Source organism: Kitasatospora aureofaciens, assembly GCF_019192735.1.
Classification (GTDB): Bacteria; Actinomycetota; Actinomycetes; order Streptomycetales; family Streptomycetaceae; genus Kitasatospora; species Kitasatospora aureofaciens_A.
Genome location: NZ_JAHTKP010000031.1, coordinates 1 through 56297 on the forward strand (window position 1 = coordinate 1; position 56297 = coordinate 56297).

Sequence of the window (56297 nt, forward strand, 5' to 3'; positions counted from 1 at the left end):
ACTGGGACAAGGCCATCGCGCACCTCTCACTCAACGAGCCTTCCTACTCGGAGAGTTGCGCGATGGCTCCTTCATGACCAGGGGTTACACCAAGATCCCTGCTACACCACTCAGCGGGACGCCATCGAGTGTAGTGGGCTGATGTCCGGTCAGGGGCGGTCTTCATGGGACCGCCCCTCGATCGTGTGCAGCCGGCGTTGGTAGTGGCAGGGGCGGGGCAGCCTCACGTCGTGATCAACGTTCCTGCAGCCGAGACCTGGGACAACGAACTCGAAGACCTTTTCCTCCGCGTCGGCCACCGTTTCAGCCGCGTGGAGCCACGCCGCCGGATGCGCGACTACGTCCGCGGCCTGCTCGGCCCTGTCGGACGCAAGAACGGCTGGCAGCTGGCCGAATACGCCGGTCACGCCACCCCCGACGGCCTCCAGCACCTGCTCGCCGGCGCCCGCTGGGACGCGGACGAAATCCGCGACGAGCTCCAGCACTACGTCGCCGAACGCCTCGGCGAGCAGGGCGGAGTCGCGGACGTGACCGGCCTGCTCGGCCAGCCGCCAGCAGTTCTTCCGTTCGACGCTGGACAGAAGCCCGAGCACGAAGGCACGGGCGGTAGCACGAGGCTCCACCCGCCGAAACCGGCCCGCGATCCGGGCCATGGCCTGGTCGAACATCGCCCGCCACCGGGCCGCGTCTATGCCGTGGCCCGCGGCCACCGCACGATCTTCAGGAGTCCACACAAGCCCCGATGATCACGCAGTGGCCGCGCCAGTTCCCGCGTCGGTCCGACGCAGGATCGCGGATCAGAAGAGATCAACCCCCGCGTACTCCAGCGGCGGTGCGATCGCCTGAGCGTCCGCACCTTCACCCACCCACAGGCCGATCAGGAGTGCGGCCGTCGCCTCCAGCAGGCCTGCCCGGTCGAGCCCTCCTCCGTCGACCGGCACGCAGCCGAGGTCGCGGACAAGGAACCGTACCGCTTCGAGAGCCGGTGCATCGTCACCGCAGATCGGCACCGCGAGGGGGCGTCCGCCGAAGACCGGCGGGGTCAAACGCCACACGCTCTCATGACAGAGATTGAATGCCTTGACCACGGACGCGCCGGGCGCTGCGGCCGCGATGCGCTCGGCCGCCGAGGGGCCGCCCCGGGTCTCAAGGACGAAGCCCGGCACGATCGGGTTGGTGCAGTCAATCAGCGTTCGGCCTCGTACGGTGTCGGCCAGGCCGGACACCACGCCGATCGCCGCTGAGTACGGTACGGCCAGTAGCATCGCGTCTTGGCCGTGCTGGGCCGCGTCCCGCAGAGTCCCCGCCTGTGCGCCGATCTGGTCCGCCAGGGCCGCGGCGCGGCCGGGGTCCCGCCCGCCCACCAGTACGTCGTGGCCAGCACGCGACCATCGTGTACCCAGCACCCGCGCCATGTTGCCCGTACCGGCAATCCCGATCCTCATCATTCCAGCCTCTCGTAGTGATCCCTGTAGTCGGATTCGGGACGACACTAGGAAGCTGCTCGGGCACCATCTGGTAAGTGACCACTGATCAGGGATTTGTCGCCGACTGCCGTGCCCGGCTCGCTTTCGACCTGCTCGCCAACACCTGGAACGCCGTGGTGGTGTGGACGCTACGCGGGGGCCCCGCGCGGCCCAGTGAGCTGCGCGAGCGGATCGGCGGGATCAGCCCCAAAGTCCTTACAGAGACGCTGCGTCGGCTCCAGTTCAACGGGTTGGTGGAGCGCCGCGCGTACGCCGGGTCGCCGCCGCGCGTGGAGTACTCCCTCACTGGGTTGGGGCGGACACTGCTGGAGCCGCTCGAAGCGTTCGGCACCTGGGCCTTCGAATACGGAGAAGACGTGATGGCAGCCCGAGAGCAGGCGGAGGAAGCTGGACACAGTCGCGGCTGACCCCGATGGCAAGCGGGATCGTCAGTCACTGGGAGCCGATCACAAAGTCTCACTGGAGTACTAGGGCGTGCCCGGACCGCGCAGGGCCGCCGCGACCAGGCCGCGGATCTCGTCCGCGCCGACCTCGCCGCCGCCCACCAGGCGGTCGAAGACCAGGCCGTCGACGCAGGCGAGCAGTGTCGTGGTCCGCCCGTCCGGGTCGGCCACGCCCTGCTCGGCGAGGAAGGCGCGGACGGCGGCGCGGCCCGCGTTCTCGCGCGGGACGAGGATCTCCCGCAACTCGGGATCGCGCACGCTCTCGACCGCGCACGCATAGCGCGCGAGCGAGCGCCGCCGCCCCTCCCCGGTGAGCCGATGCCGCATCAACACCCCGATCCCGTCGACCAGTTCCTCGGCCGAGCGGGCCACCGGAGCCTGCTCCCCCATCGTCTGCAGCTCCCCCTGGTCAAGCTCGACCAGCCGGCGTACCAGCGCGGTGAGCAGCGCCTGCCGCGTGCGCAGATACGCCGAGGTGGTCCCGAGCGGCAGTCCCGCCGCCGCGTCCACCGCCCGGTGCGTCAGCCCGCGCACGCCCGCGTCGGCGAGCACACCGATCGCCGCGTCCGCGAGCACCGTCCGCCGGTCCCGCCCGTCGCCCTGCCTCTGCCCCTGCTCATGCCGCATCCCCCCTTTCTACCTGCCCCGGCCCCACCTCTCCGCCGGCACCCGCCCGGCGGCCCCCGCCCCCACCCCCTCGCCCACACCCCACCCGCGGCAACCCCGACCCCCCACCTCGCCGCTCACACCCCACCCTGGGCGACCTCCGCCACGCCCCGCGTAAGCCCGTAGTACGCTCCTTCTACAGCTGTAGAAGACAGCAGCGGCAACACGGGAAGGACCGGGCATGAGCAGCAACAGCGCGGTGATGGTCGGGGGCGGGATCGGCGGGCTGGCCGCCGCGATCGGGCTTCGGCTGGCGGGGTGGGACGTGACCGTGGTCGAGCGGGCCGCGGTCCTGGACGACGCGGGCGCCGGCATCTCGCTGGCCGCCAACGGGATGCGCGCACTCGCCACGCTCGGGGTCGGCGAGGCGGTCGAGGCGGCCGCACGGCGCCAGTACACCGGCGGCACCCGCACCCCGGACGGCCGCCGGCTGGCCCTGATGGACGGCGCCGCGCTGGAGCGCGAGCTGGGTGCCCCGATCGTCGGCATCCCGCGGGCCGACCTGCACCGGATCCTGCGCGAGGCGCTGCCCGCCGGATCGCTGGTGATCGGCGCGGAGGTCACCGACGTCGTCACCACCTCGCCGTCCCGCGTCCAGGTGACGTACGGCGACACCACGCTCGACGCCGACCTCGTGGTCGCGGCCGACGGCATCAACAGCAAGCTGCGCCGCCGACTCTTCCCCTCCCACCCCGGCCCGGTGTACAGCGGCTCGACCGTCCTGCGGGCGATCACCGAGCGGCCCGTCGACGGACTGACCGCCGACTTCGAGATCACCTGGGGCCACGGCGCCGAGTTCGGCCACATCGCCTTCCCGGACGGCCGGGCCGAGTGGCACGCCGTCCTCAACGCCCCGGCCGGGGTCCGCTACCGGGACCCGCTGGCCGAGGTCCGCCGCCGCTTCGCCCGCTGGCACGAGCCGATCCCGACCCTGCTGGCCGCGACCCGCCCGGAGGACGTCCTGCACCACGACGTCAACGAGCTGGTCACCCCGCTGCCCTCGTACGCCGTCGGCCGGATCGCGCTGCTCGGCGACGCGGCGCACGCCATGCCGCCGCACCTCGGCCAGGGCGCCTGCCAGGCGCTGGAGGACGCGGTGACGCTCGCCGCCGCCGTCGCCGGGGCAGGCACCGTCGAGGCGGCGCTCACCCGGTACGACGCGGCCCGCCGCCCGCGCAGCCAGACGGTGGCCCGGGACGCCCGCCGAGCGGGGAAGATGGGGCAGCAGCTCGCCAATCCGCTCGCGGTGGGCCTGCGCAACGCGGCGATCCGGCTCACCCCGCCCGGCGCGATGGTCCGGACGGTGCTGAAGCATGCGGACTGGACCCCGCCCCGGATCGCGCCCCGGGCCGCGTAGTGCCACCCGGGCACAACCCGCCCCACCGACTTGACCGGGCGACTGATTAGCCACCATATTACTTTCATGACGCAGCACCCCTACGCCGGCAGCGGCGCCCCCACCCTCGATCAGGCGCGACGCCAGATCGCCCGCTACGGCCTCACGGCCGATCCGCAGGCGGTGCTGGTCGCGGCCCGGCTGATGGCGGCGGGTGCCCGGCTCGGCCAGGCCGGGGAGGTGCACTTCGCCCGCTTCGGGCTCTCCACCGGCCGCTACCGACTGCTGGCCGACCTGGAGGACCATGGCGGCGAGAAGTCGCCCTCCCAGCTCGCGGCGAGCCTCGGCGTCTCGCGGGCGACCGTGACCGGCCTCGTCGACGGTCTCGAACGGGAGGGCCTGGTGGCCCGCCGCCCGTCCACCGAGGACGGCCGGGGCAACGTGGTGATCCTCACCGCGCGCGGCGCCCACCGGCTGCGCGACCTGGCGCCCGAGCACTACACCCGAATGCAGGCCATGGTCGGCGGACTCTCCGTCGAGGAGCGCACCACCTTCCTCGACCTGCTCGCCCGCGTCGTCGAGGGCATCGACGCCCTGACCGCCGACTGATCACGGGGGGCTGCCCGAAACTGCGGCCCGCCGTTCTTCACACCCAACCAGTTAGGCACCTAAGCATTAATAGTTAGCCACCTAATCACCAGGCTGGTCGCTGAACCAGCCACCGAAAGGAGCCGAAGCCGTGCGCAAGAAGGCCCCCGGCGCACCCCCGCCCTTCGTCCTGCGGCGCGAGGTCCTGGCCGCCTACGTCATGCCCGCCGTCATGGCCGGCATCGGCGGCCTCGCGACCCGTCAGCCCCAGCTGATGATCGCCGCCGTCACCACCATCGCCGGCACCTCGGCCGTCGTCGCGGCGCTGCTCGGTGCCCGGCTGCGCCGCCGCCCCGCCCACTCCTGGGCGGCCCGCGCGCCCCGCGCCCTGCCGGCGATCGTCCTCGCGCTCGGCTGCGCCACCGTCGCCCTGGCCGTCGGCCTCGCCGGCGCGCGCTGGCTGCCGCACATCCCGGCACTGGCCGGCAGCGCCTGGCCCGGTCGCCTCCCCGTCGACCTGCCGGTCTCCTCGGCGATCGCCGCCACCCTGATCACCTGGCGCTGGCGCGGCAGCCGCCCGCGCCACCTCCCGCAGCACCGGATCACCCCGCGACCCGAAAGGCAGACGTCATGATCGTCATCATGGGTGCCGGTGGCGCCACCGGCGGCGCCACCCTCCGCAGCCTCGCCGCCCTCGGCGCGCCGGCCCGCGCGCTCAGCCGCGACCCCACCCGTCTCGCGGCCTCGCTCGACGACCGGACCCTCGCGCTGACGGAGACGGCCTTCGCCGACGCGGCCGACCCGGATTCGCTGCGCGCCGCACTCAAGGGCGCCAGCCAGCTCTTCCTCGCCATGGCCAACGGCCCGCGCCAGGTGGAGTACGAGCTGCGCACCGTCGAGCTGGCCGTGGCGAGCGGCGTGGAGCACATCGTCAAGATCTCCGCCCCGGCGGCCGAGCCGCTCTCCCCCGTCGCCGTCTCACGCGGCCACCACCGGGTCGAGGAGCACCTGCGTGCCACCGGCGTCACCGCCACCGTGCTGCGCCCGTACGCCTTCATGCAGAAGCTGCTGCTCCTCGCCCCCGGCATCGCCGCGGCCGGGGTGGTGCACGGCGCGATGGGGCAGGCGCGCTGCAACTACGTCGACGTCCGGGACATCGGGGACGTCGCCGCCGACGTGCTCACCCGACCGGAGCTGACCGGTGGCACGTACCCGCTCACCGGCGGGCGGGCGTACAGCCACCCGGAGCTCACCGGGCTGCTGGGCGAGTTGCTCGGCCGGCCGGTCCACTACGTCGACCTCTCCCCCGACGAGTTGCACGCCCACCTGATGACGCGGGCCGGGATGCCGGACTGGCTGGCCACCCACGTGGTGGAGATCCAGCGGCTCGCGGTGGTCCGCCGGGAGGTGCCGGACGACACCGTCACCCGCCTGACCGGACGCGTCCCGCGAACCCTGGCGGCCTTCCTGGACGAGCACCTGCACCTCTTCCGCTGACCCTCCCGAGGGCATGGCGAGCCCGGGCGACGGCCGGAAACACCCCTGATTCCGGCCGAAAACCCGGGCCCGCCACCCGAAAGGAGCAGTATTCGCTGTGGCATGGATCACGAGGGAGAATCTGTCCTGACGGTTCGTCAAAGCGACTGACATGTCGTCACATTCATGCCACGGAGACTCAGTTATCGACTGAAGAAGCGTCAGATTTGTTCATTTGCGGCCGAGTTGGGTCGGGTGTTGGGCAGTACGGCACCCGTCACCCCGGGCTACCATCGGTCAGGTTGTCCGCTCCGGCCCCGGAGTTGGGATCACCCGGTCAGGCGAGTGCTCCCACCGCCCCCAAGGGCTGGGCATCGGTCGGGACGGGGCGAGGACGAGGAGCGCACGAGCTGCCATGACAGCCGAACCGAGCCGGCCGGAGCCGAACAGCACACCGCCACGCGCCCTCTTCCCAGGCCTCCCGGCCGCCGCGCCGCGCACCCTGGTCGACGTCCTGGACGCCACCGTGCGCGCCCATCCGAACGAGCCCGCCCTCGACGACGGGCGCGTCCTGCTCAGCTACCGCGCCCTCGCCGCCGAGGTCGAGCAGCTGCGCCGCCGGCTCGCCGCCGCCGGGATCGGCCCGGGCGACCGGGTGGGCGTGCGCGTCCCCTCCGGGACCAACGACCTGTACGTCTCGATCCTCGCCGTGCTCGCCGCCGGGGCCGCCTACGTCCCGGTGGACGCCGAGGACCCGGACGAGCGGGCCCAGCTGGTGTTCGAGGAGGCCGCCGTCGCCGCCGTGCTCGGCGCCGAGCGGGCCCTCGCAGTCCTCCGCACGAACGCACGGGACGCACGGGACGCACGGGACGCACAGGCCACGCAGACCGCACAGGCCGCGCAAGCCGCGCCCGGGCGCCGCCCCACCCCCGCCGACGACGCCTGGATCATCTTCACCTCGGGCTCCACCGGCCGCCCCAAGGGCGTCGCCGTCACCCACCGCAACGCCGCCGCCTTCATCGACGCCGAGGCCGCGCTCTTCCTCCGGGACGAGCCGATCGGCCCGGGCGACCGGGTGATGGCCGGGCTCTCCGTCGCCTTCGACGCCTCCTGCGAGGAGATGTGGCTGGCCTGGCGGCACGGCGCCTGCCTGGTGCCCGTCCCCCGCTCGCAGGTGCGCAGCGGCGCCGACCTGGGCCCGTGGCTGGCCGACCAGGAGATCACCGTGGTCTCCACCGTGCCCACCCTGGCCGCGCTCTGGCCGGCCGAGGCGCTGAACGAGGTGCGGCTGCTGATCTTCGGCGGCGAGGCCTGCCCGCCCGAGCTGGTGCAGCGCCTGGTCACCGAGGGCCGCGAGGTCTGGAACACCTACGGCCCCACCGAGGCCACCGTGGTCGCCTGCGCCGCCCTGCTGACCGGCGACGGCCCGGTGCGGATCGGCCTGCCGCTGGACGGCTGGGACCTCGCTGTGGTGGACGAGGCAGGCGAGCCGGTCGCCCCCGGCGGGACCGGGCAGCTGGTGATCGGCGGCGTCGGCCTGGCCCGCTACCTCGACCCGGAGAAGGACGCCGAGAAGTACGCGCCGCTGCCTTCGCTCGGCTGGGACCGCGCCTACCGCAGCGGCGACCTCGTCCAGGCCGACCCGGCCGGGCTGCTGTTCCTCGGCCGCACCGACGAGCAGATCAAGCTCGGCGGGCGCCGGATCGAGCTCGGCGAGGTGGACGCGGCGCTCCAGGCCCTGCCGCGCGTGGCGGGGGCGGCCGCCGCCGTCCGCACCGCGCGCGGCGGCAACCAGCTGCTGGTCGGCTACCTGGTCGTCCAGGACGGCTTCGACCGCGAGAAGGCCGTCGAACGGCTGCGCGCCGAGCTGCCGGCCGCCCTCGTCCCGCTGCTCGCGCCGGTCGACACCCTGCCCACCCGCACCTCGGGCAAGGTCGACCGGAACGCGCTGCCCTGGCCGCTGCCCGAGCTGGAGACCGCCGGGCCGACCGAGCAGCTGTACGGCACCGAGGCCTGGCTGGCCGAGCAGTGGTCCGAGATCCTCGGGGTGACGGTCACCGGCCCGCGCGACGACTTCTTCGCCATCGGCGGCGGCAGCCTCGCCGCCGCCCGGCTCACCACGCTGCTGCGCACCCGGTACCCGAGCGCGGCCGTCCTGGACATCTACCAGCACCCGACGCTGCGCAAGCTCGCCCGTCACCTGGAGCGCACCGTCGCCGAGGGGGGCGAGGCCCGGACCGTCGCCCCGGTGCCGACCAGGGCCAAACTCCTGCAGCTGCTCCTGCTGATCCCGCTGTTCACGGTGGTCGGCCTGCGCTGGACGGTCGCCCTGCTGGCCGCCGGCAACCTGCTCTCCCACCTCGGCGACTACCCGTGGGCGTCCACCGCCTCCTGGTGGGCGGTCGGCGCGGGCGCGCTCGCGCTGTACACCCCGGCGGGCCGGCTCGCGATCGCGGCGGGCGGCGCCCGGCTGCTGCTGCGCGGCCTGCGCCCCGGCAGCTACCCGCGCGGCGGCAGCACCCACCTGCGGCTCTGGGCCGCCGAGCGGCTCGCCGAGGTGAGCGGCGCGACCTCGCTGTCCGGCGCCTGGCTGGTCCGGTATGCCCGGGCGCTGGGCGCGAAGGTCGCCCCCGAGGTGGACCTGCACTCGCTGCCGCCCGTCACCGGGATGCTGAAGCTCGGCCGGGGCTGCGCGGTCGAGGCCGAGGTGGACCTGTGCGGCTACTGGCTGGACGGCGACCGGCTGGAGGTGGGCCAGGTCAAGGTCGGCTCCGGCGCCGTGGTCGGCACCCGGTCGACGCTGCTGCCCGGCGCCAGGGTCGGCAAGCGCGCCCAGGTGGTGGCCGGCTCCAGCGTCACCGGCCAGGTCCCGACCGGCCAGCGCTGGGGCGGCGCGCCCGCCGTCAAGCTGGGCCGCGTCGAGCGGAGCTGGCCCAAGGACCGCCCGCCGCGCCGGGCCCGCTGGGCCGCGCTGTACGGCGCCGGCGGCACGGCGCTCGGCCTGCTGCCGGTGCTGCCCGCGGTCGCCGCGGTCGCGGTGCTCTCCCGATTCGTCCACCCCGGCGACGGCCTCGGCGCGGCGCTCGGCGGCGCCCTGCTCGGCCTGCTGCCGGCCACCCTGGCGTACGGCGCGGTGTACACGACGCAGCTGGTGGCGCTCGTCCGGCTGCTGAGCCTCGGCCTGACGCCGGGCGTGCACCCGCTGCACGGCCGGGTCGGCTGGCAGGCGTGGACCGTCACCCAGCTGATGGACCAGGCCCGCGAGGTGCTGTTCCCGCTGTACGCGGGCCTGGTCACGCCGCTGTGGCTGCGGGCGCTCGGGATGCGGGTCGGCCGGGGCGCCGAGGTGTCGACGGTGCTGGCGCTGCCCAGCCTGGCCACCGTCGGCGACGGCGCCTTCCTGGCCGACGACACCCTGATGGCGCCGTACGAGCTGGGCGGCGGCTGGGTGCGGCTCGGCGAGGCGAAGGTCGGCGAGCGGGCGTTCCTCGGCAACTCGGGGATGACCGCGCCCGGACGGGCGGTGCCCAAGCGGGGCCTGGTCGGGGTGCTGTCGGCGACGCCGGAGAAGGCCAAGAAGGGCGGCTCCTACCTGGGCATGCCGCCGATGCGGCTGCCGCGCGCGGCGGACGAGGCGGACCAGAGCCTCACCTACGAGCCGCCGGCCCGGCTACTGTGGGCGCGCGGGCTGGTCGAGCTGGGCCGGCTCCTGCCGGTGCTGGCCTCCGGGGCGCTCGGCGTGCTGACCGTCGCGGCGCTGTCGTGGCTGGCGGCGTCCTGGTCGGCGGGCGTGGCCGCGCTGCTGTCCGGCCTGCTCCTGCCGGCGGCCGGCGCGGTGGCCTGCCTGGTCGCGGTGGCGGCGAAGTGGCTGCTGGTCGGACGGTTCCGGGCGGTGGAGCACCCGCTGTGGAGCGGCTTCGTGTGGCGCAACGAGCTCGCCGACACCTTCGTCGAGGTGCTGGCCGTGCCGTGGCTGGTCGGCGCGGTGCCGGGCACGCCGGTGCTGAACCTGTGGCTGCGCGCGCTCGGCGCGCGGGTCGGGCGCGGCGTCTGGTGCGAGAGCTACTGGCTGCCGGAGGCGGACCTGGTCACCATCGGGGACGGCGTCAGCATCAACCGGGGCTGCGTCGTGCAGACCCACCTCTTCCACGACCGAATCATGCGGATGGATACTGTGATCCTCCGCGAGGGCGCCACCCTGGGCCCGGGCGGGATCGTGCTGCCCGGCAGCACGGTGGGCGCGCGCAGCACGCTGGGCCCGGCCTCGCTGGTGATGCGCGCCGAGTCCGTCCCCGCCGACACGCGGTGGCTGGGCAACCCCATCGAGGCGTGGCAGACCACGCCATGACCACCCGTCCCGGCCCGCAGGAAGCGCCCGTCCCCGTGAAGTTCAAGCACGTCCCGGCGGCCGCCGGTGCCCCGGATCCGTACTTCCCGCAGAGCGGCGACCACCGCTACCGGGTGCACCGCTACGAGCTCGCGCTGGACTACCGGCCCGGGCCCAACCGGCTCGGCGGCTCGGCCCGGCTGAGCGCGGTGGCCGACGCGGCGCTGGACGGGTTCGCGCTGGACCTGGCCGAGTTCCGGATCGGGCGGGTCCTGGTGGACGGCCGGGCCGCCCGCTACACCCACCGGGCCGGCAAACTGCGGATCCGCCCGGCCAAGGCGCTGGCGGCGGGCGCGGCGTTCACCGTCGAGGTCCACTACAGCGGCAACCCGCGCCCGGTGCGCAGCCCGTGGGGCGGCCTGGGCTGGGAGGAGCTGACCGAGGGCGCGCTGGTCGCCAGCCAGCCGGTCGGCGCACCGTCCTGGTTCCCGTGCAACGACCGGCCCGCGGACAAGGCGACCTACCAGATAGCGGTCACCACGCCGTCGCCGTTCACCGTGGTGGCGAGCGGCCGGCTGCTCACCCGGACCACCCGGGCGTCCAGCACCACCTGGGTGTACGAGCAGAGCGCGCCGACCTCGCCGTACCTGGTGACGGTCTCGATCGGCCACTACCGGCCGGTGCCGCTCGCCGCGCGCCCGGCGGTGCCGCAGACCGGGTACGTGCCCGAGCCGCTGGTGGCCTCCTTCACCGAGGACTTCGGCCGGCAGCCGGAGATGATGGCGTACTTCGCCGAGGCCTTCGGGCCGTACCCGTTCGGCGAGTACGCGGTGGTCGTCGCGGACGAGGAGCTGGACGTCCCGGTGGAGGCGCAGGGCGTGGCCACCTTCGGCACCAACCACCTCGGCGGCGGCTGGGGGCGGGAGCGGCTGATCGCGCACGAGCTGGCGCACCAGTGGTTCGGCAACAGCGTCACCATCGCCGACTGGCGGCACATCTGGCTGAACGAGGGCTTCGCCAAGTACGCGGAGTGGCTCTGGTCGGAGCACGCCGGCGGCCCCGCCGCGGCCACCCACGCCGCTGCCGCGCACTCGCTGCTGGCCAGGCTCCCGCAGGACCTGCGGCCGGCCGACCCGGGCCGAAAGCTGATGTTCGACGACCGGCTCTACCAGCGCGGCGGCCTCGCCGTGCACGCGCTGCGGCGCGCGCTCGGCGACACCTCCTTCTTCGCGATGCTGAAGGACTGGACGAGCATCAACCGGCACGGGGTGGTCACCACCGCCGACCTGCTCGCCCACGCCTCCCGGTACGCCGACGCGCCACTCGCCCCGCTCTTCGACGCCTGGCTGCACCGGCCGGAACTCCCGCCGCTGCCGGCCTGACCCTATATTCACCGGGGTCCGACGCCGGGCTGGGCTACTGTCCGTCCATGCCCCAGGATTCAGAAGATCAGATGACCGACCTGCTTGACGAGCTGCTGCCCACCACCCGCCGCGCCCTGCTGCACCGGATCGCGGTCGCCCAGGCCGAGGGCCGGACGCCCTCGCTGGTCGCCGGGGTGGTGCGGGACGGGCGGCTGGTCTGGAGCGGGGCCCGCAGCATGGTCGACGGGCACGCGCCGACCCCCGACGTGCAGTATCGGATCGGCTCGCTCACCAAGACCTTCGTCGCCGTGCTGGTCCTGCGGCTGCGTGACGAGGGCCTGCTCGACCTCGCCGACCCGCTGGGCCGCCACTTGCCCGGCACCCCGGCCGACGACGCGACCATCTCGCAGTTGCTCTCCCACTCCGCGGGGCTCGCCGCCGAGACGCCCGGGCCCTGGTGGGAGCGCACCGACGGCGGCCTACGGCCCGAACTCTCCGACCTGCTGGAGTCCGAGGCCCCGCTCAAGCACCCGGCCGGGCGCCGCCACCACTACTCCAACCCCGGCTACGCCCTGCTCGGCGCGCTGGTGGAGAAGCTGCGCGGCGAGCCCTGGGGCGAGGTGCTGCGCCGCGAGGTGCTCGCCCCGCTCGGCATGGACCGCACCACGCTGCTCCCCGAGCACCCGCACGCCGGCGGCTTCGCCGTCCACCCGTGGGCCGACGTGATGCTGCCGGAACCGCTCACCGACACCGGGCTGATGGGCCCGGCCGGCCAACTCTGGTCCACCGCGGCCGACCTGGCGCGCTGGGCCGCCTTCCTCGCCGACGGCGGTGAGTCGGTGCTCGGTGGCGAGAAGGCTCTCGGCGACGGGAAGGCACTCGACGGCGAGAAGGTGCTCGCCGCCGCCACGCTCGCCGAGATGCGCCGCCCCGCCGTCGGCCCGGACAACCCGGACTGGACCAGCACCTACGGCCTCGGCCTCCAACTGCTGCGCCACGAGGGCCGGGTGCTGTACGGCCACTCCGGCTCGATGCCGGGCTTCACGGCCGGCCTCTGGGTCAGCGAACAGGACGGCCTGGCGGCCCTCGCCCTGTCCAACGCGACCACCGGCGCCAACACCCCGCTGCTGGCCGCCCAGTTGATCACGCTCACCGCCGAGCACGAACCGCGGATCCCCGCACCATGGCGCCCGCTGCCCGAGGTGGACGAGGAACTGCTGGCGCTCACCGGCCCCTGGTACTGGGGCGCGGCCCCGCACGCCCTGCGGCTCACCGCCGACCGCGGCCTGGAGCTCGGCCCGCTCGCCGGCGGCAACCGCAGCTCCCGCTTCCGCGCCGAGCCGGACGGCACCTGGACCGGGCTCGACAACTACTACGCGGGCGAGAGCCTGCGCGTGGTCCGGGCCGCCGACGGCACGGTCAGCCACCTGGACCTCGGATCCTTCGTCCTCACCCGCGAGCCGTACGGCCCGGACGCGGCCGTCCCGGGCGGCGTCGACCCGCAGGGGTGGCGGGCGTACTGACCGCGTCCCGGTCGGCACCCCGGTTGTCCACCCCCACCCGGCGAGCGCCGAACGACCCGCAGGTGCCCGGCAGATGACCACCGGGGCGCGGGTGGCCCCATTCAGCAGCTGCACATCTGTCCTCCCCCGAACGGCAACGTGAATTCCAGCCGGCACGGAGAAACATACGGTGACCGGTTCGCATCCATGCCCGACGGGTGCGAACCGGGCCGGTGTCGCACCGAACCGCGGCACCCCCGTCCGTGCTGCCCTGGAGGGTCCGCCATGACCACCGTCCCCACGTACACTCCGACCGCAGTCGCCCCCACCCACGGCACCCCGGCCGTGCCCGCCCCGCGCCAGAACCCGCCGGCGGCGCCCGCCTACACCGTCTCCCTCGCCCGCGACGAGGACGACGTCCGCGCCGCCCAGCTGCTGCGCCACCAGGTGTTCGCGGAGGAGCTCGGCGCCGTCCTGCACAGCCCGGTCACCGGCCTGGACGTCGACCCGTTCGACGAGTACTGCGACCACCTGCTCGTCCGCGAGGGCGAGCACGGCCCCGTCGTCGGCACCTACCGGCTGCTGCGCCCCGAGGCCGCCCGCCGCGCCGGACGGCTCTACTCCGACGGCGAGTTCGACCTCTCCGCGCTGGCGCCGGTCCGGCCCGGGCTGGTCGAGCTCGGCCGCTCCTGCATCCGCGCCGACCACCGCGGCAACGGCGCCGTCATCAACCTCATGTGGGGCGGCATCGCCCGCTACCTCGCCGACACCGGCAACACCTGGGTGGGCGGCTGCTGCTCGATCCCCCTCGACGACGGCGGCGCCACCGCGGCCCGGGTCTGGGACACCGTCAGCGCCAAGTACATTGCCCCCGACGAGTACCGGGTGACCCCGCACCGCCGCTGGGACGCCACCGGCGTGCCGCGCGCCGAGCGGGGCGCGCTGCCGGCCCTGCTCCGCGGCTACCTGCGGCTCGGCGCCTGGGTCTGCGGCGAGCCCGCGTACGACCCGGACTTCGCCTGCGCCGACCTCTACGTGCTGCTCTCGCTGGAGCGCACCGACCCCCGCTACCTGCGGCACTTCCTCGCCGGAGTGCCCGCCCAGCCGCTGGGCCCACAGTCATGAGCGGGCACAGCGGCAGAATTGGGGCGGGCGCATGAGCGAGCCTAGCGAGCGAATCATCGAGAGGTGCGTGTTGCGCGAAGCGCCTGCTGAGCGAAGCGAGGCGGGCGCATGAGCGTGTGGCTGCCGACCGCGCCCTGCCGCCCCGAGACCTGCCTGGCCGAGCCCTCGCCGGAGGTCTCGTACCCCCGGCGGGCGCTGCGGCTGACGCTGTGCCTGGCGGCGGTGGCGGCGGGCGTCCTGCTAAGCCTGCCGGTCCGCTTCCTCCCGCAGGAGGCCCGGGACCGGATGATCCGGCTCTGGGCCCGCACGCTGCTGCGCGCCCTCGGGGTCACCGTCCACCTCGACCGGCCCGGCGACGCGATGGGCGGCGGGATGCTCGTGGTGGCCAACCACGTCTCCTGGCTGGACATCCCGCTGATCGCCACCGGGCGGCCGGGGCGCTCGCTGGCCAAGACCGAGGTCCGGAAGTGGCCGGTGCTCGGGCCGCTGATCGCCTGGGGCGGCACGGTGTTCCTCGACCGCGACCGGCTGCGCACCCTGCCGGACACGGTCGAGGCGGTCGCCCGGGTGCTGCGCTCGGGCCACCCGGTGATCGTCTTCCCGGAGGGGTCGACCTGGTGCGGGCGGGAGAGCGGCCGGTTCCGGCCGGCGCTGTTCCAGGCCGCGGTGGAGACCGGCGCCTTCGTCCAGCCGGTAACGATCCGTTACCGGCTGGCGGACGGGCGGCCGACCAGCGCGCCCGCCTTCGTCGGCGAGGACGGGCTGCTCACCTCACTCGCCCGGGTGGTCGCGGTGCGTGGGCTGGTCGCCGAGGTGACGTTCCTGCCGCCGATCCCGGCCCCCGATCCGCAGCCCACCCGGTGGGGGGCGCGGCGGGAGCTGGCCCGGGCGGCGCAGGCGGCGGTCGAGGGGATCCGGTGAGGCTCTTCCGGGCAGGCCGTCACTGCGTGTGAGCCTCCACGCACGGCTCCGGCTCCGACTCCGGCCGGGGCCGGTCGCCGTCGGCGCCTTGCGGTTCGGCCGGGGCGGCGACCGGGTGCCGCCGCTGCTGGCCAGCCGCCTCAACCGGGGTCGCGAGGTGTACGAGAAGCAGGCCGCGCGCGGCAACCCGCCGGTCCTGATCACCTCGGGCGGTCAGGGCCCGGACGAGAAGCTGCCGGAGTCCCACGCCATGGCCGGCTACCTGGTGGAGCGCGGCTTCCCCGCCGAGCACATCGAGCGCGAGGACCGCTCGCGCACCACCGAGGAGAACCTGCTCCTTCAGCAAGGCCATCATGGAGCAGGCCAAGCCCGGCTACCGCTGCGTTATCGTCACCAACAACTTCCATGCCTTCCGGGCGGCGTTCACGGCCCGGAAGACCGACGTCAACGGCCAGGTGTTCGGCTCGCCGACGGCCGCGTACTACTGGCCGAGCGCAACCATCCGCGAATTCGCCGCCGTCTTCCTCTCCCACAAGCTGATCAACTTCGGCATCTGCGGCTTCCTCGCCCTCTGCGGGGTCCTCGCCTCGCTCTGAGCCCGGTATCCCTGAGCCCGTCATCCCTCCTTACTTTCGGGCCCCGGTCACTGCCTGCGGCGACCGGGGCCCGCTCCCGTCAGGCCTCCGGGCGCGGGGCCAGGATCGCGCAGGTGGTGGTCGCGTGCGCGTACAGCTTGCCGTTCTCCGCCCCGATGACGCGGGCCTCGGCGGTGGCCACCGTCCGGCCGAGGTGCACCACCGTGCCCTCGCAGCGCAGCAGCCCCGAGTCGGCGAACACCGGGCGCACCATGTGGACGTTCAACTGTGTGGTGGTGTAGCCGAGTCCGGCGGGCAGCCGGCTCAGGACGGCGCAGCCGAGGGCCGAGTCGAGCAGGGTGGCGAGGAAGCCGCCGTGGACGGTGTTCATCGGGTTGTACAGATGCTCGCCGGGCTCGCCCTCGAAGACCGCCAAACCCGCCTTCGCCTCGGTCAGGTGGAAGCCCAGTGTGCTGCAGATCGAGGGCTGGATCCGGCCGGCGATGATCTCCTGGAGGATCTCCTCCCCGGTCAGATGCGCATAGGCGGAGATGGGGGGACCGGCCTCCCACGTATGGGTGCGGGTCCGCAGCTCCCTGCCTTCCAGGGGCTTCTGCTCATCGGTCGCGATCTCATGATTCGTCATGAGATCAACCTGCCCTGTTCCGCGCCCTCCCTCAAGTGCCGTCGGGGGATGGGGAGTAAGCGTCGTCAGGAGCTCTGGGGGATGGCGATCCACGCCCTCCTTTCAGCAATCTCACGACCTTCACGAGCGGAGCCCCGAGAACAGGTCGGTCTCGTACGGCCCGGTCTTGTACAGCTCGGTCGCGGGCACCTCACCGGCGCCCGGCAGCAGGCACCGGGCGAGGTGGTAGTCCTCCGTCGGCCAGACCTCGCGTTCGATGTCCCGCGGGTGGGCCATGAACGCGGCGCCGGGCTCCACCTGGGTGGCGTGCGCGAGCAGCGCGGCGTCCCGTACCGCGAACTGCTCGGCGCACGTTATCCGGGTGGTGGTGGCGAGGGCGGGCGGGGTGTCCGGCCAGTCGGCGAGCAGCTCACCCATGGCCGAGGGCACGCCCTGCTCCGTCATCGCGTCGTGCAGGGTCTGGAACCAGGCCCGGGAGAGCGCCAGGTGGTAGTAGAGCTTCGCCGCCTGCCAGGGCTCCCCCGCCTCGGGGTGGCGGTCCGGATCGGCGGCGGCCTCGAAGGCCTCGACCGTCACCCGGTGGGTCATCACATGGTCGGGGTGCGGGTACCCGCCCGTCTCGTCGTACGTGACCACAACGTGCGGGCGGAACTCGCGGATCAGGGCGACCAGCGGGGCCGCGGCCACCTCCACCTCCTGTGCCGCGAAACAGTCGTCGGGCAGCGGTTCGCCGGGGCCGGGCATACCGGAGTCGGTGAAGCCCAGGAACCGCTGGCCCACGCCGAGGATGTCCCGGGCCGCGGCCATCTCCTCCCGCCGGATCCGGGGGAGCTCGGCCCACACCTCGGGGCGGTCCATCGCCGGGTTCAGGACGGAACCGCGCTCCCCTCCGGTACAGGTGGCGACCAGGACGTCCACGCCCTCGGCGACGTACCGGGCGAGGGTGGCCGCGCCCTTGCTGGACTCGTCGTCCGGGTGGGCATGGACGGTGAGCAGGCGGAGACCGCCGGGGTGCTTGGTGAACATGAGTCCTCCTGAGAGTTGATCAACAAATGTCTTGAGCAAGGATGAGCGCCGCGCGGTTCCGCGCCGGACCGTCAGGCCGCCTTGCGGGTGCCCGGGTAGAGCAGGGCCGGGGCTATCGCGAGTGCGGACAGGGCCAGCACCCACCAGAAGGTGTCACCGAAGGCCGCGGCCGGGTGCCCCGGGTGGCCGGCCTGGGCGCGCTGGAGGACCAGCGTCAGCACCGCGGTGCCCAGCGCCCCGCCCAGCCGGTTGAGCACATTGACCGCACCGGCGGCGGCCGGCACCTGGGCCTTCTCGACAGTGGAGTACACCGCCGCCATGCCGGGGATCAGGATGATCCCCATGCCTGCCCCGCGCAGGGCCAGCGAGGCGGCCAGCAGCCAGTCCGCCGGGCCCCCGCCCGCGCCGAGCCGGGTGAAGGCGAGCGTGCCGACCAGGGAGCAGGCGATGCCGAGCAGGATCAGCGGTCGCGGGGCGAAGCGGTCCGCGATCCGGCCGGCCAGCAGCGAGGTGACCGCGGTGCCGAGGGCCTGCGGCGCCAGCAGCAGCCCGGCCTCCACCGCCCCGGCGTGCTGGACCTGCTGGTAGTAGAGCGGCACCAGGAACATCGAGCTGTACAGGGCCGCGCCCTGCAGGAAGGAGTTCGCCGTCGCGACCGAGAACCCGCGCCGGGCGAACAGCCGCAGGTCGATGAGCGGCGCGCGGCCACCGCCCCGGACCGGCCGCAGTGCGTGCCACCCGTACGCCAGCAGGAGCAGCGCCCCCGCCGCGACCGCCGCCGGGCCGGCCCAGCCGCCGTCCCCGATCGTGGAGAGCCCGTACACCAGCCCGGTCAGGCCAGGCGAGAGCAGCGCGAGCCCGGTCACGTCCAGCCGGGGCCGAAGCTGCGCGGGCGCGCCGTCTGCCGGTACCAGCCGGAACGCCAGCAGCACGGTGAGCAGCCCGACCGGGACGTTCAGCAGGAACATCCACCGCCAGCTCAGATGCTCCAGCAGCACACCCCCGAGGATCGGCCCGAGGACCGGCGCCAGGCTGATCGGGAGCAGCAGCGTGCCCATCACCCGCCCGATCCGGGACGGCCCCGCCGCCTGCACCATGATCGTCTGCCCGAGCGGCTGGATCATGCCGCCGCCGATCCCCTGGAGGACCCGGAAGGCGATCAGGCTGCCCGTCGACCAGGACAGCCCGCACAGTGCCGACCCGAGCACGAACAGAACCACCGACGCCAGCCACGCCCGCCCGGCGCCGAACCGCCCGGCGGCCCAGCCGGACAGCGGCATGACCAGCGCTATCGCCAGCAGGTACCCGGTGGACACCCACTGCACCGCCGCCATCGAACTGTGCAGGTCGCGGACGACGGAATCGATGCCGACGTTGACGATCGTGGTGTCCAGCAGGGCCAGCACCGGGCCCAGCGCGAGCACCGCACCCATCTTCATCAGGCCCGGCGGCAGCGGCTCCCGCCCACCGGCCCGCACCCTGTGGCTCTTCTCCCCCTTACCTTCCGTCAGTTCCTTGCCCGCCGTCCTGACCGATGCGGTCATGACCCCTCCCCGAAATCGTCCGTGCGGATCCGTCCGTACGGATCGTCCGCCCGACGGCCTCTCCGGCCGCCCGAGAAGAACTTAGGTCGAACCCATGAATTAGGTCAAGCCTAATTCCTGTGCTCGACCCACCGACCTGCGCTAGGCTCCTGCCATGACCGAGACCACCCCGAACCTGCGCGAGCTCAACAAGCGCCGCACCCGCGAGGCGATCTCGCACGCCGCGACCAGGCTCTTCATCAACCAGGGCTTCGAGCGGACCACCATCGCCGACGTCGCCGCCGCCGCCGGCGTCGCCAAAATGACCGTCACCAACCACTTCCCACGCAAGGAGGACCTCTTCCTCGACCTGCACGAGGAGATCGTCGCCCGGTACGCCCGGGCGGTCGCCGAGCGCGCCCCCGGCGAGTCCGCCCTGGCCGCGCTGCGCCGCACCTGCCTGGCCGAGATCGACCGGCACGACCCGGCGCTCGGTTTCTCCGGTGAGGCGTTCGCCCGCACCATCACCGAGAGCCCCGCCCTGACCGCCCGGCTGCGCGAGCTGCACGAGCAGAGCGAGACGGCGCTCGCCGCAGCCCTCGCCGAGGCCGTCCACGCGATACCCGGCGACTTCGAGAGCCGGGTGGCCGCCGGGCTGCTCGCCGCCGTCCCCCGGGCGGTGTCCACCGAGGTGTTCCGCCGCACCCTGGCCGGAGAGGAGCACGACACCATCGCGGCGGCGGTGCGCCCATCGGCCGTCCGAGCCTTCGACCGGCTGAAAGGCGCGCTCGGCGACTTCGCCGTCCGGCCTGCATCCTGACGCGAACCCATGAGCCCGCACGCCCAAGAACGCCGGTCCAAGCGACCGCCCCAGCACCCGTGCCCCCACGAGCACTTGACGAAAGGTTGACCTGCTCACGGCAGAAAGTTGACGCCCGCCGCCCCTATCGTCGGCCCATGCCCCCACAGCCCATCAGGCCGACGGCCCTGCCGGTTCTCCCCTACCGCAAGCCCACCCGCGGCCGGGACTTCTGGGTCCTGGACAACGTCCTGCCCGATCCGGACGCGGTCCGCGAGCGCTGCCTGGCCCGCGACGACTGGACCGAGGGCTACCCCTACCGCCCGGAGACCTGGCCCGGGCTGCGCACCCTGCCCGGCCTGGAGCCCGGCGAACTCGCCCGCGTCGAGGCCCAGGTCCGCAAGGCCACCGGCGCCTCCCGGCTCTGGGTCCAGAGCACCCCGGGCGGCGGCACGCTCAACCACAACTGTGTCCAGGTCGTCGGCGCGGGCGAGTCGGAGTCCCGCCCGCACACCGACTCCCGCGCGCTCTGCCGCTACGCCGCCGTGCTCTACCTGAGCCCTGGCGCGCCCAAGGACGCCGGCACCAGCTTCTACCGCCAGCAGTTCCCGGGCGGCCGGCTCGGCGGCAACCTCGTCAACCCACCGCACAACAACCTGGTGGAGGCCCTCGGCACCCGGCACGTGCCCGCCGACCACTTCACCGAGGACGTCCGCGTCCCCAACCGCTACAACCAGCTGCTCCTCTACCACGCCAACCTCATCCACAGCGCCACGAGTTACTACGGCACCGAGCTGGCGGACCGGCGGATGACCGCCGTCTTCTTCTGGATGGCCTGACCGACCCTTCACCATGGACCGCATGGACCGCATGGACCGCATGAGAGTCCTGCTGCTCGACGCAGCGCCCGGGGCCCTGCTGGACCGCGAGCTGGAGCGCCTGGTCGGCCACGGACTGGCCGTCACGCTGAACCTGCGGCGCGTGGACGACCGGGCGGGTGCGCGGGCCACCTGGTCGGACCGGGTCGAGTTCACCGACTTCGACCCGTTCGGCGAGGCGGCCCTGATCGCCGAGTTCCGCGCCGGCTCCGGTTTCGACGCGCTCAAGTCCCGCGCGGGCGTACCGCTGCGCGCGCCGTTTCTCGCGGCGGCCACCGACCCCGAACTGCCCCGCCGGCTCCGAGTGATCGGCCGCGCCGGAGCCGGTACCGACCACGTCGACCTGGCCGCCGCCACCCGCCGCGGCGTCGCCGTCACCCACACGCCGGGCTCCAACGCGAACGCCGTCGCCGAGTTCGCCCTCGCCCAACTGCTCACCCTCACCCGGGACCTGGCCGCCCACAACGACGCCGCCCACCGCGGCCAGTGGGGCGCACCGGCCGCACCGCCCGCCGAGCTGTCCGAACTGACCCTCGGCATCGCCGGTTTGGGCCGCATCGGTCAGGCGCTCGCGACACGCGCGTCCGCCCTCGGTATGACCGTCCAGGCCCACTCCCGCCGCCCGGCCTCGCCGCCGACGCGCCAAGTCCCCACCCTCGACGCCCTCCTGGCCACCAGCGACGTCATCTCCCTCCACCTCCCGCTCACCCCCCAGACGCGGGGGCTGGTCGGCCGACGCGAACTCGCCCTGCTGCGGCCGGGATCGATCCTGCTCAACACCGCCCGCGGCGGAATCGTCGACGAACAGGCCCTCGCCGACGCCCTGCGCGACCCCGCTCACCCCCTGGCAGCCGCCGCCGTCGACACCTTCGCCCACGAGCACGCCGCCTTCGCCTCACCCCTGTTCGGCCTGCCCAACGCCCTGCTCACCCCGCACGTCGCCGGAATGACCCGAACAGCCATGGCGGAAGCCGCCGTCCGCTGCGCCGACCACCTCGCGGCCCTGCTCGCCGGACGCCCCGCCGGTATTCCCGTAGCGACGGGCTAAGTCCGCAGCACCTCCGCCACAGCGCACCAGAACCACGTGACCCGTCCCCGCCCCGCATTGTCGGGCAGATCACCGACTCCGACTCGTGGCACGTCTGGCCTGTCACCGCCTACCCGCTGACCTGTCCAACCCGAGGCGGACTAACGGCTCACGCCGCAGCCCCAAGGCCATCCGCATCCACATGGTCCAGGCTCGCCCGCGTCAGCGCCGCCGCCAGCCGGGCCGCGTCCTCCGGCGGGACCAGCGCGGCCAGGGCGGCCGGTCCTCCCGGCAGGCCGAGCGCCCTGGCCTCCGTCATCGTCCGCTCGTCGAAGAACGGCCGCAGCGAAGGCCAGACCGCCTGCGCCTCGCGCCGGAAGATGGCCGACCCGACAGGCCCGATCCGGGGGAACTCCCGCAGCAGTTCGCCGATCCGCTCGGACTCTCCCTCGGCCTCGTCGCGGAGCCGGCGCAGGTCCCCGTGCCAGCGGTCGAGCAACAGCTCGGCGCCGCGACGGAGCGCCGTGGCGGTGCTCTCGTCGTACCGCACGTAGTGGGCCCGGCCGAACGCCGCGATCAGCAGGCGCCGGTCCGCTCCAGCCATCCTCCGCGGCGTTCGCAGCCCCGCGGCGTGCAGCTCACGGGCCGCGGCGGTGGCCGTGGCGGCGCTGATCCGGACGGAACACAGCACAGTGAGCACGAGGAGCTGGTACAGCGGCGCAGGTTTGTCCCGCAACGCGATTCCTGCCTCCTCGGCGTACGTCGTGCCGTATCGGGCCAGGAGTTCGACGACAGTCCGGTGCTCGCTCATGGGTGCTGACCTCGCTCATCAGGCACCTGCCCGGGTTGGCGGCCGTCACACCCGGGGAGGCTCGTTCCCATGGATGACATGGATCAGGACGCGCCGCCGCTCACCGAGGCCATCCGCTCCGACTGGGCGGAGATCGACGAGTTGCCCACGCTCGATCTCCTCCGCCTCATGAACGCCGAGGACCGGACCGTCCCCGTGGCTGTGGCCGGAGAGCTGGGGCGGATCGCCGCCGTCGTCGACGCGACGGCGCAGCGGATGGAGTCGGGCGGGCGGCTCATTTACGCCGGCGCCGGCACCGCGGGGCGGCTCGGGGTATTGGACGCCGCCGAGTGCCCGCCGACGTTCGGGACCGAGCCGGGCCTCGTCACCGGGCTGATCGCGGGCGGTCCCACCGCCGTCACCGAGGCAGCCGAGGGGGCCGAGGACCGCCCCGACCTCGCCGAGGCCGACCTCACGGCCCTCGCGCTCACCCCGGCCGACGCCGTGATCGGCGTCTCCGCCTCCGGCCGGACGCCCTACGCCGTCGCCGCCGTACGGTATGCGCGCGCCGCCGGGGCGCTGAGCATCGGGTTCGCCTGCAATCGGCACTCGGCGCTGGCAGAAGCAGCCGAGCTGACGATCGAGGTCGAGGCCGGCCCGGAGGTGCTCGCCGGCTCGACCCGGCTGAAGGCGGGCACGGCGCAGAAGCTCGTCCTCAACCTGATCTCAACGGCCGTCATGATCCGGCTCGGCCGGACCTACGGAAATCTGATGGTCGACGTCCGCGCCACCAACGCCAAGCTCCGCGAGCGCGCCCGCCGGATCGTCGCCGAGGCGACCGGAGCCGATGATGCCGCTGTCCGCCGCGCGCTGGCGGCGACCGACGGCCGGGCGAAGGACGCGATCCTGCTCCTGCTCGCGGACGTCGACGCGCCGACCGCCGCCCGCCTGCTCGCGGATTCCGGCGGTCGGCTGCGCGAGGCCCTCGAGCGCGCCTGAATCACCGGGGTGCCTGAAACACCCGGACGTCAGATACACCCGGACGTCTGAAGCACCCGGACGTCAGCCGAACCGAAGCGCCGTCCGCTCCACGACCTCGCCGAGCCGCGGGAAGTTCAGCGTGACCGCCGCGCGGTGCTCGTCCTCCGTCAGCGCGGCCATCGCGTCCTCGACGAACACGAGCTCGTACCCGTGGTCGGAGGCGGCGCGCGCCGTCGACTCCACCCCGAGGTTGGTCGCGATCCCGGTCAGCACCACGGTGTCCACGCCCCTGGCCTGGAGCAGTTCGTGCAGCCCGGTGCCGTGGAACGCGCCGATCGTCCGCTTGACGACGATCTCGTCGGCCACCGTCGCGACCTCGCCGACCAGGTCACTGCCGGGCGGCTGCTCGGCGACGTTCGGCCGCTCGACGCGCACCGCGACGACGGGCGCGCCGGCCGCCCGGAAGGCCTGCGCGAGCTCCAACGAGGCGGCCACGACCTCCGAACCGGGGCGCGGGGCGAGCGGGTTGGCGACGATCCGGTCCATCAGGTCGATCAGGACGAGCGCGGTGGTGCGGGGATCAAGGGTTCGCATGGCGCTCACGCTAACGGATCGAGCAGTTCAAGCGGATCAAGCAGATCACCGGCCGCGATCCCGCGCGCGATCGGCCCGGAGCCTCGTCCGAGGAGTACGAGGAGTACGAGGAGTACGAGGAATACGAGGAGTACGTGACGAGTACGAGAGGTATTTGACGTGAATACGTCCCTTCTCCCGTGCAACCGTTGACCACCCGCCCGTCCGACTGTTGGCTCACCACGAGCCGGCCGCCGGGGAGTTCGACGCGGCACGGCCCGAACCCAGGGGAGGGACCCACCACATGACCGGAACACGTTCCACGCGCCACGTCCTCCGCGCCGCCTGCACGCTGGCCGCGGCCGCACTGGCCGTCACGGCGGCGGCGCCCGCGCAGGCGGCCGAGCCGACCGCCGTCACCGAGCGGGTGTCCGTCGGCCTCGACAACACCCAGCCGAACGGCGCCTCGTACGCCCAGGGCCTGAGCGCGGACGGCCGCCTCGCCGTCTTCACCTCGACGGCCTCCAACCTCGTGCGCGGCGACACCAACGGCAAGTCCGACGTCTTCGTCCGCGACCTGCGCACCGGCACCACCGAGCGGGACAGCGTCGGCGAGGACGGCGCCGAGGCGAACGGCGACTCGTTCGAGGCCACCATCAGCGGCAGCGGCCGCTACGTGGCCTTCACCTCGTCCGCCACCAACCTCGCGCCCCGCGCCAACCTCGGCCTCACGGACGTCTACGTCCACGACCGCCTGACCGGCAGCACCGAGCTGATCTCCACCGGCGACGACGCGACCGCACCGCAGAAGGACCGTTCCTCCGGCAGCCCGTCGATCAGCTGGGACGGCCGGTACGTCGCCTACCAGTCCAACCGCTCGGACCTGGCGCCCGGCAAGGTCACCTGGCGCGGCGGCAACATCTACGTCACCGACCGCTGGACCGGGGAGACCCGCCTGGTCAGCGTCGGGGCGGACGGCTCGGAGGCCAACAACTCCTCCGCCTCGCCGGTGATCAGCGCGGACGGCAGCACCGTCGGCTTCATCTCCAAGGCGGGCAACCTCGTGGCCAAGGACCAGCCCGGAGCATCCGCCCCGGAGACCCCCGCCGACCAGAACGCCCCCGCCGACGAGGACTTCGCACGCCCGTCCCTCCGCACCGGCGACCAGCAGGAGATCCTGAAGCCCCGCAACTACCCGTTCTTCGTCCGCAACCTCGCCGACGAGGAGACCCGCCTCGCCAGCCCGGACGACAAGGGCAGCTACCGGGGCGCGGTCAGCCCGAGCCTCAGCCCCGACGGCCGGTTCGCGGTCTACTCGACGCCCGTCTCGCACGGCAGCAGCCCGTGGGCGCGCCACCTGGAGGTGTACGTCCGCGACCTGGAGCAGGGCACCGAGCGCTCGGTCACCGTCGCGCTCCCGGGCACCACGACCGTCCGCGACTCCTACGACGGCCGGATGACGGCGGACGACCGCTGGGTGTACTTCAGCTCCGCGGCCGACAACCTGGTGCCCGGCGACACCAACCAGGTCTCGGACGTCTTCCGCTTCGACCTGTGGAACAACCGCACCGAGCGGGTCAGCGTGGCCACCGACGGCTCGCAGACCTCCGGCGCGTCCACCGGGCCGTTCATCGACGCGCTCGGCACGACGGTGGTGTTCACGTCGGAAGACGGCACGCTCGTCCCCGGCGACACCAACAAGGCGGCCGACGTGTTCGTCCGCCGACTGCCGCGGCGGTAGCCGCAACCCGGTCTGGCCTGCCATGCACGGACGCACGACAGGCCCGACCGGTTCACGTCAAGCGAAGACTTGGCTCAGGTTCGTTGACTGACGCTTTGTCAATTGTTAACCATCTCTGGTCTACTCGCATAGATCGCGCGGTGATGGCATGGACACACCGCTCGGCGGACCGCGCCGAGCCCGCGTCAGGGAGCCATCCCCACATGCTTCGTTCCCACCGCCTCGCCCCCACCGTGGCCGCCGTCGTCCTGACCGCCGCCGCGTTCGCCGGTGGCACCGCGCACGCCGCCGCCCCCGCCCCGCACGCCCCGAGAACCGCTCTCGACCAGACCTGCTCGCAGGCCTACCTCCCGCTGCCCGACCCCACTTGCACCCCGGGCGCGACCAACCCGGACGTCACCCAGGCCACCATCGACGACACCATCTGCGTCCCGGGCTACAGCACCTCGATCCGCCCGCCGTCCAGCTACACCACCAAGCTGAAGATCCAGCAGATCGCCGAGTACGGCTACGCCGACACCGACACGTCCTCCTACGAGGAGGACCACTTCATCCCGCTGTCCCTCGGCGGCCACCCGACCGATCCGCACAACCTCTGGCCGCAGCCGCAGTACCCGACCGGCCCCAACGGCCAGACGTCCCGCGACAAGGACACCGTCGAGTACAAGCTCTACAGGGCCGTCTGCAACCACCAGGTGGACCTGGTCCCCGCCCAGCAGGCGATCGTCACCGACTGGACCACCGCGCTCTCGGTTCTCGGCCTGAGCTGACCGCCCGGGCCGGGGGTGCGACGCGAACGGTCGCACCCCCGGCTCCCGGACAGTCTCACCCGCGGCTCCCAACGTGAGCGCCCGCGCCTCCCAACATCAACACCCCCGCCTCACAGCGTGAGCTCCCGCGCCGACGCCCGGATCGGCGCCGGGAGGTCCGTACCGCCCCGCAGGTACCGGTCCACCGCCGCGGCCGCCGCCCGCCCCTCGGCGACGGCCCACACGATCAGCGACTGCCCGCGCCCGGCATCCCCGGCGACGAACACGCCGTCCACGCCCGTCGCGAACGAGTCGTCCCGGGCGAACGTCCCCTCCGGCCGGGTGGCGAGGCCGAGTTGGGCGGTCAGCGGCTGGTCCGGCTCGGGGCCCGCGAAGCCCAGCGCGAGCAGCACCAGCTCCGCCGGGACGGCCCGCTCGGTCCCTGCCCGGGGACTGCGGTCGGCCGGCTCGGCCTCGGCGAAGCGGACGGCCGCCAGCCGGCCGTCCGGGCCGGCCTCGAAGCCGACCGTCGCCGCCGCGAACACCCGGGGCCCGGCCGCCGCCGCACCGCACTCCTCGTGCGAGGTGGTCTCCCGGTACACCTTCGGGTGCACCGGCCAGGGCTGCCCGGCCGCCCGGCGCGCCGGCGGGCGCGGATTGATGTCGAGCTGGGTGACGGACGCCGCCCGCTGCCGCAGCGCCGTGCCCAGGCAGTCCGCCGCGGTGTCCCCGCCGCCGACGATCACCACGTGCCGGCCCTCGGCGGACAGCGGCGAGACCGGGCAGTCGCCCTCGTCCACCCGGTTCGCCCAGGTCAGGTACCCGGTCGCCGGGTGCACCCCCGGCAGCGAGCGGCCCGGCACCGGCAGGTCCCGGTCGGCGGTCGCGCCCACCGCGACGACCAGCGCGTCGCACCCGGCGCGCAGTTCGCCGGCCGGCACGTCCCGGCCGACGCACACGCCGCACCGGAAGAGCGTGCCCTCGGCCCGCATCTGGTCGAGCCGCCGGTCCAGCCGGTGCTTCTCCAGCCGGAACGGCGGGATGCCGTAGCGCAGCAGCCCACCCGGACGGTCCGCCCGCTCGTACACCGTCGTGGCGTGCCCGGCGCGGGTCAGCTGCTGGGCCGCCGCCAGCCCCGCCGGGCCCGAGCCGACCACCGCCACCCGCCGGCCGCTCGGCCGTTCCGGCGGCTGCGGCCGGTCCCAGCCACGCTCCCACGCCCGGTCGGCGATCGCCAACTCGACGTTCTTGATCGTCACCGCCGCGCCGCCGATCGCCAGCACGCACGCGCTCTCGCAGGGCGCCGGGCAGAGCCGCCCGGTGAACTCGGGGAAGTTGTTCGTCGCCAGCAGCCGCGCTGCCGCCGCCTGCCAATCCCCGTCGGCCACCAGTCGGTTCCATTCCGGCACGAGGTTCCCGAGCGGGCAGGCGCTGTGGCAGAACGGCAGTCCGCAGTCCATGCACCGCGCGGCCTGCCCGCCGACCACCGGCAGCAGCGCCCCGGGGCGGTACACCTCCTGCCAGTCCCCCACCCGCTCCTGCGCGTCCCGACGCGCGCGCTCCTCGCGCGGGGTGTTGAAGAAGGCCATCCGGTCTGCCATCGCGGCCTCCGGCAGGGCGTGCCGACACGGACCCGGCGGCCCGCCTCGGCAGACGCGCCTCCGTGTGGCCACCGTACGCCCGCGACGGACTACGCGGAAGCGCCTACCTACCTCGCCCTGCCCGCCCCCTCGCCCGCCCGGCCCCCCGTTCCGGGCGGACGACGGGAGCGCACACACCGCCCCTACGCGGACCGCCTGCTGAAGTCCATGGTCCAGTTCGTCACCCACGTCTCCCCGCCGTCCGTCGAGAAGGCCTGCTCCCAGCGCGCGGAGTCCGCCGTGACGCCCGACCAGACGAAGCGCGCCCGCACCGGCGTGCCCTCGTACGTGTCGTTCCCGTAGAACTCGCCCCGCCCGTCCGTCCAACGCCCGGTCACCGGCGGGAAGAGCGTGCCGGTGCGGCTGCTGGACCAGTACAGCGACCACTCCTCGCGCACCGGGTCGTACAGCCGCAGGGTGAGCCCGGCGAACCCCTTCGTCGGGAACTCGATCTCGTCGAAGTTGGCGTTCCCGCCGAAGTGCCGCGAGCCCCGGGTGACGGCCGGGAACTCCTCCCAGGGGCTCTCCGGGTCGAGGAAGTCGGCGCGGAAGCGGTTGGCCACGTCCCAGCAGCCGACGAGGAAGTCGAAGTCGTTGATCTCAAGTGCCATGGCTGGACGCTACGACTGCTTCCCTGACATCCTGTGTCAGTGAAGTCCGGCCGCCTGCTGTCGATCCTGCTCCTGCTCCAGACCAACGGCCGGATGACCGCCCAGCGGCTCGCCGAGGAGCTGGAGGTCTCGGTGCGCACCGTGTACCGGGACGTCGAGACGCTCCAGGCCGCCGGGGTGCCGCTGTACGCGGACGCCGGGCACGGCGGCGGGTACCAGGTGCTGGCCGGCTACCGCACCCGCCTCACCGGACTGAACGCGGGCGAGGCGGAGGCCCTGTTCCTCTCCGGCCTGCCCGGCCCGGCCGCCGCCCTCGGGCTCGGCCCCGCCCTCGCCGCGGCCCAGCTCAAGCTGCGGGCCGCGCTGCCGCCCGAGCTGCGGGCGGACGCGGACCGGATGCGTGCGCGGTTCCATCTGGAGGCGCCCGGCTGGTACGCGGAGGACGACGATGTCCCGTTCCTGCCACAGGTCGCCGACGCGGTGTGGCGCGGCCGGGTGATCCAGGTGCGCTACCGCCGCTGGAAGGAGCCGACCGACGTCGACCGCCGACTGGAGCCGTACGGCCTGGTCCTGAAGGCGGGCCGCTGGTACGTCGTCGCCGGGCCCGGGCCACGCACCTTCCGGGTCGACCAGATACTCGAACTCACCGAATCCGACGAGGAGTTCACCCCGCCGGACGACTTCGCCCTGGCCGCCTGGTGGCGCGCCTACGAAGCCGGCTTCCACGCCCGCCTGCACCGCGCCGAGGCCCTGGTGCTGCTCGCCCCCGGCGCCACGGCCCGCCTGGGCGGCGCCGCCGCGCGGGCCGCCGACGCCACCGGCACCCCCGAGCCGGACGGCCGGACCAGGGCGGTGCTGCCGATCGAGTCGCTCGACCAGGCGCACGCCGCGTTCCTCGCGCTCGGCACCGACGTCGAGGTGCTCGCCCCGCCCGAGCTGCGCGCCCGCCTCGCCGACACCGCCCGCGCCCTCGCCCTCCGGTACACCGACGTCGGCCCCAACCACTGACCACCGACCCGCCCGGCGACCGGCCCGACCCGCCGACCGGCCCGACCACCGACCCGCCCGAAGCCGCCGTGCACACGCCAGGGAGAATCTGACGCATGACCCACACCGTGCTGATCGCCGAGGACGACCGCGCCATCCGGGACTCCCTCACCCGCGCCCTGCAGCTGGAGGGCTACCGCGTGAGCACCGCCGCGGACGGCGCCCGGACGCTGGCCGCCCTCGCCGAGCAGCGCCCGGACCTGCTGGTCCTGGACGTGATGATGCCGGACCCGGACGGCCTGGAGGTCTGCCGACGGCTGCGCGCGGCCGGCGACCGGACGCCGGTCCTCATGCTCACCGCCCGGGTCGAGGTGTCGGACCGGATCGCCGGGCTCGACGCCGGGGCGGACGACTACCTGGTCAAGCCGTTCGACGTGGGCGAGCTGTTCGCCCGGCTGCGCGCGCTGCTGCGCCGCCACCCGTCGGAGCCCACCGAGGACGTCCTCGCCGTCGCCGACCTGCGGGTCGAGCCGGGCGCCCGGCGGGCCTGGCGGGCCGGCGAGGAGCTGGAGCTGTCCCGCACCGAGTTCGACCTGCTGGAGCTGCTGACCCGGCACGCCGGCGCGGTGCTCGACCAGGCCACGGTGTACGAGCGGATCTGGGGCTACGACTTCGGCCCCGGCTCCAAGAACCTCGCGGTGTTCATCGGCTACCTGCGCCGCAAGCTCGACCGCCCGGGCCTGGCGCCGCTGATCCACACCGTGCGCGGCGTCGGCTACACGCTGCGCGAGTCGTGACCGGGCCGGGCCGGTTCCGGCCGCGCCCGGGGCTGCGCACCACCGTCTCGCTGGTCTTCGCCGCCATGGCCACCCTGGTCGCGGTGCTGATCGGCGCCCTCGGCTACCACGCCGCCGCCCGGCTGATCCGCGACGACGAGAAGGCCGACTTCACCGCGGCCATCCAGGCGGTGAGCGACCAGGTCGGCCGGCAACGGCTCTTCCCCGGGGACTTCAACGGCCCGAGCGGGCTGAACGAACAGCTGCTGCGCCCGATCCGGGTCACCGCGCAGGCGCTCGACGCCCACGGCGCCATCCTCCCGGGCACCGCCCGGCTCGACCTCCCACCCACATCGGACGACCGCGAGCTCGCCCGGGCCGACGCCGCCGCCCGGACGGTCATCAGCGATCGCCGGCTCGACGGCGACACCTACCGGGTGGGCGTGGTCTCGCTCGGCGGCGGCCGGGGCGCGGTCCAGATCGTGGAGGAAACCGGCGACGTCGAGGACCTGTTGGCGACTCTGCGGGCCCGGATGGTGGGCGTCGTGGCCGCCGTCGCGGTGATCGCGGGCGCGGCCGGCTGGCTGCTCGCCCGCCGGATCACCGGACGGCTGGTGCGCCTCACCGACGTGGCCGAACTGGTCGCCGCCAGCGGCCGGCTGGACGTCCCGGTGCCGGCCGCCGGGAACGACGAGGTCGGCCGGCTCGGCCGGGCCTTCGACCGGATGCTGGGCCGGCTCGCCACCGCCAAGGAGAACCAGCGCCGGCTCGTCCAGGACGCCGGGCACGAGCTGCGCACGCCGCTGACCAGCCTGCGCACCAACCTGTCGGTGCTCCCCAGCCTCGACCGGCTGCCGCCCGCCGAGCGCACCGCGCTGCTGGACGATCTGGCCGAGGAGGCCCGGGAGTTGACCCTGCTGGTGGACGAGCTGGTGGCGCTCGCCGCCGAGCAGAAGGCGGACGAGGAACCGGTCGACGTCGAGCTGGCCGAGGTGGTCCGCGAGGCCGCCGCCCAGGCCCGGCGGCGCAACGGCCGGGAGATCACCGTGGACGCCGACGGCACCGTGGTCACCGCCCGCCCGGACGCGCTGGCCCGCGCGGTGGGCAACCTGCTGGACAACGCGGCCAAGTTCGACCCGGCCGGGGACGCCCCGATCGACGTCGTGGTGCGCGGCCCCCGGGTCGAGGTGCGCGACCGCGGTCCGGGGATCGACCCGGCCGATCTGGAGCGCGTCTTCGACCGCTTCTACCGGGCCACCGCCGCGCGCAGCCTGCCCGGTTCGGGGCTGGGCCTCGCCATCGTGCACGAGGTCGCCCGCTCGCACGGCGGCACCGCGTTCGCCGTCAACCGGGACGGCGGCGGCGCGGTGATCGGCTTCACCCTCGGCGACTGAGTGACAAGCTGAGCAAAGAGCTGAGCAACGAATGCAAAGAGCTGAGCAACGAATAGAGACGGGCCCCGGCGCGAGAACCAGAAGCGCCGGGGCCCGTCGATCGATCAGCGTCACACCGCGGCGAGCAGCCCCCGCCCGAGCCAGTCGGCGTTGTCCTTCACACCCGGCAGGACGAAGAAGTACCCGCCGCCGGTCGGCGAGATGTAGTCCACCAGCGGCTCGTCGATGAGCCGGGTCTGGGTGGCCTCGAACTGCCGCACCACGTCCTGCTGGTAGCAGCAGAACACCAGGCCCATGTCCAGGTTGCCGGCCTTGTCGATGCCGCGGTCGTAGTTGAAACCGCGGCGCAGGATGCGCGAGTTGTCGGTGTCGGCGGTGCGCGGGTTGGCGAGGCGGATGTGCGCCTTGAGCGGGATCGCCTTGCCGTCCGGGTCCTTGCCGTAGTCCGGGGCGTCGGTCTCCTGGTGGCCGTCCAGCGGGGCGCCGGTGTCGCGGCGGCGGCCGAACATCTTCTCCTGCTCGGAGAGCGAGACGCGGTCCCAGAACTCGATCAGCATCCGGATGATCCGGATCACCTGGTAGCTGCCGCCGGTCGCCCAGGCGGGCTCGCCCATGCCGTCGGTGACCCAGACCAGCCGGTCCATCTCGCGGGCCGAGTTGGTGTCCGGGTTGACGATGCCGTCCTTGAAGCCGAGCAGGTTGCGCTGGGCGCCGTCGGGGCGGGACTGGTTCTGGAAGCCGTCGATCCGCCAGAGGATCTGCAGCGCGCCGCGGGTGTGCCGGGTTATGTCGCGCAGGGCGTGCAGCACGGTGTCCTGGCGGTCGGCGCAGATCTGCAGCGAGAGGTCGCCGTGCAGCTCGGCGGCCTGCAGGTTGTCGTTCGGGAAGGTCTTCATCGGGGCGAGCTTGACCGGCTTGGCCTTGGCCAGCCCGTAGCGGTCGTCGAACAGCGAGGCGCCGACGCCGACCGTGACGGTGAGGTTGTCGGTGGGCACGGTCGGCCCGAGGATGCCGCTGTCGGACGGCGGCGCGCCGACGCCGAGGTCCGGCGGGGTGCCGCCGGCGGTGAGGAAGCGGATCCGCTCGGTCAGGGTCTTGAACAGGTCCTCCAGGCCCTTGCGGTCCTGGGCGACGACCTGGCAGGAGATGAAGGCCGCGTAGCCCGGTGCCGGGGTGGTGACACCGGCCTGGTGGGCGCCGTGGAACGAGACGGCACCGCCCTGCTCCTGGTGGGTGTCGCCGGCGGCGGCCGGCTGGGTGGTGAGGGTGAACGCCGTTCCGGCGCCCGCGAGGACGGCGGCCCCGGCGCCCGCGCCGAGCGCAGCACGGACGAAGCTACGACGGGCCGGGCCGGCCGGGCAGCCGCCCTGCTCGACAGCGTCGGCCGCCTCGACAGACTGGACGGACTGCACGGCCTGGACGGCAGCGGCAGCGTGCGGGAAGGGGCAGGAGCCGGTGGCTGCGGTGTGGTCGGTCATCAGGCGGCCTTCCGGATCTCAAGCAGAGCGGGGATGGGGGCGAGGTCTTCGAGCAGCTGGCCGGTGGCGCCGTTGAGCTGGCGGCGGGTGTCGGTGGGCAGCTTGTCCAGCGACGCCCAGCCCTCGGGCTTGTGGGCGGCGGCGACGAGGTCGCCGACCCGCTTCATCCCGGCGTTGACCCGGGTGAGCACCTGCGGGTCGCGCTCGTCGAGCAGCGGCTGGAGGACCGTCAGCAGCTCCTGGGTGCCGGCCAGGTTGGCCTGGGTGGTGGCCAGGTTCGTGCCACTGCCCATATCGGTGTCGCCGGTCAGCTCGAACTGGAGGGTGTTCTCCAGGATCTCGTGGGCGCGCAGCGGCAGGTCCCTGGGGTCGAAGTCCTGGCCGGGGAAGTCGTGGGCGAGCTTGGCGACGTTCTGGGCGAGCTCGTCGGCCACGGGCGTCAGGTCGGCGGCCGACTGGTCGTGCCAGAGGCCGTACTCCAGGCGCAGGAAGCCGCTGAAGTCCTTGTCCTGGGTCTTGTCGGCCAGGCCGTCGGCGCGGCCGTTGATCTTGCCGTCGAGGTCGGCGAAGGTGCCGTAGGCGGCGCCGAGCGAGGCGTACTGGACGTGCGCGGTGAGCCAGTCGGCCTTCGCGGTGGCGAGGTCGCCGGCGTGGACGTCGGCCTGGAGCTTCTGGGTCTGCGTCATGAGAGTCGCGAGGCCCTTGTTGACGTAGTCCTTGTAGCTGTCGAGCGGTCCCTTGAGATCGTCCTCGGCAACCGGCTTGACGGCCTTGACCTCGGTGCCGCCGGTGACGTGCACGGCGGCCGAGGTGACGGACTTGCCGCCGGTGGGCACGCAGCGCCAGGCGTAGTCGCCGGAGCCGACGGTGGCGGTCAGGGCGCGGGTGGTGCCGGGGGCCAGGCCCTCGATCTCGCCGTAGACGGCGCCGCTGGCCGGGTTGACCAGGTAGACCTCGGAGACCTTGTCGCCGGTGTTGTGCATCTGGAACACCTGCTGGCCGGGCAGCGGGGTGGTGAAGCCCTTGCCGCACTCCTCCTCGGAGACGGCGACGGTGGAGGAGCTGTCCTTCTTGCCGTCGCTGGCCGCGATCACGGCGCCGGCGACGACGGCCGGGACGGCGACCAGCGCGGCCGGGAGCACCCAGCGCGGGCGGCCGGAGCGGGCCGGCTCGGCCGGCTTCTCGCTCGCCTCCTCGGTCCTGACCTCCTCGGTCCTGGCCTCCTTGGCCTCGGCAGCAGCGGCGGGGGCGGCCGGCGCGGCCTTGCCGCCACGGACGCCCTCGACGAACACCGTCATCACGATGCACAGGTAGGCGACGTAGCCGACGACCTGGAGGACCGTCATGGTGACGGTCAGGTTGAGGGTGCCCTGGACCAGCGTGGCGTACCAGGACGAGGCGTCCAGGTGGCCGCTCAGGTCGAAGGCGTACGAGGTGCCGCCGCCGACCAGCCCGGACTCCTGGAGGTCGCGCAGGCCGTAGCCGAGCACGCCCGCCGCGATCACGATCAGCCCGGCGCCGGTGATGGTGAAGAACCGGGTGAGGTTCATCTTGAGCGCGCGGCGGTACAGGCCCCAGCACAGGCCGGCCGACAGCACCAGGCCGACGGCGGCACCGATCAGCGGGCCGGTGGACTCGCCGGCGGTGCGGACGTTGGTCCACAGGAAGAGCGAGGTCTCCAGGCCCTCCCGGGCGACGGCGAGGAAGCTGGTCAGCACCAGCGCCCCGGCGCCCATCGCGAGCGAGGCCTGGACCTTCTCCTTGATCTCGGCGGAGAGGGTGCGCGCCGAGCGGCGCATCCAGAACACCATCGCGGTGACGAAGCCGACCGCGATCAGGCTCAGCACCCCGCCGAACGCCTCCTGGGCGTGGCCGGAGAGGTTGGCGGCGGTGAAGGTGAGCACCGCGCCGAAGCTGAGGCTGAGGGCGACGGCCGCCGCGACGCCGGTCCACACCTGGGGCAGCCGGCCCTTCTGGTCGAACCGGACCAGGGTGGCGACCAGGATCGACACGATCAGGCCGGCTTCCAGGCCCTCGCGCAGCCCGATCAGAAAGCTGGGAAACGCCTCATCCCACATGCAGCGGGCTCCTCCCCCGGTCACCCCGGGTCATACCTGTCCTCAGGAGTCCCACCGCAGGTCGCGGGGGGACGGCACAGCCGAACGCCCCGGACCGGCGTGGTCCAGGGCGCCTCGACTTAGCTTAGGCAAACCTTAGAGGTGCTTCGACCCGCTGAACCCGCCGTCAAGGTAAGGGTTCGTAAGAGACTGCACATCCGTCTCATCCTTCGGCGCGCCGCCTTCGCCGTGCCCGCCCCGCCGCCCGACGGGCGGTCAGCCCCACCACTGCTCGGGGACGGTCTCCGGATCGGCGGCCGGGACGGTCACGGCCTCGGCGGCCGCCGTCACGAGCAGGTCGCCGTCGTCCGACTCGGCGACCCGGAGGCCGGACTCGCGCAGCACGGTCGCCGCGGCCCCGAGGACGGCCGCGCGCACCCCCTCGGGCGGAAGTCCGTCGGGCGACCAGCCGACCACCACGCCCTCCGGCCGATGGCCGATCCGCAACCGGGACGGGCCCGGAGCGGTGTCGAATCCGGCGTGGGCGAGGGCCCCGGTCACGTCCTCGAAGAGTTCACGGTGATCCACCATTGGCGCAGCGTAGGCCGGGGAACGCGCGACCCCCGGGCGCGGCGCGCGCCGAAACGGTTCGACGGCACCCGACCGCAGCACCGCCATCTCGCGGACGCCCGCGCCGGACGGCCGATCGGCAGCCCGGGACCCCCGTCCGGCCCGACACGAGCGGCCGGACGGGCCGATGGACGTGCACAGTCGGCCCCCTGCCGACAGCATGACAGAGTAAGCGCTCCATCACCCTGAGCAACGAGGCCAGCGGGTCTTCCGCTCCGCGCGCCGGTCGTCCCGGCGGTCCCGTATCGAGAGGTCCCATGATCACATCACTCCGCCGGCCGGCGTTCTCGCCGGCGGGCCTCCAGCCCGGCACGCCGAGGACGCCGGGGAGCCCGTCGTGAGAGCCGACCAGCAGTCGCAGCCGGGACCGGTGACCAGCACGCGCGCCCAGCCCGAGAACAAGGCCGAGGGCCTCGCCGACTGGGCCGACGGCCGCCTCGGCATCTACTCCCTGGCCAAGACCAACCTGCGCAAGATCTTCCCGGACCACTGGTCCTTCATGCTGGGCGAGATCGCGCTCTACACCTTCATCATCATCATCATTACCGGCGTCTGGCTGACCCTGTTCTTCAACCCGAGCATGGGCGAGGTCGTCTACGACGGCTCGTACATCCCGCTCAAGGGCATCCAGATGTCGGAGGCCTACGCCTCCACGATCAACATCAGCTTCGAGGTCCGCGGCGGCCTGCTGATGCGTCAGATCCACCACTGGGCGGCGATCGTCTTCATCGCCGCGATGCTCACGCACATGATGCGCGTCTTCTTCACCGGCTCCTTCCGCAAGCCGCGCGAGATCAACTGGATCTTCGGCGCGCTGCTGCTCTTCCTCGGCATGTTCGACGGCTTCATGGGCTACTCACTGCCGGACGACCTGCTCTCCGGCACCGGCATCCGCTTCATGGAGGGCGCGGTGCTGGCCGTGCCGATCGTCGGCACGTACCTGCAGTTCTTCATGTTCGGCGGGCAGTTCCCCGGCACGACCATCATCCCGCGCCTGTTCACCGTGCACATCCTGCTGATCCCCGGGATCATGGTGGGCCTGCTCGCGGCGCACCTGATCCTGGTCTTCTACCACAAGCACACCCACTTCGCCGGGCCGGGCCGGACCAACAAGAACGTGGTCGGCATGCCGCTGCTGCCGGTCTACACGGCCAAGGCCGGCGGCTTCTTCTTCCTGGTCTTCGGCGTGGTCGCGTTCATGTCCGCGATCGCGACGGTCAACCCGATCTGGGCGTACGGCCCGTACCGGCCGGACCAGGTGTCCACGGACGCCCAGCCGGACTGGTACATGGGCTTCTCCGAGGGCCTGATCCGCGTCATGCCGGGCTGGGAGATCAGCGTCTGGGGCGGCCACACCCTGAACCTCGGGGTGTTCATCCCGCTGATGGTCTTCCCGACCGTGCTGCTGATCATCTGGTGCTACCCCTTCCTGGAGGCCTGGGTCACCGGTGACCGGGGCGAGCACCACATCGCCGACCGGCCGCGCAACGCACCGGTCCGCACGGCCTTCGGCGCGGCCTGGGTCAGCCTCTACCTGATCCTGCTGGCCGGCGGCGGCAACGACCTGCTCGCCACCCACTTCCACCTGTCGATCAACTCGATCACCTACGCGGTGCGGACCGGCTTCTTCGCGCTGCCGGTGATCGTCTTCGTGATCACCAAGCGGTGGTGCCTGGGCCTCCAGCGGCGCGACAAGGAGAAGGTGCTGCACGGTCGGGAGACCGGCGTCATCAAGCGGCTCCAGCACGGCGAGTTCATCGAGGTGCACGCGCCGCTGCCGCAGGGCCGGCTGTACACCCTCACCTCGCACGACCAGCCGGAGCCGGTCGTGCTGGAGCCCGAGGTGGACGAGAACGGGGTGGCCCGCAGGGCCGGGCTGTTCACCCGCGCCCGGGCCAAGCTGTCCCGCGGTTTCTACGGCGAGGGCAGCCGGATCGCCAAGCCGACCGTCGAGGAGCACGAGGAGATCAGCGCCGGCCACGGCCACCACTGATCGGCCCGGACACTGCAAGCCAAGGCACTGCTCGCCCGAACACGGCGAGGGCCCGTCGCACCGGCTGCCGGTGCGACGGGCCCTCGCCGTAGGTTCAGCCCCGCAGGAGCGCGGGCACGACGGCGAACAGGGCCGCCGCCAGGGTGACGGACAGGCAGAGGGCGGCCCAGCGGGCGCAGATCCGCCGGCACTCACTGCGATAGCGGGCGGCGAGCCGGCGGCAGCGCTCGACGGCGCGGTCGACGACCTCCTCGGCGTAGCGCAGCCGGTCGGCCGCGTACGCCCGCTCCAGGCTCTCCCGCTCCGCGGCCGGCAGCCACGAGAACTGCCCGGCGAAGGCCCGGGCGTCCCGTTCGGCCGCCGCGACCTCCGCCTCCCAGGCGAGGAAGCCCTCCAGCCGGGCGATCTCCACCCGGGTGTTCACCCAGCCGCCGACGCCGTCGGGAGCCCCGTTCCGCCGCGAGGTCCGCGCTCTCGGCGGACGCTGTCTGCCACCCATTGACCGCTCCTTCGTCCAGTCGCTCCGCCCGGCCACCCCGCCTGCGCAGCGAAACCACGCAACTACTACCAGTGACTACAAAGGGGTGTGGGGCGACTCGCCGAGCCCCCGGACGGCGAATGGCGGCCGCCGGGTCCGAACACGCTCCGCGCACGGGCGTGTACCATCGGCTCACCATGCGACGGTGTCCCCCGGACCGCCCGGGGCACGAGCCAGGAGGTCGGCCATGCCCGATTCCGGTCGGTTCAGCGAGTTGGGCGAGCAGGGCTCGCGCGCGGTGCTGGAGGCCGCCGCCGTGCTGGAGCGCGAGCTGGCCGACGGTCTGGCCGACGCCAAGGCGGCCGGGGACCGGGTCACCGGCGAACACCGCGTCGACCAGGAGGAGTTCGACAAGCTGGTGCGCCGGGTGTCGGAGAACACCCACCAGCTGATCGACGCCGTCAGCGCCCGCGTGCTCGGCAACACCACCGGCGACGCCGCCGAGCACTCCCAGAAGCTCACCACGAGCGCGCACGACATCGTCGATCTGCTGCTGAGCCTCGGCAGCCTCGCGCCCGGCCTCGCCAACCAGGGGCTGGCCGCCGCCTTCGGGCCGCAGCGCACCGCCGCCCAGGAGCCCGACGGCCGGCACGAGGGGTGACGCCGCCTCGGCTCACCGGCGGCGCCCCGCTGGTCGAACGGGTGCTGGACCGCTACCGGGAGCGCACGGTGGCCGCGCTGCTGCAGCACATCCCGGAGCAGAGCCCGCCGTACCTGTACGAGCTGGCCGCCGACTACCCCGCGCGGCCGTGCAAGGGCCTGCGCGCGGCGCTCTGCCTCGCCACCTGCGCGGCCTTCGGCGGCGACCCGGCCCGCGCGCTCAACCCGGCCGTCACGGTCGAGCTGTTCCACAACGCCTTCCTGATCCACGACGACATCCAGGACGGCAGCGAGCTGCGGCGCGGCGAGCCGACCCTCCCGGCCGCGTACGGCGTCGAGGTGGCGCTCAACGTCGGCAACGCCACCAACCTGCTCGGCCTCCAGCGGCTGATGGCCAACCGGCGGGAGCTGGGCGGCGAACTGGCCTGGCGGCTGTTCGAGGAGACCGAGCTGATGTGCCGCCAGTCACTGGAGGGCCAGGCGCTGGAGATCGCGTGGATCCGCGACAACGCGTGCGGGCTCGTAGCGGGCGACTACTACCGGATGTGCCTGAAGAAGACGTCCTGGTACACCTTCCTCTACCCGTGCCGCACGGGCCTGCTGGTCGCCGAGGGCGCCACGACGGAGGCCAACCGCCTGGACCGCTTCGGCTGGTACCTCGGCGCCGCGTACCAGATCCAGGACGACGTCCTCAACCTGGCCGGCACGGAGGCCGAATACGGCAAGGAGATCGCCGGGGACCTCCGGGAGGGCAAGCGCACGCTGATGCTGATCCACCTGCTGGAGCGCTGCACGGCGGCCGAACGCGCCCGCATCGTCCGGTACTTGAGCCGCACCCGGGCGCAGCGCGGACCCGAGGCCGCCGAGGACGTGCAGTGGCTGCTCGACCGGCTGGCGGCGTACGACTGCGTGGAGAGCGCGCGGCAGGCGGCGGCCGGACTGGTCGGGGCCGCCGAGCGGGAGATCGACGGGGTGCTCGGGGCCGTGGCCGGCGAGGGAGGCCAGGAGGCGGACGAGGCACGGGAGTTCCTCCTCGCGCTGCCGGGGTTCGTGGTCGAGCGCGGGCGCTGACACCCACCGGCCATCGTTGGAGCCCCGCTGCGCGACCGGCGGCTGGACGCCCTCGCCTTCGCCAACGGCGTCCCCCAGGCGCTCGCCGCCAGCGTCTGGACCGCCGGCCTCGACCTCACCGCCCGCCTCGACGCCGGCGAGGCCTGGCTCAACTGCCACCTCGCCCAGACTGCCGAACTCCCCCACGGCGGCCGCGGCACCTCCGGCCACGGCACCGACCTCAGCGCCCTGGCCCTGCAGGAGTACCAGCGCCCGAAGACCGCCACCGCCAGGCTCGACACCTGACCTCTGCGCCGCTACTTGCGTGCCACGCACTATTGCGTGGCACGCACTTTTCCCCCACAGTGGTACCCATGACGACGGGCCAGCCCGGTTGGCGGGAGCAGAAGAAGGCCGCGACGCGCGATGCGCTGAGCTGGGCGGCGTTGCGCCTGGCGGTGGAGCGCGGGCTGGAGAACGTCCGGGTGGAGGACATCGCGGCCGAGGCCGGGGTGTCGCCGCGGACGTACAACAACTACTTCTCCAGCAAATCCGAGGCCATCGTGTCCCGGCAGGGCGACCGCATCCACCGGATCGCCGCGGAACTCCGGGCCCGCCCGGCCGGCGAGCCGCTCTGGGAGGCGCTGACGCAGGCCGTCCTCACGCCCTTCGACGGCGCGGTGGACGAACCCGATCCTCGCTGGACCAGCGCCGTGCGCCTGCTGCTCCGCGAGCCGTCGCTCCAGGCCGAGCTGGCCCGGACCGGGGCGGAGACGGAGGCCGGGCTCGTGGCGGCGGTGGCCGCCCGGACCGGCACCGACCCGGTCCGGGACCTCTACCCGAAGCTGGCCGCCGCCGCCGCGCTGGCCGCGCTCAAGGCCGCCACCGACCAGTGGCTGCACGCCGAACCGCCGGTCCCGCTGCGGCCGTTGCTGGCGGAGTCGCTGCGCCGGCTCGCGGCCGGGCTGCCCGAACCGCAACAAAGGTGAACCGGCTACCGCACCGGTGAACCGACACAGGTGAACTGAACACCACACAGGGGGAATTGCCATGACGCACGACGTCCTCATCGCCGGCGCAGGCCCGAACGGGCTGATGCTGGCCTGCGAACTGGCCCTCGCCGGGGTCCGCCCGGTAGTGCTGGAGCGGCTGTCCGCGCCCTCCCTGGAGCCGAAGGCCAACGGCCTGGTCGGCCAGGTGATCCGCCTGCTGGACCACCGCGGCCTCTACGAGCGGCTCGGCGGCGGCCCGGGCACGCCGAGGCCGGCGCCCGCCTTCGTGTTCGGCGCGTTCCCGCTGGACCTGCACCGGCTCGAAGCCAATCCGCTGCACACCCTGCCGGTGCCGCAGCATCGCATCGAGGAGGTGCTCGGCGCGTGGGCACGCGAACTCGGCGTGACGGTCCGACGTGGGTGCGAGGTCCGCGCGTTCACCCAGGACGACGACGGGGTCACCGTCGACGTCCACGGCCCGGACGGCACGGAGCGGCTGCGCGCCCGCTACCTGGTCGGCGCCGACGGCGGGCGCAGCACCGTCCGGAAGCTGGCCGGGATCGGCTTCCCCGGGGTGACCTCGCCCGATCCGGTCTCCCGCGTCGCGCACGTGCTGCTGCCCGACGACGTCCGGGCCAACGCCGCCGGCGAGCTGGTGCTGCCCGGCTGCCCGACCCCGTTCCGGCCGTTCACCCACACCCGGACCGAGCACGGCGTGTTCGTCGTCGCCCCACTGGGCCCGGACGCCACGCTCGTCGCGACCATGGAGTGGGGCGGCGAGCCCGTCGACGAGTCGGAGCCCGCCACGCTCGACGAGCTGCGCGCGAGCATCCGCCGCGTCACCGGCGCGGACCTGGCGCTCGCCCCGGCCCGTACGCCGGGCCCACACATCCTGCGCCGCCAGTGCGGCCACAACACCCGCCTCGCCGAGCGCTACCGGCAGGACCGCGTCCTGCTGGTCGGCGACGCCGCGCACGTGCACGCCGCCACCGGCGGCCCCGGCCTCAACCTCGGCCTGCAGGACGCGGCCAACCTCGGCTGGAAGCTGGCCGCCGAGCTCCGGGGCTGGGCCCCGCCCGGGCTGCTGGACAGCTACCAGCGCGAGCGGCACCCGATCGGCCGGCGGGTCTTCATGCACTCGCAGGCCCAGATGGCCCTGATGTCCTCGGGCCCGGCCGTCACCGCGCTGCGCGCCCTGTTCGGCGAGCTGCTGTCGCACGAGGACAACCTGGCCCGGATCGCCGCGCTGATGGCGGGCAGCGACATCCGCTACGACTCCGACTGCCCGCACCCGCTCGCCGGGCGCTTCGTGCCGGACCTCCCGCTGGTCACCGCCGCCGGTCCCACCCGGCTCGCCGAAGCGGCGCGCAGCGCGCGCCCGCTCCTGCTCGACCTCGACGGCCGGGGCGCCGAGCTCACCGACCTCGTGGCGGGCTGGAAGGACCGGGTGGACGTCGTATCTGCCTCCTGCCCGGAGCCCCCGGCCGGCGCGCTGCTGGTGCGCCCGGACGGCTATGTCGCCTGGGCGACCGGCCCCGGCGAGGCCGACCCCGACGGACTGACGCGCGCGCTGCGCACCTGGTTCGGCGAGCCCGTCGCCGTCCGCTTCTGAGCCCCGGCGGCGGCACCGGCGGTGGCCGTCCTCACGGTGATCAGCGTCCGTCCAGCGGCCTAGGTCGCGCGGCCCTTCTGAGCTGACGCAAAGTCAACTATCGTCGTCGCCGGTACGCTCCACGAGGGGCGCGTTTCACGAGAAATGCGGAGTAGCTGTGCGAATCGGAATCATCGGCACCGGGACGGTCGGCCAGACGCTGGCGGACAAGCTCGTGTCGCTCGGCCACGAGGTGACGCTGGGCTCGCGGACCAAGGACAACGAGAGGGCGCTGGCCTGGGCCGAGCAGGCGGGCCCCAACGGGCACAGCGGCACCTTCGCCGACGCGGCGGCGTTCGGCGATGTGGTGCTCAACGCCACCGGCGGGACGGTCTCGGTGGCCGCGCTGCGGGCGGCCGGGGCCGAGCGGCTGGCCGGCAAGCTGCTGATCGACGTGGCCAACCCGCTGGTGTTCTCGTCTGAGGGCGAGCTGACCCTCGACCCGGTGAACACCGACAGCGTCGGCGAGCGCATCCAGCGCGAGTTCCCCGAGGCCCGCGTGGTGAAGGCGCTCAACACGATGAACGCCGCCGTGATGGTCGATCCCGGGAAGCTGTCCGGTGAGCACAACCTGTTCATCGCCGGGAACGACGAGGCTGCCAAGGCCGAGACGATCGCGCTGCTGGGCGAGTTCGGCTGGCCGGCGGAGTGGATCATCGACCTCGGGGACATCACGGGCGCCCGGGCGACCGAGATGATGATGCCGTTCTGGCTGCGCCTCTACCGGCACTTCGGCACCGGCGAGTTCAACTACGCGTTCAAGCGCAACGCGTAGCACACGGAGAACGCACAACCGGCGCGGCCCTCCCCACCCGCCGGTCGGGGCGGCCGGGCCGAGGGGCGACAATGGACGGCATGTCCCGACGTCGTCCCGCGCCCCGCGCCGCCGCCTCCGCGCCCCGGCTGCTGCCTTCCTCCCCCTGCCCGTGCGGCCTGCCCGCCGCCTACGGCGACTGCTGCGGCCGGCTGCACCGCGGTACGGCGGCGGCCACCACCGCCGAGGCGCTGATGCGCTCCCGGTTCAGCGCCTTCGTCGCGCAGGACGAGGCGTACCTGCTGCGCACCTGGCACCCGGACACCCGGCCCGACTCGGTCGACTTCGACCCGGCGCTGCGCTGGACCCGCCTGGAGGTGGGCGCCACCACCGAGGGCGGCGCCTTCCACGCCGAGGGCGCGGTCGCGTTCCGCGCGTACTGGACCGAGGGAGGCGAGGAGGGGGTGCTCACCGAGCACAGCCGGTTCGTCCGGCACGAGGGCGCCTGGGTGTACCTCGACGCCCTCTCGCTCGGCTGAGCCTCCCGGCCGCTACAGGTAGTCGTCCAGGCGGGCCAGCGCGAAACCCTGCGCGGTGACGTCGTTCAGGACCTTGCTGAGCAGGTCCGGCATCGAGGCCTTCCAGATGTCGGTGCCCCGGAAGTGGGTGAGGATGATGTCGCCCGGGTGCAGCTTCTGGTCGTCGTAGCGCCACTCCATGTGGTCCGGGAAGGCCTCCTCGTTCCACATCGGCACCGCCTTGACCCCGCAGGACCCGGCGGCGCGCAGCGTGTCGTCGTTGTACTCGCCGTACGGCGGGCGGAACAGCCGGGGGCGGACCCCGATCTGCTTCTCCAGCTGGTCCTGCTGGCGGCAGATCTCGCCGCGCTGGGTGTCGTAGTCGAGGATCTTCAGGTTGCGGTGGTTGATGGTGTGGTTGTTGATCTCCACGCCCTGGGCGTGCAGATCGCGGAAGTAGCCGTAGTTCTCGCGGGCGAGGTAGTCGGAGACGAAGGCGCTGAGCGGGATCCCGAGCTCCGCCGCCATCCGGTTGAACTCGGGGTCCTTCTCGGCGCCGTCGTCGACGGTCAGGAAGACCACTTTGTCGTCGGTGGGCACCCGGTACACCACCGGCGGGCGGCCGTCCTTGAGCTTCACGCCCGTGACCGACCTCAGCTCGGGCCTGGTCGCCGGGCGCGGCGGCGCCTTGAGCGGCGGCTGCGCCAGGCCCCAGCGGTGCGCGGCCTCCAGGGCGGTCCGGACGGCGGCCTCCTGGCGGGCGACGGCCTCGCTGCCGGTCTCCTCCTCCTGGCGGGCCAGCCCGGGCAGCAGCGCCGGCGCGGCCGCCTGGCGGGCCGCCGCAGGCTCGGCGGCGGGCGGTGCGGGTGCGGACTTCGGTCCTCCGGGGCCGGCCGGACCGGCGCAGCCGGCGACGACGGCGGAGAGGCAGACGGTGGCCAGCAGGCCGGTCCGCACGCCCGTCCGGCCCCGCTGACCCGCCCTCAAACTCCCATTAATGCTACGAACTGATGGTCTGGTCATAGACGCACTGCTCCCCTGCCGTGCACCCCCGCCAATCCCCCCGTCACCCACTCGGCAGAACGACCCGCCGGGGGCCTTGCCCAAGCTTTGCCCGGGCCGCCGCCCGGCCGGCCGCCAAAAACCCGTTGCCACCGGACCCGCCGCCCCGCGACCATGCGCGCATGACGATCAGCACCGCGCACGCCTCCGACCTGTGGGCCGTCACCCCGGCCGACGTGACCACCGACGAGGCGCTCGCGCTGCTGCGCGACTACTACTACGACGTGGCCAACCGCTACTACCGCCTGCACTTCGACCGGGACGGCACCCCCGAGGAACTGGAGTCCGGCCTGGCCGGCTCCCCCAGCGACGACCTCGCCGAGCCCGACGGCGTCTTCCTGATCGGCCGCTACGACGGCGCCGCCCAGTCCTGCGCCGGTCTGCGTTGCCTCGACGCCACCACCGTCGAGCTCACCCGCGTCTTCGTCCGCCCCACCGTCCGCGGCACCGGCGGCGGTGCCCGCCTGCTCGCCGCCGTCGACACCGCCGCCCGCTCCCTCGGTGCCACCCGCATCATCCTCGACACCCGCCTCGACCTCGTCGAAGCCCGTGCCCTCTACGCCCGGCACGGCTACCACGAGATCCCCGCCTACAGCACCCGTTTCTACGCCGAGATCTGGTACGGCAAGGACCTCACCACCGGCTCGCAGAACGGAAGTTGACCCCCTGCCGCCCTGATCGCCGAGGTCCTACCTGGCCAGTGCCGTGGCCAGCTCGGCCGCCGAGGGCGGGTTGGCGCCGGGGCGGGAGACGGTGAGGGCGGCGGCGGTCACGGCGTGCATGAGGCACGTGGACAGTGGGGCGCCGGCGGCTCGGGTGTGCAGGAAGGCGGCCATGAAGGAGTCCCCGGCGCCCACGGTGTCCGCGACCGGTACCGGAACGGCGGCGACCTCCTCGCGGGTACCGTCCGCCGTGAGCGCGAACGCACCCGCCGCGCCCCGGGTGACGGCGACGACGGCCGGGCCCAGGGCGAGCCAGTGCCGGGCCACGGACTCCGGGCCCTCGCCGGGGTAGAGCCAGGCCAGGTCCTCGTCGCTGGCCTTGACGACCTCGCTCAGCGCCACGCAGCGCTCGACCCGGCGGACCGCCTCCGCCCGCTCGCCCATCAAGGCGGGGCGCACGTTCGGGTCGTAGCTGACGCCCGCCCGCCCCCGCCATTGCTCCACCAGCTCCAGCACCGCCGCCGCGCCCGGCGCGGTCATGGCGGCGATCGAGCCGAGGTGCAAGTGGCCCGGCACGAAAGGAAGTTCGGCAGACGCCAGCGTCCACCCGATGTCGAAGGCGTACTGCGCCCGCCCGTCCCCGTCCAGCTCGACGACGGCCGACGGCGTGCGCTCCACCGCGTCCGCCCGCACCGTCACCCCCGCCGCCTCCAGGTGGCCCCGGATCAACCGCCCGTGGGCGTCGTCCCCGAGCTGGGTGAGCAGCATCGCCGACCGCCCGAGCCGGGCCAGCCCGTACGCGACGTTCGCGGGACTGCCGCCGGGGTGCACCCGGTCGGGGGCGCCGTCGACGCGGACGACGTCGGCGACGCACTCGCCGATCACCAGGAAGCGCGGGGCGGGGCTGGTCACGGCGGGCTCCTGGCATCCGGTAGGGGCGGGCCGCCAGCCTACGGGGTGCACGCGGGCACAAGGGACGGCCGCCGGACCTGGCCAGGTTCTCCGACGGCCGTGGCCTCATCCGTCAGGGGACGAAGCTCTTCGACCGTATGACGGCGGGCGACCGCCCGGCTACCGCTGTGGTCCGTCCGGGGGATGCCGTCGTGTCGCGGAAACTCCTCCCGGGCCGCCACCGCCGTCCGCTACGATCCGTGCCCGGAACATCACCCCGCCGTCCGCCCGAAGACCCGAGAAGCCGGTGATCGCCCTGCCCCGGACCCGTGTCGGTCTCGCCGTCGCGCTCGCGCTCAGCGCCGCACTGCTCTCCGCCGGCGTCCCCGCGGCCACCGCCGTCGGCGGCCTGGGCGATCCGGTGTTCCCGTCGCTCGGCAACGCCGGCTACGACGCCCTCGCCTACGACCTCTCGTTCACGTACCGGCCCGACAGCCGCACCGTGGACGCGACCGCGGTGATCACCGCCCGCACCTCCCGCACCCTGGCGAGCCTGGACCTGGACGCGCTCGGCCTGGACGTGCACGCCGTCCGGGTGAACGGCCGCCCCGCCGCGTTCACCACGCACGACGAGAAGCTGACCCTCACCCCGGACCGGCCGCTGCGCCGCGGCGCCATCGCGCAGGTGACGGTCGCGTACGCGGCGGACCCGCGCGCCAGGCTCCCGCACACCGGCTGGGTGCCCACCCCGAACGGCTTCGCCGTCGCCGGGCAGCCGGACAGCGCGCACACCGTCTTCCCGTGCAACGACCACCCGAGCGACAAGGCCCGCTTCACCATCAGCGTCACCGCGCCGGACGGCCTGCTGGGCGTCGCCGGCGGGGAGCTGACGGCCACCGAGCCGCTCGGCGACGGCCGCACCGCCCGGCGCTACACGTCCCGCGCACCGATGGCCACCGAGCTGGTGCAGGTCTCGGTCGGCGACTACACCGTCCGCGAGCGCAGCGGCCCACACGGCTTACCGCTCCGCGACGTCGTGCCTCGCGCGCGCGCCGCCGACCTCGAACCGGCGCTCGCGCTCACCGCCGACCAACTGGCCTGGGCCGAGCAGCACCTCGGCCCGTTCCCGTTCGAGGCGTACGGGATCCTGCCGGCCGACACCGACGACCCCGACGCGTTCGGCTTCACCGGCCTGGAGACCCAGACCCTGACGCTCTACAAGCCGGGCTTCCTGCGCCGGCCGGAGCCGGCGATCGGCTCGCACATGATGCACGAGCTGGTCCACTCCTGGTTCGGCGACAGCGTCTCCCCCGCCACCTGGGCGGACCTGTGGCTGAACGAGGGCCACGCCGACTTCTACGGCCTGATGTACCGCTACGAACGCGGCTGGCCGGACGCCTTCGGCTACACCACCCTCGCCGACCGGATGCGCTACGTCTACGGCCTGGGCGACCAGTGGCGGCACGACGCCGGCCCGGTCGCCGCGCCCACCGCGGCCACCCTGTTCGACGGCCAGCGCTACACCGGTGGCGCGCTGGTGCTGTTCGCGCTGCGCGAGAAGGTCGGGGCGGACACCTTCGACGCGATCGAGCACGCCTTCCTGCGGCAGCACCGCTACGGCAACGCGACCACGGCCGACTACCTCCGCACCGCCTCCGAGGTCTCCGGGCAGGACCTGACCGGCTTCCTCACCGACTGGCTGTACGGGCGGAGCACCCCGCCGATGCCCGGCCACCCGGACTGGAAGGTCGGGCCGGTCACTCCGCCGTCCGCCACCGCCAGGGGAATGGCCGTCCCGGGGGACCACGGCTCCGGGACGCTCTGACCGCCGTCACCCTTCTGACGGCCGTCGCTCTTGTACGCCGGGGCGCGCCGGTGGGGTGCGTCCGGGCGCCCCGCGCGCGCCCTGTGCCGCACGGGGCAGCGGGAGCATCGTGGTGCCCACGGCCCGCCCGCCGCCCGGCCGAGTCCCGGCCGGCTCGCGGGCCGTCCAGCCCTTCGGACAGCTCTTCCGGACAACCCTTCCGGGAATCGCCCCCGTCGCCGAGGCAACCGGAACCGCCGACCACCGCGTTCATCAGCCGTGAGGACGACACCACGCGCGCGGCCGACCAGGCCGCCACGGCAGCCGGGAACGACGGGAGCACCATGGCAGAGGCGGCGGGATGAGGGACGCGACACCGGACTTCGAGGAGTTCGTCGCCGCCTGCGGCCCGAAGCTGCTGCGCATGGCCTGGCTGCTGACCGGCGACCCGCACCAGGCCGAGGATCTGTTGCAGACCGCGCTCGCCAAGGTCTGGCCCAAGTGGGAGCGGATCGCGATCGAACGGCCCGAGGCGTACGTCCGGCGGGTCCTGGTGAACGCGCACGTCTCCTGGTGGCGCCGCCGCTGGACCGGGGAACTGCCGCACGGCGAGCTGCCCGAGCCGCCGGTGGACCGGAGCGACCCGTTCGAGGACGTCGTGCTCAGCCAGGTGGTGGCGACCGCCGTCCGGGCACTGCCGCCGCGGCAGCGGGCCGTGGTGGTGCTCCGCTTCTTCGAGGACCTCAGCGTCGAGGAGACGGCGGAGGTGCTGCGCTGCACCACGGGCACGGTCAAGAGCCAGACGCACCGGGCGCTGAACGCGCTGCGGGGCAAACTGCCGGTCCGGGAGCTGCTGCTGGACGGGGGACGCCGTGACGGGAACTGACGTCCTGGAACCGGACGGCCTCGGCGGCGGCGGCCGCACTTCCGGTACCGAGGAGGAGCAGGAGCTGCGGGTCCTGCTCCGGCAGGCCGCCCCGCACCTGGCCGCCCCCGACGACCGCATGGACCGGATCCGCGCCCGCGCCGCCCGTACCCGCCGCCGACGGCGGGCCGCCGGGCTGGGCGCCGGCCTCACCACCGGGCTGCTCGCCGCCGCCCTGGCCGCCGCCCCGGCGATCGCGCCGTCGCCGTCCGGTCCGGGAGCACTGGGCGCGGCGGGCACGGGAGCGCGGACTCCCGTGCCGAACACGGCCTTGCCCTCGCCCGGGCCCGAACCCTCGGACGCGATCGGGCCGCTGGGGCCGTCGATCACTTTCAGACTGTTCCCGGAGCTGGTCGTCAACGTGCCGAAGGGCTGGTTCACCCAGGAGGACGGGGCCGACGGCCCCCAGCGGGGCATCGGCACCCTGGCCAACCAGCCGCTGGCCGACCCGTCCACGTGCCCCTCGGGGCAGATCCCCTGCCTCCCGGTCGGGCAACTGCGCAACGCCGGCGCCGTCGTGTCCTTCCGGCTGCTCGACGACCCGGCCAGGATCGACAAGTACACCGGCCAGAACGGCCCGGCGGCCACCGCCGCCGTCAGCAAGGACTGCGGCACGCACGGCGGCACCCGTGCGCTGCTCGGCTACCGGACCATCGCGTCGGGCCCGAAGCCGCAGGTGATCGAGCTGAGCGCGTGCCTGCGGGAGCCTTCCGTGGTGGCGGTGCAGCAGGTGCAGCAGGTGCTGGAGTCCGTCCGCGCGGCCGACCGGAGCAGCCCCAGCGCCGAGGGCCCGCGCGGCTGAGCCGTCTCCGTCGTGACTGGTCGTGGCGCGGCCCCCGGGGCCGGAGGCCGCGCCACGGCGGTGTCAGTAGCGCAGGACGGCCGCGATGTGGGCGCGGTCGGCGAGGGCGCCGGAGGGGACGAACTGCACGCGGGCGCCGGTGTCGAGGGCGCGCTCGACGATCTCGTCGACCATGTCCTCGCGGACGTCCGGTTCGCCCGGCTCGGCCGGGACGAGGTGGTTGTCCGTCACCCGGACGGGCTGCCAGTAGTCCTCCTCCACCGCGACCACGGCGGCCCGGCCCTCGGCGACGGTCTGCCAGACCTCGTCGATGCCGGCCGCCAGTCCCTTGACGCCCTGGGCCTGGTCGAGGCGCTCCTGGAGTTCGGTGACGGACCTGCGGTCCTGCTCGGCCACGGTCGCCCGGACGGCCTCGGCCACCGCGGCGGCGGAGGCGTGGCCGAGGCCGCCGCGCGCGACCCGGTCGGCGGCGCGCTTGGCCGCCGTGCCGACGTCGTCGAGCAGGGAAATCGCCGCCGCCTCGCCGAGCACGTAGAGCGGGCGAGTGTCGGTCTCCAGGACGGTGGCGAGGGCGGTGTCGGCCGAACGCAGGAAGCGGCGGGTCTCCTCGTCGGTGAAGGTGCTGGGCACGTTCCCGATCCGCTCCTGGCGCTCGACGTCCCAGTCCGGGCCGACCTGGTCGAGCGGGAAGCCACCCGCGGTGTGCTCCACCAGACGCGTCCCGGTGCCGCTGAACAGCGCGACCCGGTCGGCGGCGACGGTGAGCACCCAGTAGGGCGCGCCGGCGGTGTAGGCGGAGACCAGATTGCGGGTCAGGAAGGTGTCGGCGACGACGACCCGGGCGGGCACCGGGCGCGGCAGCGACCACACCTGGTGCTCCCCGGGGGCGGCGAAGATCACCAGTCCGTCCTCGGCGTGCACGAGGTCGACCTCGGTGAGCGCGCGGTCCAGCTGCTCTACCACGGCCAGCCGGTCGGCTCGGCTGACCGCCTCGTCGGCGTGCAGCCGGTTCTTCGCCTCGGCGACGAGGTTGCGCAGGCGTACCGGGTCCTGGGTGTTGTCGGGCTCGCTGCGGTGGGTGGGCAGCAGGACGGAGACGGCCGGGTAGCGCCGGGGGCGGCGCAGCTCGGCGAGGACGGCTGGCGTGAGCTCGGCTGCGTGCATCGGGTGCCCTTCGGGTCGGGATCCTTCGTGGTCGGTGAACCCGGCCGGGCACGGCGGATCACCCGATTTGCCGGATTCATTCCCCGACCCCTCCCCATCCCACCGCGCTCCTAAGCCCATCGCCACCGGATAAGCCCACCGCCACCGGAACGCCGCAGGGCGCTCGCCGTCCGTCGACGCAACGGTGGGGCCGTAACCCGGACGGGGGTGGGTCGTTGGGGTGGGCATGAAGAAGCGCAGCATGCTCGCCGTTGCCTCGCTCGCCGTGGGCGTCGTGGCCTCCCTCACCGCGCCCAGTGCGCACGCCAGTGCCGTCGGCGGGCAGGAGGGGCTGCCCGGGCCGCTCGGGTCCACGACCGACCTGGCGCCGGGGCAGGTCGGGGACGCGGGCGGGGTGGTCGGGCAGCCGACCGGGTACGTGACCGGGGTGGCGGACGGGCTGGTCGGGGTCACGCCGGCGTAGTACGCGGCAGGCGTCAGGACATCGGGGCGTCAGGACATCGGGGCGTCAGGACATCGGGGCGCCGAGGTCCTGGGTCCAGTAAGTGCCGGCCGGGCCTGTCGCTACGCCGACGCCGACGTCCTTGAAGCCGCAGTCCAGCAGGTTGGACTGGTGGATGCCGCCGTCCATCCAGTGCGAGACGACGGTGGCGGGGTTGCTCGTGCCGCGGTCGAGGTTCTCGCCCCACTGGGACCAGCGGTAGCCGGCGGCGGTGATCCGGGCGTCAGGGCGGACGCCGTCGGGGTTGACGTGGTCGAAGAAGCCGCGGGCCACCATGTCGTCGGCGTGCTTCTGGGCGGCGGAGTGCAGCCGCGGGTCGATCCGCAGCGGGGTGCAACCGGCCTTGGCGCGTTCGGAGTTGACGAGGTCGACGAGCTGGCGTTCTGCGCTGGGCGGGGCGGTCGGCCGGGTGGCGGTGGGTGACGGGGTGGGCGTCGGCGTCTCGGCGGGGGTCTCCGTGGGTGTCTCCGTCGGAGTGGGCGTGGCGGTGACCGGGACGGGCGCGGGCGGCAGTGCGATCGCGGTGGCCGTCGGGGTGTCGGGGGCGGCGGCCGGGGTGGTCGGCTCGGGCGCGGCCTCCACCGACGGTTCGGTGGGGTGCGGCCAGACGAGGGCCAGGGTGGTGACGGCCACCACCGCGGCCGCGCCGCTCAGGAGCACGGCCTTCCTCGCGGCGAACCCGGCCCAGCCGCCGTGCGACCCGGCCCCGGCCGAACCCGCGGCCCCGGCGCCGCCCGGGGTGACGGCGGCCGCGGTGGCCTTGAAGTGGAGCAGCGCGGGCGAGCTCAGCGGGATCGGCACCAGCGCCAGCCCGGCGAGCAGCCCCTCGGCCGGGAAGAGGTCGCGGCCGAGCCCGTCGCAGTTGGCGCAGCCGCGGATGTGCCGGGCGATGCGCTTGCGCCAGACCGAGTTCGGGGTGCCGTCGAAGCCGGCGGTGAGTTCGGCCAGCTCCGGGCAGCGCGGGTAGGCGCCGAGGGCGCGGACGACCACGCGGCCGGACTCCAGCTGCTTCTTCATCCGCTGGACCCGGACGGCGGTGTGCTGCGGGCTCAGGTCGAGCGCCTCGGCGAGTTCGGCGCGGGTGAGGTCGCCGCTGGCCTCCAGCCACCAGAGGGCGAGCAGTTCGCGGTCGTCCGGGTCGAGCCAGCGGGTGGCCTCCGCGACCTCGCGGCGCTGGCCGGAGAGGCCGAGGCGGAGGATGGTCAGGTCGGTGAAGTCGGCCCTGGGGTCGGCGAGTTCCCAGGTCTCGTCGAGGCCGCCGACGGTGGGCTGCTGCTGGCCGGCGGTGCACCGGCGGCGGACCTGGTTCATGGTGATCGCGACCAGCCAGGAGCGGAACGACTCCGGGTCGCGCAGCCCGTCGAGGCCGTCGAGGGCGCGGATCATGGTCTCCTGGGCGACGTCGTCGACGTCGGCATGGCCGCCCAGCGCGCGCCCGGCCACGTTGTAGACGAGCGGCAGCCAGGCGGCGACCAGCGCCTCCTGGGCCTGCCGGTCGCCCGCCTGGGCCGCCCGGACCAGGGTCGTCCCGGTCCTGATCTGCGCGTCAGCGTTCATCACGTCAGCGTTCTGCACGTCAGCGTTCATGGTCCGCACTCCGTCTTGCCGTGTTCCGTCCGCCGCTGCCTCCTCGGAGACCTTTGGAGAGTGATCAGATAACAGCAATTTGCGCGGAATCGGAAAACGGGTCCTCGGGCCCTTGCACGAACCTCAGATCCGGCTCAGGCCGGGGCGGCGAAGACCTGGGTCCACCAGGGGCCGCCGGAGCCGGTCCGGACGCCGACGCCGAGCTGCTTGAAGGCGCAGTTCAGGATGTTGGCGCGGTGGCCGGGGCTGTTCATCCAGGCGTCCATGACCGCGGCCGGGTCCTTCTGGCCGCGGGCGATGTTCTCGCCCCAGGTGCTCCAGCGGTAGCCGGTGGCCTCGATCCGGTGGTCGGCGTGGTAGCCCTCGGGGCTGGCGTGGTCGAAGTAGTTGCGGTCGGCCATGTCGTCGCTGTGGGACTGGGCGGCGCCGGCCAGCCGGGGTTCGGCGGTGACCGGGGCGCAGCCGGCCTTGGCCCGTTCGGCGTTGACCAGGTCGACGACCTGCTGCGCGTCCGAGGGGGCCGCGCCGCCGCCCACCGGGGTGGGTGCGGAGGTGATGGTGGGCGCGGTGGTGGAGCCGCCGGTGTGCTGGGCGGCCGTCGGGGTCGGCTTGGCGGTGGCCGTGGCGGTCGGGGTCGGCTTGGCGGTGGCGGTGACGGTCGCGGAAGCGGTGGCGGTCGGAGTGGGCGTGGCGGTGGCGGTGGGCGTCGGGGTCGCCGGGTCGGTCGCGGCCAGGTTGACGGTCCCCGCCGGGGCGGCGCGGACGGCGGTCGGGTCGGCGCCGCCGGCCCCGGGTATCTGGATGCCGTCGTGCGTCCCGGCCTCGGCGGCCATCAGCGCGTCCAGGGCCACCGTCTGCCCGGCGTCCCGGTCGGTCTGCTTTCCGCCGTAGGCCGCGTAGCCGGCGCCCGCGAGGGCGGCGACCAATCCCGTCCCGGCCACGGCGGCGACCACCGCCGACACCGGCCCGAACACGCCGCGCCTTCGGCCCCGACGACCGCGCCCACCGCGGCGTTCGCCGTGCCGCTCGGCGGCGCGGCGGGCCGCTCGCCCGCCGGCGCGGTCGGCCGCTCCGGTCACCGGGAGGATGGTCGTCCTGTCTTCGCTGTTCACCTGGCCACGCTTTCTGTCGGGTCGGCGGTCGGGTGCCGACACCTGGGAGACCGCCCGGCGCGGCGCCGATAACAGAAAGTCCGAACGAATGTCCGGCAAGCCGGTCACCGGCTCACCTCACGAGGCGTCCGGGGCCATGTCGTAGGTGACGAACATCGTCCGGACGGCGACCTGGTCGTACTTGCTGCGCGCCCGGTGGTTGTCGTCCGCGGTGATCCAGCGGACGGTGTTCCAGCCGCGCTCGGCGGCGATCGCCCGCAGCCTGGCGAGCAGCGCGTCCACCGCGCCGCCGCCGCGCGCGTCCGGCGCCACGAACAGGTCGTCCAGGAATCCGGCGACCGCGCCGTGCAGCGGGCGGACGAACGGGCGGAAGTGCGCCAGGCCGACCGGCGTGCCGTCGGCGTCGCGGACCAGCAGGCCCTCCAGCTCGTGGTCCGGGTCGGTGAGCCAGGACCAGACCAGCGCGACCTTCTCCTCCGGCATCGGCACCCGGTAGAACGCGCAGTAGCCGCGAAAGAGTTCACGCCAGGCCGGGTACTCGGAACGCTCCGGCGCGCCGACGCTCCAGCGGGTCGTGGTGGTCAACTCGGTCTCCCTCCGTCCGGCGGCCCGGGGCACCGGGCCGCGCCGTGGCGCCAGCATGACGGCCGGTCGATTCGACGCCGATCTCCACGGCGGCCAAGACCCCGGCTCGCGTACTCCATCGCGGCCCTGTCCGTCCCCCGTGCGATCCTGAACCTCCCGGCCCGCGTCCCCCGAGGAGCGCCCCCATGACGTTGCGGCAGCTGGCTCTGGCCTCCCGTGCCGTCGCGGCCGAGTCCGGCCGCAAGGCCAAGATCGCGCTGCTCGCCGACCTCCTGCGCGAGCTGGGCCCCGCCGAGGCGCCGTCGGCGGTGGCCCTGCTGTCGGGCGAGTCGCAGCGGCTGCGCACCGGCATCGGGTACGCGAGCCTGCGCGACCTACCGTCGCCCGCCGACCAGCCCTCGGGCCAGAGCTCCGGCCGGCCCGCCGGTCCCCCGCTCGGCGTCCGGGAGACGGAGCGGGAGCTGGAGCGGATCGCCGAGGTGCACGGCGCCGGGTCGCAGGCCGAGCGGCGGCGGCTGCTGACCGCACTGTTCGCCCGTGCCACCGACGTCGAGCAGGCCTTCCTGCGGGCCGTGCTGATCGGCGAGCTGCGCCAGGGCGCACTGGACGCGGTGGTCGGCGACGCCGTCGCGCAGGCGGCCGGGGTGCCGGCCACGGCGGTGCGCCGGGCGCTGATGTTCCGCGGTTCGGCCCGCGCGGTGGCCGAGGCGGCGCTCACCGGCGGGGTGCCGGCGCTGGCCGCGTTCCGGCTGGAGGTGGGCCGCGCCGTCCGGCCGATGCTGGCCGCCCCCGCGCCGGACGTGGCCACGGCGCTGGAGCGCACCGGCCCGGCCGCGCTCGAGTGGAAGCTGGACGGCATCCGCGTCCAGGTGCACCGGGACGGCAGCGAGGTCGCGGTGTTCACCCGCAGCCTGGACGACATCACCGCGCGAGTCCCCGAGGTGGTCGAGGCCGCGCTCGCGCTGCCGGTGCGTTCGGCGGTGCTGGAC

52 protein-coding genes and 2 pseudogenes (1 of these 54 running past the window's edge) are annotated in these 56297 nt (G+C 73.8%); 35 read left to right on the plus strand and 19 right to left on the minus strand.

Annotation, left to right across the window (positions count from 1 at the left end):
- Positions 1-233: 233 nt before the first annotated feature.
- A pseudogene (locus KV557_RS44935) lies at positions 234-614 on the plus strand (transposase); the annotation flags it as partial.
- Between the two features lie 183 nt (positions 615-797).
- Here KV557_RS44935 and KV557_RS25780 read toward each other — a convergent pair.
- Positions 798-1445: an NADPH-dependent F420 reductase gene (locus tag KV557_RS25780; protein WP_218203869.1), complete on the minus strand. Its 648-nt coding sequence runs from the start codon at positions 1443-1445 to the stop codon at positions 798-800.
- A 77-nt stretch (positions 1446-1522) separates the two neighbouring features.
- Here KV557_RS25780 and KV557_RS25785 point away from each other — a divergent pair, with 77 nt between their 5' ends.
- Positions 1523-1894, plus strand: a complete 372-nt coding sequence (locus KV557_RS25785) for a winged helix-turn-helix transcriptional regulator (protein ID WP_218203870.1) — start codon at positions 1523-1525, stop codon at positions 1892-1894.
- A 60-nt stretch (positions 1895-1954) separates the two neighbouring features.
- Here KV557_RS25785 and KV557_RS25790 read toward each other — a convergent pair whose 3' ends face one another.
- Entirely contained in the window at positions 1955-2557 is a 603-nt protein-coding gene (locus KV557_RS25790; RefSeq protein ID WP_218203871.1) for a TetR/AcrR family transcriptional regulator, read from the minus strand.
- Between the two features lie 220 nt (positions 2558-2777).
- Here KV557_RS25790 and KV557_RS25795 point away from each other — a divergent pair, with 220 nt between their 5' ends.
- The 10 genes and pseudogenes from KV557_RS25795 to KV557_RS25840 all read left to right on the plus strand — a co-directional run.
- Positions 2778-3953: an FAD-dependent monooxygenase gene (locus KV557_RS25795; protein WP_218203872.1), complete on the plus strand. Its 1176-nt coding sequence runs from the start codon at positions 2778-2780 to the stop codon at positions 3951-3953.
- 66 nt (positions 3954-4019) lie between these two features.
- Positions 4020-4541 carry a MarR family winged helix-turn-helix transcriptional regulator gene (locus KV557_RS25800; RefSeq protein WP_218203873.1) on the plus strand — a complete coding sequence of 174 codons (522 nt, stop codon included), beginning with the start codon at positions 4020-4022 and terminating at the stop codon, positions 4539-4541.
- Between the two features lie 130 nt (positions 4542-4671).
- Positions 4672-5154 carry a hypothetical protein gene (locus KV557_RS25805; RefSeq protein WP_218203874.1) on the plus strand — a complete coding sequence of 161 codons (483 nt, stop codon included), beginning with the start codon at positions 4672-4674 and terminating at the stop codon, positions 5152-5154.
- Positions 5151-6017, plus strand: coding sequence for an NmrA family NAD(P)-binding protein (locus tag KV557_RS25810; RefSeq protein ID WP_218203875.1), 867 nt, complete (start codon positions 5151-5153; stop codon positions 6015-6017). The genes KV557_RS25805 and KV557_RS25810 overlap by 4 nt, the downstream gene beginning before the upstream one ends.
- Positions 6018-6411: 394 nt before the next feature.
- Entirely contained in the window at positions 6412-10344 is a 3933-nt protein-coding gene (locus tag KV557_RS25815) for a Pls/PosA family non-ribosomal peptide synthetase (protein ID WP_218203876.1), read from the plus strand.
- On the plus strand, positions 10341-11705 hold the full coding sequence (locus tag KV557_RS25820) for a M1 family metallopeptidase (protein WP_218203943.1): 1365 nt from the start codon (positions 10341-10343) through the stop codon (positions 11703-11705). The genes KV557_RS25815 and KV557_RS25820 overlap by 4 nt, the downstream gene beginning before the upstream one ends.
- Positions 11706-11776: 71 nt before the next feature.
- Positions 11777-13210 (plus strand): serine hydrolase domain-containing protein, encoded by a 1434-nt coding sequence (locus KV557_RS25825; protein ID WP_218203877.1) that lies wholly within the window; start codon positions 11777-11779, stop codon positions 13208-13210.
- Positions 13211-13474: 264 nt separating this feature from the next.
- Positions 13475-14314: a GNAT family N-acetyltransferase gene (locus tag KV557_RS25830; protein WP_218203878.1), complete on the plus strand. Its 840-nt coding sequence runs from the start codon at positions 13475-13477 to the stop codon at positions 14312-14314.
- Positions 14315-14422: 108 nt separating this feature from the next.
- Entirely contained in the window at positions 14423-15235 is an 813-nt protein-coding gene (locus KV557_RS25835) for a lysophospholipid acyltransferase family protein (RefSeq protein WP_218203879.1), read from the plus strand.
- Positions 15236-15269: 34 nt separating this feature from the next.
- Positions 15270-15831: pseudogene (locus KV557_RS25840) on the plus strand (YdcF family protein); the annotation flags it as partial.
- 79 nt (positions 15832-15910) lie between these two features.
- Here KV557_RS25840 and KV557_RS25845 read toward each other — a convergent pair.
- The 3 genes from KV557_RS25845 to KV557_RS25855 form a co-directional block, all read right to left on the minus strand.
- Entirely contained in the window at positions 15911-16456 is a 546-nt protein-coding gene (locus tag KV557_RS25845) for a PaaI family thioesterase (protein ID WP_218203880.1), read from the minus strand.
- Between the two features lie 120 nt (positions 16457-16576).
- Entirely contained in the window at positions 16577-17482 is a 906-nt protein-coding gene (gene mca, locus KV557_RS25850; protein ID WP_218203881.1) for a mycothiol conjugate amidase Mca, read from the minus strand.
- A gap of 71 nt (positions 17483-17553) precedes the next feature.
- Positions 17554-19026: an MDR family MFS transporter gene (locus KV557_RS25855; RefSeq protein ID WP_305149019.1), complete on the minus strand. Its 1473-nt coding sequence runs from the start codon at positions 19024-19026 to the stop codon at positions 17554-17556.
- Positions 19027-19180: 154 nt separating this feature from the next.
- Here KV557_RS25855 and KV557_RS25860 point away from each other — a divergent pair, with 154 nt between their 5' ends.
- The 3 genes from KV557_RS25860 to KV557_RS25870 all read left to right on the plus strand — a co-directional run bounded on the left by KV557_RS25860 (position 19181) and on the right by KV557_RS25870 (position 21730).
- The gene (locus tag KV557_RS25860) at positions 19181-19825 is read left to right on the plus strand and encodes a TetR/AcrR family transcriptional regulator (RefSeq protein ID WP_218203882.1); all 645 of its coding nucleotides are present in this window, start codon (positions 19181-19183) and stop codon (positions 19823-19825) included.
- A gap of 137 nt (positions 19826-19962) precedes the next feature.
- On the plus strand, positions 19963-20643 hold the full coding sequence (locus KV557_RS25865) for a DUF6445 family protein (protein ID WP_218203883.1): 681 nt from the start codon (positions 19963-19965) through the stop codon (positions 20641-20643).
- A gap of 22 nt (positions 20644-20665) precedes the next feature.
- Positions 20666-21730 (plus strand): NAD(P)-dependent oxidoreductase, encoded by a 1065-nt coding sequence (locus tag KV557_RS25870; protein WP_256177955.1) that lies wholly within the window; start codon positions 20666-20668, stop codon positions 21728-21730.
- Between the two features lie 148 nt (positions 21731-21878).
- On the opposite strand, the gene KV557_RS25875 is transcribed toward KV557_RS25870, so the two are convergent.
- Positions 21879-22520 carry an endonuclease gene (locus KV557_RS25875; protein WP_218203884.1) on the minus strand — a complete coding sequence of 214 codons (642 nt, stop codon included), beginning with the start codon at positions 22518-22520 and terminating at the stop codon, positions 21879-21881.
- 69 nt (positions 22521-22589) lie between these two features.
- Here KV557_RS25875 and murQ point away from each other — a divergent pair, with 69 nt between their 5' ends.
- Complete coding sequence (murQ, locus tag KV557_RS25880) at positions 22590-23498, plus strand: N-acetylmuramic acid 6-phosphate etherase (RefSeq protein WP_218203885.1); 909 nt, start codon at positions 22590-22592, stop codon at positions 23496-23498.
- A gap of 63 nt (positions 23499-23561) precedes the next feature.
- On the opposite strand, the gene KV557_RS25885 is transcribed toward murQ, so the two are convergent.
- A complete protein-coding gene (locus KV557_RS25885; RefSeq protein WP_218203886.1) occupies positions 23562-24074 on the minus strand; it encodes an isochorismatase family protein in 513 nt (170 codons plus the stop codon).
- A gap of 283 nt (positions 24075-24357) precedes the next feature.
- On the opposite strand from KV557_RS25885, the gene KV557_RS25890 reads away from it, so the two are divergent.
- Together KV557_RS25890 and KV557_RS25895 are read left to right on the plus strand one after the other, a co-directional pair.
- A complete protein-coding gene (locus tag KV557_RS25890) occupies positions 24358-25794 on the plus strand; it encodes a hypothetical protein (protein WP_218203887.1) in 1437 nt (478 codons plus the stop codon).
- A gap of 203 nt (positions 25795-25997) precedes the next feature.
- Positions 25998-26564 carry a hypothetical protein gene (locus KV557_RS25895; RefSeq protein ID WP_218203888.1) on the plus strand — a complete coding sequence of 189 codons (567 nt, stop codon included), beginning with the start codon at positions 25998-26000 and terminating at the stop codon, positions 26562-26564.
- A 110-nt stretch (positions 26565-26674) separates the two neighbouring features.
- Here the strand turns inward: KV557_RS25895 and KV557_RS25900 are convergent, their stop codons facing one another.
- Both KV557_RS25900 and KV557_RS25905 read right to left on the minus strand, forming a co-directional pair.
- Positions 26675-28144: a glutamate synthase subunit beta gene (locus tag KV557_RS25900; protein WP_218203889.1), complete on the minus strand. Its 1470-nt coding sequence runs from the start codon at positions 28142-28144 to the stop codon at positions 26675-26677.
- A 182-nt stretch (positions 28145-28326) separates the two neighbouring features.
- Positions 28327-28794, minus strand: coding sequence for a hypothetical protein (locus KV557_RS25905; protein WP_218203890.1), 468 nt, complete (start codon positions 28792-28794; stop codon positions 28327-28329).
- 39 nt (positions 28795-28833) lie between these two features.
- Here KV557_RS25905 and KV557_RS25910 point away from each other — a divergent pair, with 39 nt between their 5' ends.
- The 3 genes from KV557_RS25910 (at position 28834) to KV557_RS25920 (ending at position 31951) form a co-directional block, all read left to right on the plus strand.
- Positions 28834-29802: a helix-turn-helix transcriptional regulator gene (locus KV557_RS25910; protein WP_218203891.1), complete on the plus strand. Its 969-nt coding sequence runs from the start codon at positions 28834-28836 to the stop codon at positions 29800-29802.
- A 95-nt stretch (positions 29803-29897) separates the two neighbouring features.
- Positions 29898-30578: a response regulator transcription factor gene (locus KV557_RS25915; protein WP_218203892.1), complete on the plus strand. Its 681-nt coding sequence runs from the start codon at positions 29898-29900 to the stop codon at positions 30576-30578.
- Positions 30575-31951: a sensor histidine kinase gene (locus KV557_RS25920; RefSeq protein WP_308130071.1), complete on the plus strand. Its 1377-nt coding sequence runs from the start codon at positions 30575-30577 to the stop codon at positions 31949-31951. Before KV557_RS25915 ends, KV557_RS25920 begins: the two co-directional genes overlap by 4 nt.
- Positions 31952-32061: 110 nt before the next feature.
- On the opposite strand, the gene efeB is transcribed toward KV557_RS25920, so the two are convergent.
- From efeB to KV557_RS25935, 3 genes are all read right to left on the minus strand, one after another.
- A complete protein-coding gene (gene efeB, locus KV557_RS25925) occupies positions 32062-33429 on the minus strand; it encodes an iron uptake transporter deferrochelatase/peroxidase subunit (protein ID WP_218203893.1) in 1368 nt (455 codons plus the stop codon).
- A complete protein-coding gene (gene efeU, locus KV557_RS25930) occupies positions 33429-35507 on the minus strand; it encodes an iron uptake transporter permease EfeU (protein ID WP_218203894.1) in 2079 nt (692 codons plus the stop codon). Before efeU ends, efeB begins: the two co-directional genes overlap by 1 nt.
- A 255-nt stretch (positions 35508-35762) precedes the next feature.
- A complete protein-coding gene (locus KV557_RS25935) occupies positions 35763-36077 on the minus strand; it encodes a hypothetical protein (protein ID WP_218203895.1) in 315 nt (104 codons plus the stop codon).
- Between the two features lie 409 nt (positions 36078-36486).
- Here KV557_RS25935 and qcrB point away from each other — a divergent pair, with 409 nt between their 5' ends.
- Positions 36487-38109, plus strand: a complete 1623-nt coding sequence (gene qcrB / locus KV557_RS25940; protein WP_308130075.1) for a cytochrome bc1 complex cytochrome b subunit — start codon at positions 36487-36489, stop codon at positions 38107-38109.
- 94 nt (positions 38110-38203) lie between these two features.
- Here qcrB and KV557_RS25945 read toward each other — a convergent pair whose 3' ends face one another.
- A complete protein-coding gene (locus tag KV557_RS25945) occupies positions 38204-38608 on the minus strand; it encodes a cytochrome C oxidase subunit I (protein ID WP_218203896.1) in 405 nt (134 codons plus the stop codon).
- 226 nt (positions 38609-38834) lie between these two features.
- Between KV557_RS25945 and KV557_RS25950 the strand changes: the two genes are divergently transcribed.
- The 7 genes from KV557_RS25950 (at position 38835) to KV557_RS25980 (ending at position 44233) form a co-directional block, all read left to right on the plus strand.
- The gene (locus KV557_RS25950; RefSeq protein WP_218203897.1) at positions 38835-39248 is read left to right on the plus strand and encodes a hypothetical protein; all 414 of its coding nucleotides are present in this window, start codon (positions 38835-38837) and stop codon (positions 39246-39248) included.
- A complete protein-coding gene (locus KV557_RS25955) occupies positions 39245-40318 on the plus strand; it encodes a polyprenyl synthetase family protein (protein WP_218203898.1) in 1074 nt (357 codons plus the stop codon). Before KV557_RS25950 ends, KV557_RS25955 begins: the two co-directional genes overlap by 4 nt.
- Positions 40319-40360: 42 nt before the next feature.
- Positions 40361-40603: an aldehyde dehydrogenase family protein gene (locus tag KV557_RS25960; protein WP_256177966.1), complete on the plus strand. Its 243-nt coding sequence runs from the start codon at positions 40361-40363 to the stop codon at positions 40601-40603.
- A 68-nt stretch (positions 40604-40671) separates the two neighbouring features.
- A complete protein-coding gene (locus KV557_RS25965; RefSeq protein ID WP_218203899.1) occupies positions 40672-41286 on the plus strand; it encodes an acyl-CoA-like ligand-binding transcription factor in 615 nt (204 codons plus the stop codon).
- 61 nt (positions 41287-41347) lie between these two features.
- A complete protein-coding gene (locus KV557_RS25970; RefSeq protein WP_218203900.1) occupies positions 41348-42901 on the plus strand; it encodes an FAD-dependent monooxygenase in 1554 nt (517 codons plus the stop codon).
- 157 nt (positions 42902-43058) lie between these two features.
- Positions 43059-43715 (plus strand): NADPH-dependent F420 reductase, encoded by a 657-nt coding sequence (locus tag KV557_RS25975; RefSeq protein WP_218203901.1) that lies wholly within the window; start codon positions 43059-43061, stop codon positions 43713-43715.
- An 80-nt stretch (positions 43716-43795) separates the two neighbouring features.
- The gene (locus tag KV557_RS25980; protein ID WP_218203902.1) at positions 43796-44233 is read left to right on the plus strand and encodes a YchJ family protein; all 438 of its coding nucleotides are present in this window, start codon (positions 43796-43798) and stop codon (positions 44231-44233) included.
- Between the two features lie 12 nt (positions 44234-44245).
- Here the strand turns inward: KV557_RS25980 and KV557_RS25985 are convergent, their stop codons facing one another.
- Entirely contained in the window at positions 44246-45199 is a 954-nt protein-coding gene (locus tag KV557_RS25985) for a polysaccharide deacetylase family protein (protein WP_256177956.1), read from the minus strand.
- A 197-nt stretch (positions 45200-45396) separates the two neighbouring features.
- On the opposite strand from KV557_RS25985, the gene KV557_RS25990 reads away from it, so the two are divergent.
- Positions 45397-45936: a GNAT family N-acetyltransferase gene (locus tag KV557_RS25990; RefSeq protein WP_218203904.1), complete on the plus strand. Its 540-nt coding sequence runs from the start codon at positions 45397-45399 to the stop codon at positions 45934-45936.
- Positions 45937-45963: 27 nt separating this feature from the next.
- Here KV557_RS25990 and KV557_RS25995 read toward each other — a convergent pair whose 3' ends face one another.
- Positions 45964-46848: a carbohydrate kinase family protein gene (locus KV557_RS25995; protein WP_218203905.1), complete on the minus strand. Its 885-nt coding sequence runs from the start codon at positions 46846-46848 to the stop codon at positions 45964-45966.
- Between the two features lie 286 nt (positions 46849-47134).
- Here KV557_RS25995 and KV557_RS26000 point away from each other — a divergent pair, with 286 nt between their 5' ends.
- The 3 genes from KV557_RS26000 (at position 47135) to KV557_RS26010 (ending at position 50358) form a co-directional block, all read left to right on the plus strand.
- Entirely contained in the window at positions 47135-48652 is a 1518-nt protein-coding gene (locus KV557_RS26000; RefSeq protein ID WP_218203906.1) for a M1 family metallopeptidase, read from the plus strand.
- Positions 48653-48992: 340 nt separating this feature from the next.
- A complete protein-coding gene (locus tag KV557_RS26005) occupies positions 48993-49517 on the plus strand; it encodes a SigE family RNA polymerase sigma factor (RefSeq protein WP_218203907.1) in 525 nt (174 codons plus the stop codon).
- Entirely contained in the window at positions 49504-50358 is an 855-nt protein-coding gene (locus tag KV557_RS26010) for a hypothetical protein (protein WP_218203908.1), read from the plus strand. Before KV557_RS26005 ends, KV557_RS26010 begins: the two co-directional genes overlap by 14 nt.
- A 63-nt stretch (positions 50359-50421) precedes the next feature.
- On the opposite strand, the gene KV557_RS26015 is transcribed toward KV557_RS26010, so the two are convergent.
- Positions 50422-51522: a baeRF3 domain-containing protein gene (locus tag KV557_RS26015; RefSeq protein ID WP_218203909.1), complete on the minus strand. Its 1101-nt coding sequence runs from the start codon at positions 51520-51522 to the stop codon at positions 50422-50424.
- Positions 51523-51748: 226 nt separating this feature from the next.
- Here KV557_RS26015 and KV557_RS26020 point away from each other — a divergent pair, with 226 nt between their 5' ends.
- Positions 51749-51985 carry a hypothetical protein gene (locus KV557_RS26020; protein WP_218203910.1) on the plus strand — a complete coding sequence of 79 codons (237 nt, stop codon included), beginning with the start codon at positions 51749-51751 and terminating at the stop codon, positions 51983-51985.
- A gap of 45 nt (positions 51986-52030) precedes the next feature.
- On the opposite strand, the gene KV557_RS26025 is transcribed toward KV557_RS26020, so the two are convergent.
- From KV557_RS26025 to KV557_RS26035, 3 genes are all read right to left on the minus strand, one after another.
- Positions 52031-53611 carry a sigma-70 family RNA polymerase sigma factor gene (locus KV557_RS26025; RefSeq protein ID WP_308130072.1) on the minus strand — a complete coding sequence of 527 codons (1581 nt, stop codon included), beginning with the start codon at positions 53609-53611 and terminating at the stop codon, positions 52031-52033.
- A 134-nt stretch (positions 53612-53745) separates the two neighbouring features.
- Positions 53746-54723 (minus strand): CAP domain-containing protein, encoded by a 978-nt coding sequence (locus KV557_RS44165; RefSeq protein WP_308130073.1) that lies wholly within the window; start codon positions 54721-54723, stop codon positions 53746-53748.
- A gap of 117 nt (positions 54724-54840) precedes the next feature.
- The gene (locus KV557_RS26035) at positions 54841-55308 is read right to left on the minus strand and encodes a GNAT family N-acetyltransferase (RefSeq protein WP_256177957.1); all 468 of its coding nucleotides are present in this window, start codon (positions 55306-55308) and stop codon (positions 54841-54843) included.
- Between the two features lie 185 nt (positions 55309-55493).
- Between KV557_RS26035 and KV557_RS26040 the strand changes: the two genes are divergently transcribed.
- A protein-coding gene (locus KV557_RS26040) for an ATP-dependent DNA ligase (protein ID WP_218203912.1) crosses the window boundary here: on the plus strand, positions 55494-56297 show its 5' portion. It continues 771 nt past the right edge of the window; 804 of the gene's 1575 nt are visible here — the first part of the coding sequence; its start codon is at positions 55494-55496; its stop codon lies off the right edge, out of view.

Bases quoted from the DNA above. Each gene is read 5' to 3' on its own strand.
- KV557_RS25780 (WP_218203869.1), bottom strand. From the start codon at position 1,445: ATGAGGATCGGGATTGCCGGTACGGGCAACATGGCGCGGGTGCTGGGT.
- KV557_RS25790 (WP_218203871.1), bottom strand. From the start codon at position 2,557: ATGCGGCATGAGCAGGGGCAGAGGCAGGGCGACGGGCGGGACCGGCGG.
- KV557_RS25795 (WP_218203872.1), top strand. From the start codon at position 2,778: ATGAGCAGCAACAGCGCGGTGATGGTCGGGGGCGGGATCGGCGGGCTG.
- KV557_RS25800 (WP_218203873.1), top strand. From the start codon at position 4,020: ATGACGCAGCACCCCTACGCCGGCAGCGGCGCCCCCACCCTCGATCAG.
- KV557_RS25810 (WP_218203875.1), top strand. From the start codon at position 5,151: ATGATCGTCATCATGGGTGCCGGTGGCGCCACCGGCGGCGCCACCCTC.
- KV557_RS25815 (WP_218203876.1), top strand. From the start codon at position 6,412: ATGACAGCCGAACCGAGCCGGCCGGAGCCGAACAGCACACCGCCACGC.
- KV557_RS25820 (WP_218203943.1), top strand. From the start codon at position 10,341: ATGACCACCCGTCCCGGCCCGCAGGAAGCGCCCGTCCCCGTGAAGTTC.
- KV557_RS25825 (WP_218203877.1), top strand. From the start codon at position 11,777: ATGACCGACCTGCTTGACGAGCTGCTGCCCACCACCCGCCGCGCCCTG.
- KV557_RS25830 (WP_218203878.1), top strand. From the start codon at position 13,475: ATGACCACCGTCCCCACGTACACTCCGACCGCAGTCGCCCCCACCCAC.
- KV557_RS25835 (WP_218203879.1), top strand. From the start codon at position 14,423: ATGAGCGTGTGGCTGCCGACCGCGCCCTGCCGCCCCGAGACCTGCCTG.
- KV557_RS25845 (WP_218203880.1), bottom strand. From the start codon at position 16,456: ATGACGAATCATGAGATCGCGACCGATGAGCAGAAGCCCCTGGAAGGC.
- mca (WP_218203881.1), bottom strand. From the start codon at position 17,482: ATGTTCACCAAGCACCCCGGCGGTCTCCGCCTGCTCACCGTCCATGCC.
- KV557_RS25855 (WP_305149019.1), bottom strand. From the start codon at position 19,026: ATGACCGCATCGGTCAGGACGGCGGGCAAGGAACTGACGGAAGGTAAG.
- KV557_RS25860 (WP_218203882.1), top strand. From the start codon at position 19,181: ATGACCGAGACCACCCCGAACCTGCGCGAGCTCAACAAGCGCCGCACC.
- KV557_RS25865 (WP_218203883.1), top strand. From the start codon at position 19,963: ATGCCCCCACAGCCCATCAGGCCGACGGCCCTGCCGGTTCTCCCCTAC.
- KV557_RS25870 (WP_256177955.1), top strand. From the start codon at position 20,666: ATGGACCGCATGGACCGCATGAGAGTCCTGCTGCTCGACGCAGCGCCC.
- KV557_RS25875 (WP_218203884.1), bottom strand. From the start codon at position 22,520: ATGAGCGAGCACCGGACTGTCGTCGAACTCCTGGCCCGATACGGCACG.
- murQ (WP_218203885.1), top strand. From the start codon at position 22,590: ATGGATGACATGGATCAGGACGCGCCGCCGCTCACCGAGGCCATCCGC.
- KV557_RS25885 (WP_218203886.1), bottom strand. From the start codon at position 24,074: ATGCGAACCCTTGATCCCCGCACCACCGCGCTCGTCCTGATCGACCTG.
- KV557_RS25890 (WP_218203887.1), top strand. From the start codon at position 24,358: ATGACCGGAACACGTTCCACGCGCCACGTCCTCCGCGCCGCCTGCACG.
- KV557_RS25895 (WP_218203888.1), top strand. From the start codon at position 25,998: ATGCTTCGTTCCCACCGCCTCGCCCCCACCGTGGCCGCCGTCGTCCTG.
- KV557_RS25900 (WP_218203889.1), bottom strand. From the start codon at position 28,144: ATGGCAGACCGGATGGCCTTCTTCAACACCCCGCGCGAGGAGCGCGCG.
- KV557_RS25905 (WP_218203890.1), bottom strand. From the start codon at position 28,794: ATGGCACTTGAGATCAACGACTTCGACTTCCTCGTCGGCTGCTGGGAC.
- KV557_RS25915 (WP_218203892.1), top strand. From the start codon at position 29,898: ATGACCCACACCGTGCTGATCGCCGAGGACGACCGCGCCATCCGGGAC.
- efeB (WP_218203893.1), bottom strand. From the start codon at position 33,429: ATGACCGACCACACCGCAGCCACCGGCTCCTGCCCCTTCCCGCACGCT.
- efeU (WP_218203894.1), bottom strand. From the start codon at position 35,507: ATGTGGGATGAGGCGTTTCCCAGCTTTCTGATCGGGCTGCGCGAGGGC.
- KV557_RS25935 (WP_218203895.1), bottom strand. From the start codon at position 36,077: ATGGTGGATCACCGTGAACTCTTCGAGGACGTGACCGGGGCCCTCGCC.
- KV557_RS25945 (WP_218203896.1), bottom strand. From the start codon at position 38,608: ATGGGTGGCAGACAGCGTCCGCCGAGAGCGCGGACCTCGCGGCGGAAC.
- KV557_RS25950 (WP_218203897.1), top strand. From the start codon at position 38,835: ATGCCCGATTCCGGTCGGTTCAGCGAGTTGGGCGAGCAGGGCTCGCGC.
- KV557_RS25965 (WP_218203899.1), top strand. From the start codon at position 40,672: ATGACGACGGGCCAGCCCGGTTGGCGGGAGCAGAAGAAGGCCGCGACG.
- KV557_RS25970 (WP_218203900.1), top strand. From the start codon at position 41,348: ATGACGCACGACGTCCTCATCGCCGGCGCAGGCCCGAACGGGCTGATG.
- KV557_RS25980 (WP_218203902.1), top strand. From the start codon at position 43,796: ATGTCCCGACGTCGTCCCGCGCCCCGCGCCGCCGCCTCCGCGCCCCGG.
- KV557_RS25990 (WP_218203904.1), top strand. From the start codon at position 45,397: ATGACGATCAGCACCGCGCACGCCTCCGACCTGTGGGCCGTCACCCCG.
- KV557_RS26005 (WP_218203907.1), top strand. From the start codon at position 48,993: ATGAGGGACGCGACACCGGACTTCGAGGAGTTCGTCGCCGCCTGCGGC.
- KV557_RS26015 (WP_218203909.1), bottom strand. From the start codon at position 51,522: ATGCACGCAGCCGAGCTCACGCCAGCCGTCCTCGCCGAGCTGCGCCGC.
- KV557_RS26020 (WP_218203910.1), top strand. From the start codon at position 51,749: ATGAAGAAGCGCAGCATGCTCGCCGTTGCCTCGCTCGCCGTGGGCGTC.
- KV557_RS26025 (WP_308130072.1), bottom strand. From the start codon at position 53,611: ATGAACGCTGACGTGCAGAACGCTGACGTGATGAACGCTGACGCGCAG.